General features: G+C 66.3%; 46 protein-coding genes. 28 read left to right on the top strand and 18 right to left on the bottom strand.

What is annotated here, in order from left to right; translation table 11 throughout:
* Positions 1-129: 129 nt before the first annotated feature.
* From KDJ86_RS10980 to KDJ86_RS10970, 3 genes are all read left to right on the top strand, one after another.
* Entirely contained in the window at positions 130-858 is a 729-nt protein-coding gene (locus tag KDJ86_RS10980) for an HAD-IC family P-type ATPase (RefSeq protein ID WP_291745511.1), read from the top strand.
* Positions 855-1,013, top strand: coding sequence for a cbb3-type cytochrome oxidase assembly protein CcoS (gene ccoS / locus KDJ86_RS10975; protein ID WP_291745505.1), 159 nt, complete (start codon positions 855-857; stop codon positions 1,011-1,013). Before KDJ86_RS10980 ends, ccoS begins: the two co-directional genes overlap by 4 nt.
* A gap of 186 nt (positions 1,014-1,199) precedes the next feature.
* Positions 1,200-2,168, top strand: coding sequence for a formylglycine-generating enzyme family protein (locus tag KDJ86_RS10970; protein ID WP_291745503.1), 969 nt, complete (start codon positions 1,200-1,202; stop codon positions 2,166-2,168).
* Positions 2,169-2,322: 154 nt separating this feature from the next.
* On the opposite strand, the gene KDJ86_RS10965 is transcribed toward KDJ86_RS10970, so the two are convergent.
* Entirely contained in the window at positions 2,323-3,666 is a 1,344-nt protein-coding gene (locus KDJ86_RS10965; protein WP_291745501.1) for a hypothetical protein, read from the bottom strand.
* 31 nt (positions 3,667-3,697) lie between these two features.
* On the opposite strand from KDJ86_RS10965, the gene KDJ86_RS10960 reads away from it, so the two are divergent.
* Genes KDJ86_RS10960 through KDJ86_RS10950 form a run of 3 tightly spaced genes read left to right on the top strand, consistent with a single transcriptional unit; the run spans position 3,698 to position 6,460 of the window.
* Complete coding sequence (locus KDJ86_RS10960) at positions 3,698-3,997, top strand: hypothetical protein (RefSeq protein WP_291745499.1); 300 nt, start codon at positions 3,698-3,700, stop codon at positions 3,995-3,997.
* Entirely contained in the window at positions 3,994-5,454 is a 1,461-nt protein-coding gene (gntH, locus tag KDJ86_RS10955) for a guanitoxin biosynthesis MBL fold metallo-hydrolase GntH (RefSeq protein ID WP_291745497.1), read from the top strand. The genes KDJ86_RS10960 and gntH overlap by 4 nt, the downstream gene beginning before the upstream one ends.
* A gap of 4 nt (positions 5,455-5,458) precedes the next feature.
* Positions 5,459-6,460, top strand: a complete 1,002-nt coding sequence (locus KDJ86_RS10950; protein ID WP_291745495.1) for a CobW family GTP-binding protein — start codon at positions 5,459-5,461, stop codon at positions 6,458-6,460.
* A 100-nt stretch (positions 6,461-6,560) separates the two neighbouring features.
* Here KDJ86_RS10950 and fixJ read toward each other — a convergent pair whose 3' ends face one another.
* Both fixJ and KDJ86_RS10940 read right to left on the bottom strand, forming a co-directional pair.
* The gene (fixJ, locus tag KDJ86_RS10945; protein ID WP_291745493.1) at positions 6,561-7,187 is read right to left on the bottom strand and encodes a response regulator FixJ; all 627 of its coding nucleotides are present in this window, start codon (positions 7,185-7,187) and stop codon (positions 6,561-6,563) included.
* Positions 7,177-8,721, bottom strand: coding sequence for a PAS domain-containing sensor histidine kinase (locus KDJ86_RS10940; protein WP_291745491.1), 1,545 nt, complete (start codon positions 8,719-8,721; stop codon positions 7,177-7,179). The genes fixJ and KDJ86_RS10940 overlap by 11 nt, the downstream gene beginning before the upstream one ends.
* A 124-nt stretch (positions 8,722-8,845) precedes the next feature.
* Between KDJ86_RS10940 and KDJ86_RS10935 the strand changes: the two genes are divergently transcribed.
* The 12 genes from KDJ86_RS10935 (at position 8,846) to hypE (ending at position 20,213) form a co-directional block, all read left to right on the top strand.
* The gene (locus tag KDJ86_RS10935) at positions 8,846-9,535 is read left to right on the top strand and encodes a helix-turn-helix domain-containing protein (RefSeq protein ID WP_291745489.1); all 690 of its coding nucleotides are present in this window, start codon (positions 8,846-8,848) and stop codon (positions 9,533-9,535) included.
* Positions 9,536-9,692: 157 nt separating this feature from the next.
* Positions 9,693-10,769 (top strand): 4Fe-4S dicluster domain-containing protein, encoded by a 1,077-nt coding sequence (locus tag KDJ86_RS10930; protein ID WP_291745487.1) that lies wholly within the window; start codon positions 9,693-9,695, stop codon positions 10,767-10,769.
* A gap of 17 nt (positions 10,770-10,786) precedes the next feature.
* A complete protein-coding gene (locus KDJ86_RS10925; RefSeq protein ID WP_367116784.1) occupies positions 10,787-11,257 on the top strand; it encodes a cyclic nucleotide-binding domain-containing protein in 471 nt (156 codons plus the stop codon).
* 2 nt (positions 11,258-11,259) lie between these two features.
* Entirely contained in the window at positions 11,260-12,099 is an 840-nt protein-coding gene (locus KDJ86_RS10920; RefSeq protein WP_291745486.1) for an FAD/NAD(P)-binding protein, read from the top strand.
* 2 nt (positions 12,100-12,101) lie between these two features.
* The gene (locus KDJ86_RS10915) at positions 12,102-12,881 is read left to right on the top strand and encodes an NADH-quinone oxidoreductase subunit B family protein (RefSeq protein WP_291745484.1); all 780 of its coding nucleotides are present in this window, start codon (positions 12,102-12,104) and stop codon (positions 12,879-12,881) included.
* Positions 12,871-14,172, top strand: a complete 1,302-nt coding sequence (locus KDJ86_RS10910; RefSeq protein ID WP_291745482.1) for a Ni/Fe hydrogenase subunit alpha — start codon at positions 12,871-12,873, stop codon at positions 14,170-14,172. Before KDJ86_RS10915 ends, KDJ86_RS10910 begins: the two co-directional genes overlap by 11 nt.
* Positions 14,169-14,639: a hydrogenase maturation protease gene (locus KDJ86_RS10905; RefSeq protein WP_291745481.1), complete on the top strand. Its 471-nt coding sequence runs from the start codon at positions 14,169-14,171 to the stop codon at positions 14,637-14,639. The genes KDJ86_RS10910 and KDJ86_RS10905 overlap by 4 nt, the downstream gene beginning before the upstream one ends.
* Entirely contained in the window at positions 14,632-14,895 is a 264-nt protein-coding gene (locus KDJ86_RS10900) for a hydrogenase/urease maturation nickel metallochaperone HypA (RefSeq protein ID WP_291745479.1), read from the top strand. The genes KDJ86_RS10905 and KDJ86_RS10900 overlap by 8 nt, the downstream gene beginning before the upstream one ends.
* A complete protein-coding gene (gene hypF / locus KDJ86_RS10895) occupies positions 14,885-17,197 on the top strand; it encodes a carbamoyltransferase HypF (RefSeq protein ID WP_291745477.1) in 2,313 nt (770 codons plus the stop codon). The genes KDJ86_RS10900 and hypF overlap by 11 nt, the downstream gene beginning before the upstream one ends.
* A gap of 2 nt (positions 17,198-17,199) precedes the next feature.
* Positions 17,200-17,454, top strand: a complete 255-nt coding sequence (locus KDJ86_RS10890) for a HypC/HybG/HupF family hydrogenase formation chaperone (protein ID WP_291745475.1) — start codon at positions 17,200-17,202, stop codon at positions 17,452-17,454.
* A gap of 600 nt (positions 17,455-18,054) precedes the next feature.
* On the top strand, positions 18,055-19,167 hold the full coding sequence (hypD, locus tag KDJ86_RS10885; protein WP_291745473.1) for a hydrogenase formation protein HypD: 1,113 nt from the start codon (positions 18,055-18,057) through the stop codon (positions 19,165-19,167).
* On the top strand, positions 19,164-20,213 hold the full coding sequence (gene hypE, locus KDJ86_RS10880; protein ID WP_291745471.1) for a hydrogenase expression/formation protein HypE: 1,050 nt from the start codon (positions 19,164-19,166) through the stop codon (positions 20,211-20,213). Before hypD ends, hypE begins: the two co-directional genes overlap by 4 nt.
* Positions 20,214-20,362: 149 nt before the next feature.
* On the opposite strand, the gene KDJ86_RS10875 is transcribed toward hypE, so the two are convergent.
* Genes KDJ86_RS10875 through KDJ86_RS10865 form a run of 3 tightly spaced genes read right to left on the bottom strand, consistent with a single transcriptional unit; the run spans position 20,363 to position 24,663 of the window.
* Positions 20,363-21,583: an efflux RND transporter periplasmic adaptor subunit gene (locus tag KDJ86_RS10875; RefSeq protein WP_291745470.1), complete on the bottom strand. Its 1,221-nt coding sequence runs from the start codon at positions 21,581-21,583 to the stop codon at positions 20,363-20,365.
* A gap of 3 nt (positions 21,584-21,586) precedes the next feature.
* Positions 21,587-23,950, bottom strand: a complete 2,364-nt coding sequence (locus KDJ86_RS10870; RefSeq protein WP_291745507.1) for an ABC transporter permease — start codon at positions 23,948-23,950, stop codon at positions 21,587-21,589.
* A 5-nt stretch (positions 23,951-23,955) separates the two neighbouring features.
* A complete protein-coding gene (locus tag KDJ86_RS10865; RefSeq protein ID WP_291745468.1) occupies positions 23,956-24,663 on the bottom strand; it encodes an ABC transporter ATP-binding protein in 708 nt (235 codons plus the stop codon).
* A 142-nt stretch (positions 24,664-24,805) separates the two neighbouring features.
* Between KDJ86_RS10865 and KDJ86_RS10860 the strand changes: the two genes are divergently transcribed.
* Together KDJ86_RS10860 and ppsA are read left to right on the top strand one after the other, a co-directional pair.
* The gene (locus KDJ86_RS10860) at positions 24,806-25,165 is read left to right on the top strand and encodes a carboxymuconolactone decarboxylase family protein (RefSeq protein WP_291745466.1); all 360 of its coding nucleotides are present in this window, start codon (positions 24,806-24,808) and stop codon (positions 25,163-25,165) included.
* 2 nt (positions 25,166-25,167) lie between these two features.
* Positions 25,168-27,546 (top strand): phosphoenolpyruvate synthase, encoded by a 2,379-nt coding sequence (gene ppsA / locus KDJ86_RS10855; RefSeq protein ID WP_291745464.1) that lies wholly within the window; start codon positions 25,168-25,170, stop codon positions 27,544-27,546.
* A 9-nt stretch (positions 27,547-27,555) separates the two neighbouring features.
* On the opposite strand, the gene KDJ86_RS10850 is transcribed toward ppsA, so the two are convergent.
* Complete coding sequence (locus tag KDJ86_RS10850) at positions 27,556-28,341, bottom strand: inositol monophosphatase family protein (RefSeq protein ID WP_291745463.1); 786 nt, start codon at positions 28,339-28,341, stop codon at positions 27,556-27,558.
* A 269-nt stretch (positions 28,342-28,610) separates the two neighbouring features.
* Between KDJ86_RS10850 and KDJ86_RS10845 the strand changes: the two genes are divergently transcribed.
* From KDJ86_RS10845 to KDJ86_RS10825, 5 genes are all read left to right on the top strand, one after another.
* Entirely contained in the window at positions 28,611-29,957 is a 1,347-nt protein-coding gene (locus tag KDJ86_RS10845) for an ABC transporter substrate-binding protein (protein ID WP_291745461.1), read from the top strand.
* 102 nt (positions 29,958-30,059) lie between these two features.
* Positions 30,060-31,007, top strand: coding sequence for a carbohydrate ABC transporter permease (locus tag KDJ86_RS10840; RefSeq protein WP_291745460.1), 948 nt, complete (start codon positions 30,060-30,062; stop codon positions 31,005-31,007).
* Positions 31,007-32,101, top strand: coding sequence for a carbohydrate ABC transporter permease (locus KDJ86_RS10835; protein WP_291745459.1), 1,095 nt, complete (start codon positions 31,007-31,009; stop codon positions 32,099-32,101). The genes KDJ86_RS10840 and KDJ86_RS10835 overlap by 1 nt, the downstream gene beginning before the upstream one ends.
* A gap of 3 nt (positions 32,102-32,104) precedes the next feature.
* Positions 32,105-33,172, top strand: a complete 1,068-nt coding sequence (locus KDJ86_RS10830) for an ABC transporter ATP-binding protein (RefSeq protein ID WP_291745456.1) — start codon at positions 32,105-32,107, stop codon at positions 33,170-33,172.
* A complete protein-coding gene (locus tag KDJ86_RS10825) occupies positions 33,150-33,995 on the top strand; it encodes a glycerophosphodiester phosphodiesterase (protein ID WP_291745454.1) in 846 nt (281 codons plus the stop codon). Before KDJ86_RS10830 ends, KDJ86_RS10825 begins: the two co-directional genes overlap by 23 nt.
* Here the strand turns inward: KDJ86_RS10825 and KDJ86_RS10820 are convergent, their stop codons facing one another.
* On the bottom strand, positions 33,996-34,793 hold the full coding sequence (locus KDJ86_RS10820) for a glycerophosphodiester phosphodiesterase (protein ID WP_291745453.1): 798 nt from the start codon (positions 34,791-34,793) through the stop codon (positions 33,996-33,998).
* A 227-nt stretch (positions 34,794-35,020) separates the two neighbouring features.
* Between KDJ86_RS10820 and KDJ86_RS10815 the strand changes: the two genes are divergently transcribed.
* Positions 35,021-36,127, top strand: a complete 1,107-nt coding sequence (locus KDJ86_RS10815) for an alanine racemase (protein ID WP_291745452.1) — start codon at positions 35,021-35,023, stop codon at positions 36,125-36,127.
* Between the two features lie 54 nt (positions 36,128-36,181).
* Here KDJ86_RS10815 and KDJ86_RS10810 read toward each other — a convergent pair whose 3' ends face one another.
* The 8 genes from KDJ86_RS10810 to iolD are packed head-to-tail and all read right to left on the bottom strand — an operon-like array spanning position 36,182 to position 45,278.
* Positions 36,182-36,541 carry a nuclear transport factor 2 family protein gene (locus tag KDJ86_RS10810; protein ID WP_291745451.1) on the bottom strand — a complete coding sequence of 120 codons (360 nt, stop codon included), beginning with the start codon at positions 36,539-36,541 and terminating at the stop codon, positions 36,182-36,184.
* Positions 36,538-37,512: an ABC transporter permease gene (locus KDJ86_RS10805; RefSeq protein ID WP_291745450.1), complete on the bottom strand. Its 975-nt coding sequence runs from the start codon at positions 37,510-37,512 to the stop codon at positions 36,538-36,540. Before KDJ86_RS10805 ends, KDJ86_RS10810 begins: the two co-directional genes overlap by 4 nt.
* A 15-nt stretch (positions 37,513-37,527) precedes the next feature.
* Positions 37,528-39,060: a sugar ABC transporter ATP-binding protein gene (locus KDJ86_RS10800; RefSeq protein ID WP_291745448.1), complete on the bottom strand. Its 1,533-nt coding sequence runs from the start codon at positions 39,058-39,060 to the stop codon at positions 37,528-37,530.
* 9 nt (positions 39,061-39,069) lie between these two features.
* On the bottom strand, positions 39,070-40,101 hold the full coding sequence (locus KDJ86_RS10795; protein ID WP_291745446.1) for a substrate-binding domain-containing protein: 1,032 nt from the start codon (positions 40,099-40,101) through the stop codon (positions 39,070-39,072).
* Positions 40,102-40,136: 35 nt separating this feature from the next.
* On the bottom strand, positions 40,137-41,147 hold the full coding sequence (locus KDJ86_RS10790) for a Gfo/Idh/MocA family protein (protein ID WP_291745445.1): 1,011 nt from the start codon (positions 41,145-41,147) through the stop codon (positions 40,137-40,139).
* Positions 41,144-42,055: a sugar phosphate isomerase/epimerase family protein gene (locus KDJ86_RS10785; RefSeq protein ID WP_291745444.1), complete on the bottom strand. Its 912-nt coding sequence runs from the start codon at positions 42,053-42,055 to the stop codon at positions 41,144-41,146. Before KDJ86_RS10785 ends, KDJ86_RS10790 begins: the two co-directional genes overlap by 4 nt.
* Positions 42,055-43,395: an aspartate aminotransferase family protein gene (locus KDJ86_RS10780; RefSeq protein ID WP_291745443.1), complete on the bottom strand. Its 1,341-nt coding sequence runs from the start codon at positions 43,393-43,395 to the stop codon at positions 42,055-42,057. Before KDJ86_RS10780 ends, KDJ86_RS10785 begins: the two co-directional genes overlap by 1 nt.
* Positions 43,396-43,415: 20 nt before the next feature.
* Entirely contained in the window at positions 43,416-45,278 is a 1,863-nt protein-coding gene (gene iolD / locus KDJ86_RS10775; protein WP_291745442.1) for a 3D-(3,5/4)-trihydroxycyclohexane-1,2-dione acylhydrolase (decyclizing), read from the bottom strand.
* Positions 45,279-45,405: 127 nt separating this feature from the next.
* Here iolD and KDJ86_RS10770 point away from each other — a divergent pair, with 127 nt between their 5' ends.
* The gene (locus KDJ86_RS10770; RefSeq protein ID WP_291745441.1) at positions 45,406-46,836 is read left to right on the top strand and encodes an FAD-binding oxidoreductase; all 1,431 of its coding nucleotides are present in this window, start codon (positions 45,406-45,408) and stop codon (positions 46,834-46,836) included.
* Complete coding sequence (locus KDJ86_RS10765; RefSeq protein WP_291745439.1) at positions 46,833-47,570, top strand: FadR/GntR family transcriptional regulator; 738 nt, start codon at positions 46,833-46,835, stop codon at positions 47,568-47,570. Before KDJ86_RS10770 ends, KDJ86_RS10765 begins: the two co-directional genes overlap by 4 nt.
* Positions 47,571-47,691: 121 nt before the next feature.
* On the opposite strand, the gene KDJ86_RS10760 is transcribed toward KDJ86_RS10765, so the two are convergent.
* The gene (locus KDJ86_RS10760) at positions 47,692-49,119 is read right to left on the bottom strand and encodes a gamma-aminobutyraldehyde dehydrogenase (protein ID WP_291745437.1); all 1,428 of its coding nucleotides are present in this window, start codon (positions 49,117-49,119) and stop codon (positions 47,692-47,694) included.
* 19 nt (positions 49,120-49,138) lie between these two features.
* Positions 49,139-49,695: ABC transporter permease (locus tag KDJ86_RS10755; protein ID WP_291745435.1), on the bottom strand; the 557-nt coding region annotated here is incomplete at its 5' end.

Genomic DNA, 49,695 nt, shown 5'->3' with positions numbered 1-49,695 from the left:
GGCCAGGCGGAGCGTCCCGGCCGGGATGTCGGCGGCATTGGCGACATGCGGCTCGGCCGTGGTCAGCGTGCCGGTCTTGTCGAAGACGATGGTGTCGGCCTCGGCGAAACGCTCGAGGGCGTCGCCGCGATCGCCGATGGCATCGAGGCGCGCCTCGGCGGCGCCGCCTTCTGCGGGATTCCGTCCGAGGCTCCGGGCGCCGGGTCCGCCACCGCCTCGCATCTCTGGTTCCGCCACGGCGGGTCGACCGCGGTCTTCGCCATCGAGCAGGTCCTCAAGCCGGACGCGGCCGCGGTGGTCGCCGCCCTCAAGGCGCGCGGCTATGACTGCCGCATCCTGTCCGGCGACCGCGAGGCCGCCGTCGCGCCGGTCGCCCGCCAGCTCGACCTTCCCTACGCCTCCGGCATGAAGCCGGCGGACAAGATCGCCGCGCTCCGCGACCTCGCCGCGGCCGGCCACCGGGTGGCGATGGTCGGCGACGGCCTCAACGACGCCCCGGCCCTCGCCGAGGCCCATGTATCCCTTTCGCCGATCAGCGCCCTCGACATCACCCAGGCCCAGGCCGACGCCGTCTTCCTCGGCGAGCGGCTGATGCCCGTGGTCGACGCCTTCGATATCGGCCGCCGGGCGCGACGGCTGATGAACCAGAACCTCGCCTTCACCGTCATCTACAATCTCGCGGCGGTGCCGCTCGCCATCTTCGGCGTCGTCACGCCGCTGATCGCCGCTGTCGCCATGTCCGGCTCGTCGATCACCGTGACGCTCAACGCGCTCCGCGCCCGCATGCCGGAGAAGGCGCCGCCCGTGCAGCGCCCCGCCGGGGCGCTTCCGGCTGGCACGGAGGTCTCCGCGCCATGACGGTCCTGCTCTACCTCGTCCCGCTGGCGCTCTTCCTCGGCCTGGTCGGCCTCCTCGGCTTCCTGTGGTCGCTGAGGAGCGGCCAATACGAGGACCTCGACGGCGCCGCGCTGCGCGTCCTCGACGATACCGACGTCGAGCGGAAGAGCGGCTAGGCGGCCGATCCCGACAGCCGTCGCCGTGCCCCGGACGATCACGGGCTTTTGTCCTCATCGCCGTGCCGTGCCGCGTTGACTTCGCAGCTCCGGTGGCCGAGCTTTTTTGGTCCATCGTGGCTTCGCGGACGGCATGCCTTCGCAGCCGACCCCCGTCATCCGACTGCGGAGAAAACGAGGTCGACGATGTTGAAGACCATATCTGATTTCCGGGTCGGGCTTCCGGCCAACGCCCTTGTCCCGCCCGTTTCCCTCGCCGCCGCCCTCCTCTGTCTCGCCGCGAATGGCCATGCCCAGGACGGAGCGCCGGCACCGGGCTCGACGTTCCGCGATTGCGACAATTGCCCGGAGATGGTGGTGGTTCCGGCCGGACGGTTCGTGATGGGCGCCGGCGACAACGACCCCGCCGGGCGGGACGACGAGGCGCCGGCCCACGAGGTCGCGATTCCTTCCTTCGCGGTCGGCCGGTTCGAGGTCACGCGGGGCGCGTTCGCCGCCTTCGTCGACGCCACGGACTGGAAGACCGACGACGCCTGCGTCACCTATGAGGATGAATCATGGCAGGCCCGCGAGGGCCGCACCTGGCGCGATCCGGGATTTCCCGTCGACGACACCCATCCGGTGAATTGCGTCACCACCGACGACGTCGGCGGCTACCTGGCGTGGCTTTCGGAGATGACCGGCGAGGATTACCGCCTGCCGAGCGAAGCCGAATGGGAATATGCCGCGCGCGCCGGGTCGGTCACGCCCTTCTACTTCGGCGAAGACAAGGCGGCGATCTGCGACTATGCGAATGCCGCCGACAGGTCGGCAAAGGCGCAGTTTCCGGACTGGACCTGGACCAGCGACTGCGACGACGGCCACCCCTTCACCGCCCCGGTCGGAAGCTTCAAGCCGAATGCCTTCGGCCTCTACGACATGACCGGCAACGTCTGGGAATGGGTCGCGGACTGCTACCACGATACCTACACCGGCGCGCCGGCGGATGGATCGGCCTGGACCGCGTCGCCATGCGAACGCCGCATGTCGCGCGGCGGCGGACTGTTCGACAGTCCCGACGTGTTGCGGGTCGCGTTCCGGGGAGGCGGCAAGCCCGCGTCCCTCGATTTCGAGAGCGGATTTCGCATCGCCAGATCGATCCGCCAGGATCAGTGACCGGCCCATCACGCAAAGGTCTCGCCCCGGCGAAAACGGATGGCTTCATGCGGGTACCCAGGACGTGGCGCGTTTCGGGAAGCGTCCCGCCTCGTCGAGGCCGATGGCCAATGAGCTTCGCTGACCGGCTTCACGGTCGCGCCGCCGACGCTCATCACCGGGCGTCATCGAACCCGTTCTTCGCCAGGGTCCCGAGAATCACCCGTTCGGCTGGAGTCCCCTCGTGGAAGATTCGTCTCACCAGGCTGGTGGCGGGAAATGCCGGCCAGGTTTCCTTCAGTTCGGCGACGAGCCTGCTCGCCGTCTCCGATTCTCCGATCTGGTCGTAGGCCACGGCCGAGAAGATCAGCGTCGGCGGACTCACCGGCGCACCCGTGGCCGCCGCGCCTTCGAAAGCCTCGATGACATCCGGATAATTCTCGAGCATGAGCTGGGCGACGCCCCAGATGTTTCGCGCTCCAAAGCGACCGACACCAGATCGCGGCCTGCCCGGACGAGAGACGTCCGCGGCCAGTTGGGGTGATCGGCCGACGATCGCGGTGACCCCGACAAGGTCGAGGACATGGCCGTCTTCCGGGGCCAGTTCCTCCGCGAGGCGGGCCTTGGCCAACCCCGGTTCGAACGAGCCGCCGACCGCCAATGTCCAGCCTTTGGCGGCCACGGCCCAGGCATCGGCCGGGGCGAGTTCGAGTGCCTTGCTCGCCATCGTGTCCGCCTCACGCTGCAGGTCCGCCGCTTCGGCCGCGTCCGCGGAGAGCATGGAAAGGGTGGCAAGGACCTGGGCGGCGCCCGCGTATCCGCTGGCAAGGCCGGGATCGAGCTCGATGCTGTGGCGGAACATTTCCAGCGCCAGTTGCTGGCGCTTCACGTCGAAGATGGGGAACAGCATGCCGCGCGCCTCTTCGGCGAGATTTGCGGCCTGCAGGCTCGGCATGGACCGGTCGCGCAACGCCACGCGGACCGCACGATCCTGCGATCGCCCCGCTTCCTCGGGAGCCGGCCACCACGCCACGGCGTAAAGTCCGGCGGCAATCAGCGCCAGGACGAGAATGGAAATGACGATCCAGGGCGAGCGCGACGCCCCCCTTCGCGTCGCAAGCGCCTCCGGTTGCTCCTCGGCATCGCCGGGCGTCGCGGCTTGGAAGCGGGGCGCATAGCCTCCCTGATCGATGCAAATCCGCCATTCGTCGTCGGCGCCGGCGCCGGCGTAATACTCGTCGAGCAACCGGCGCAGCCGGCGGGCCTCTACCCGGACGATATTCTGGGCGCCCGACTCGCCGAGGTCGCGACCATAGACGTCGGCCGCGATGGTCTTGCCCCGGATCGATTGCCCCCGACCCGCGATCGTTTCCTCGACCACGTAAGTGAGGAATTGCTGGAGGCGGGGGGAGGCGGCGAAACCTTCGCTTGCGAGCACTCGCCCGAGCGCGTCGGTGATCGCCTCCGACGATAGCCGCCCGGCGGTCGAACCTGCCGCGGTTTCTGCGGATTCCTGCACGTCAACTCACTCCCCACTCACCGTAACTCACTTGGCCGCGACCGGCCAGAAGCCCCATACGGCCCGGAGAAACGCCAACGGGTTCATCGCAGTGGAGTCCAATCATTCCCCACCGCCGGAAATCGCAAGCCTGCTCGCCGCGAGGCCGGTCCGGGACAAGCGGCTGAAGGCCGCGCTTCGTGACTACCGGGAGGCCTGCGCACGCTCTTGCGACGTGCAGGCGGAACCGGACGTGCGGGCCGCGTGGTCCGATATCCGCGATGAGCTCGAACAGGAGCTGATGCGTTTCGCCAAGACGTTCTGGAACAAGACAGACGAGGAAAGCAGATGAGCAAGGAACGGCAGAAACATACGCCTCGCCCCGAGAATGACGGACCGGAAGATCCCGCCCGCCGTGATCTTCTCAAAGGACTCGCCACCGGCGCCGCGGTGGCCGGCGCCGCGACTCTTCACGCTGGAAGCGTCTCGGCCCATGAGGGCTCCGGACCTCTCGGTTCAACCCTCAGGAATCCCTATGGCGGACGTCCGGCCGGTGGCATCTCGCTGCCCGAATATTTCCGCCCGACGAAGTACATGACCGGCTCGAACGCGAACTACTTTCCGCTGACGGAGGAGCTGGGCCCGGATGAGATGCGGATTTCGTTCTGTGGCTCGACGCCCTATCCCCCGCGCGAGGACCAGGCCGGCACCTGCATCATGGTGGAGCTCGGCAATGGAAAGCGCTTCTTCTTCGACTTCGGAACCGGGTGTGTCCGCAATATCATCGGCATGCAGGTGCCCGGGCAGCTGATCAACGACATCTTCATCACCCACCTGCATGTCGACCACTACGCCGACGTCCCCTACATCTTCCCCTTCCGCGCCTGGTCCGGGGGCTATACGCCACTGCGGATTCACGGCCCTTCCGGCCGCACGCCGGAACTCGGCACCAAGGCCATGGTCGACGGCATGAAGCAGATGTTGCGCTGGCATCTGGAGGCATTCGACGTCTTTCCGATCGGCGACGGCTACGAAATCGAGGTCAACGAGTTCGACTTCCGGAAGGAGGGCGGAATCGTCTACGACCAGGACGGCGTCGTGGTCCGCAGTTGGCCACGCAGTCACGCCAAGGACGGTGCCGTCGGATACCGTCTTGACTGGAACGGTCTCAGCTTCGTCTGGACCGGCGACGGCCGCCCCGACGAGCTTTCCCGCCAATACGGCAAGGGCGCGGATGTCTTCGTGACCGAAATGTCCGGTCAGGACATCGGCTTGCTGATGACCTACAAATACGGCCTGCCGCAGGAGCTGTTCAACTACACCATCGACACCCATCACACGTCGCATTACGCGGTCGGCAAGCTCTTTGCCGATGCGCGGCCCCGATTGGGAATGGTGACGCATTACACCCAGGACGACGACATCGACGCCGAGATGCTGGCCGGCATCCGCGCCCATTATGATGGCCTCTTCCAGTGGGGTCTCGATGTCGCGGTGGTCAATGTCACCAAGGACGCGATCTGGTACCGGAAGGCGGCGATTCCCGGGAAATCGGGATCGGTCGCACCGTTCCGCGAACTGGCCAGGATGGAGGCCGAGGGGAAGATCACCCTGCCCGATGAGATCAGGCCGCCTCAGCCCCGATCGTCGCGCGCCGAGCAGCAGGACCAGAAATATCGCGACATGGAGATCGACCCGAGGGAGTACTACCCCGAGGATGTGTTCCGCGCCCCGGCACCGGAATGGCCCAGTGACTTCGCGATCAGGGTCGATGATGTGATCCCGGGCCGCAAGAACAAGCCGGAGTGATCCGATGATCCAGTTTGGTTCGGTCGACGCCGTGCCCGTCACCATCCTGACCGGCTTCCTCGGCGCTGGAAAGACCACGCTCCTCAACCGCATCCTGACCGGCAATCACGGACTGCGCGTGGCCGTCCTGGTCAACGATTTCGGATCCATCAACATAGACGCCGACCTCGTGGTCGGCGTCGACAGCAACGTCATGAGCCTCGCCAATGGCTGCGTCTGCTGCTCGATCCGGGATGACCTGATCGAGACGGTGGAAGCCGTCCTCGCCCGGCCCGAGCGGCCGCAATACATCATCCTGGAGGCCAGCGGCGTTTCCGATCCGTCTTCCATCGCGATGACGTTCACGGATCACACGTTCCGCGACACGATCCGGCTCGACAGCATCATGTGCATCGTCGACGCCGACCAGCTCTTCGCTGCGCCGGAGCAGATGGAGCTGAAGCTCCGCCAGATCGCGTTCTCCGACCTGGTGATCCTCAACAAGGTGGATCTGGTGGATCGCGAGACGGTGCAAGGCGTGCACGACTGGCTTGGCTCGCGCTTCCGGCGCTACAGGCTCGTCGAGGCGGTCAACGCCGATGTTCCGCTCGACATCCTGCTGTCGGTTGGCCGGTTTGCCTCCGAACATCTCGATGCGGCGACGGACCATGTCCATGGTCCGGATTGCGGTTGCCATGGCAATGGTCATGGTCATGGCCACCACCACCACGACCATGCCGCCACCTTCGCAACGGCGATGCTGCATACCGACCGGCCGGTGTCGCTGGACGGACTGCGTGACGCCGTCAAGCGCCTGCCCGGCTCGGTCTATCGGCTGAAAGGCTTCGTCTTTTGCGAGGAGGAGCCGGCTCGCCGGATCATCGTCCAGGTGGTCGGCAAGCGGATCGACATCGCCCGCGACGAGCCGTGGGGCGATCGCCGGCCGGAGACCCGGCTGGTCGCCATCGGCGCCGCCGGTGCCATGCCCGCGACGTTTCTTGAGGACGTCGTCCCCCTGGCGGCCTGATCGTCGTCGATGGTCCTGCCCGCCGGCCTTGCGGATGCCGAGGGTCTCGCCGCCGTATCGCCGCCCGCCGCGCCGGCCGGCGGCGTTTCGGCCCGCTCCCCTATGCTCCGCGCTTCGAGACCTCGCCGGCCAGGATCGCCATGCGCACCAGGTCGGAGAGGCTCGCCGCCTCCATCTTGCTCATCACGTTGGCGCGGTAGACCTCCACCGTCCGCGGGCTGATGCCGAGGTCATAGGCGATGGTCTTGTTGGGCAGGCCGCCGACCAGGCCGTCGAGGACCTGCCGCTCGCGCTGGGAGAGCATCGACAGGCGCGCCACGACGTCGGCCTTGCCCGCCTCGTTCTCCTCGCGCCGCTCCTCTTCCCTCAGCGCCGATTCGACCGCGGTGACGATCGTCGCGTCATCGAAGGGCTTTTCGATGAAGTCGAAGGCGCCGAGCTTCATCGCCTCGACCGCCAGCGGCACGTCGCCATGGCCGGTGATGACGATGACCGGCATGCCGACGCCCCTCGCCTTCAGCTCGGCCAGCAGCTGGGTGCCGCTGATCCCCGGCATCCTGACATCGGTGACGATGCAGCCCTTCTCGCCGCGCGGCAGGACGTCGAGGAAGGCGCTCGCCGATTCGAAGGCCCGCACCGCCAGGCCCGCCGTCTCGAGCAGGAAGGACAGCGATTCGCGGACGTCCCGGTCGTCGTCGATCACGTGAACTGTGGCGTCAGTCTTCATCCCCGCCTTCCGAAACGTCGATCGTCCTGAGGGTGAAACGGAACGTCGTGCCCTTGCCGGGAAGGGTATCGGCCGAGATCGTCCCGCCATGGGCATTGATGATGGTCCGCGAGATCGACAGGCCGACCCCCATCCCCTGCACCTTGGAGGTGACGAAGGGGGTGAACAGCCGCTCCGCCACCTCCGGCGCGATGCCGGGACCGGTATCGGCGACCGCGATCTCGACCATGCCGCCGGGAATCCGCCTGGCCGAGATGGCCAGCTCCTTGGGGCTCGAATCCGCCTCGGTCATCGCCTCGATGGCGTTGCGGATCAGGTTGAGCAGGACCTGCTCGACCTGCACCCGGTCGGCGAGGACGTGGTTGACGTCGTCGGCGATGTCGAAGCGGACGCGGATGCCGCGTTCCTTCGCCCCGACCAGCGCCAAGGCGCTCGCCTCCTCGACCATGCGGGCGACGCTCTCGCCGCGCTTCTCGCTCTCGCCGCGGCTGACGAATTCGCGCAGGTGGCGGATGATCTGCCCGGCCCGCAGCGCCTGGTCGGCCGCCTTGTCGAGCGCCTCGCGCAGGCGCGGCCCGGCGCGCTCGTCCTGCGAGGCGAGGAGCCGGCGCGAGCCGCTGATGTAGTTGGCGATCGCCGAAAGCGGCTGGTTGATCTCGTGGGCCAGCGTCGAGGCCATCTCGCCCATCGCGGTCAGCCGCGAGATATGGACCAGCTCCGACTGCAGCTGCTGCAGCCGCGTCTCCGTCTCCAGCCGCTCGCTGAGGTCGCGGACGAAGCCGGTGAAGTAGCGCCTTTCCTGCGACACCATCTCGCCGACCGCGAGCTCCATGGGAAAGGTCGTGCCGTCCGCCCGCTGGCCGACGACGACGCGGCCGATGCCGATGATCCGCGGGTGGCCGGACTGGAGGTAGCGCTGGATGTAGCGGTCGTGATCCTGCTTGTAGGGCGGCGGCATCAGGATGTTGACATTCTTGCCGACCGCATCCCCGGCGGCAAGGCCGAAGAGCCGCTCGGCGGCGCTCGAGAAGGACCGGATGACGCCCGCCTCGTCGATCACCACCATCGCATCCGGGACCGTGTCGAGGATCGACTGGAGATGCGCCTCGCGGGCGATGAGATCGTTGGCGAAGGCCTCGGTCTCGGCGCGCAGCCGGTGCAGCCGCTCGCCCATCATCGCGATCGCCCCGCCGAGAAAGCTGAACACCAGCGCCTTGATGATGTCGACATGGGCCTCGACGAAGAAATAGGCCATGGCGAAGGCGGCCGCGACGGTGAGCGCGGTGGCCAGCAGGCCGGGACCCAGGCCGCCATAGGCCGCCGAAACCACCACGGCGATGCCCGCGAAGAGGAAGAGCGACGGGTCGCCCGTGCGCCCGCAGATCGACGCGCAGGCGAGAACCGCCACGGCGACCGCGCCGAACGGCAGCGCATAGCGCAGCAGGGCGCCGACCGGACCGGATGGTCCGGGGCGCACGGGTATCGCGATTCGATGGCCCTGCGCCGGCCCCAACATCTTTATCTCGCCCGTCATCGTCTCCATTTGCCGGCGCCTACGGGATTCTCCGTAGGGAGATTACCCGAATTTCCCGCTCTGCCACCCGTCGCTACATATTTGATCACGATCAAAAAAACACGCCGACCGGAGGCCCGTCGCCATGTTGCATCAGGAATCAAAGCACATTCTGGACCAGGAGGTCGGACGATTCTCGCAGACCCGGCCGCGCGCCGAATCCGTTCCCCTGGCCGACGCCTTCGCCTCGGTCGGGGTTTCCGTGCGCTACGCCCGGAATTCCGAGATCTACGGTGAAGGCGAGCCGGTCGACAACGTCTACAGGGTGGTCTCGGGCGCGGTGCGAACCTACAAGCTGCTCAGCGACGGCCGCCGCCAGATCGGCGACTTCCACATCCAGGGTGACGTCTTCGGACTCGAGATCGGCACGGAGCGCCATTTCACCGCCGAGGCGATCGCGGATGCCGTGGTACTGGTCGCCAAGCGCAGCGCTCTGGTGTCGCTCGCCGGGAAGGACCCGAGCCTCTCCGCCGAATTGTGGACCCACACGGCGAAGGAGCTGAAGCGCGCCCAGGACCACCTGCTGCTGCTTGGTCGCAAGCGGGCGCAGGAACGCGTGGCGACCTTCCTGCTCGATATGGCGGGGCGCGGCTGTTCCGACATCGTCCTCGACCTGCCGATGTCGCGGCAGGACATCGCGGATTATCTCGGCCTGACGATCGAAACGGTGTCGCGGACATTGACCCGGCTCGAATGCGACATGGCGATCGAGATTCCGACCTCGCGACGCATCGTGCTGCGCGACAGGCAAGCTCTGGGGCACCTCAATAGTTAGTGATTGCCGCCGGTCGGGCAGAAGCGGATTTTTCTTTTCCGCACGTTGACGTGACGCGACCTTAGGCGGGTAAAATCGCCTCCAAAAAAGGGGCTGGCGTCGGAGAGGATCGCGCGTGGATACGGGACGCGAGCAGGCAGTCTTGACCGTGGACGGCGTGGACGCTCTGTTCGCGGCGCTTCGTGACCAGGGTTACCGGGTGGTCGGCCCCACCCTGCGCGATCAGGCAATCGTCTATGACGATATTTCCGGCGCCGCCGATCTCCCGCGCGGCTGGACCGATGAGCAGGACGGGGGCCATTATCGACTGACCCGCCGCGACGACGACGCCTTGTTCGGCTATGTCGTCGGGCCGCATTCGTGGAAGCAATTCCTCCATCCGCCACGTCAGCGCCTGTGGAGCGCACGTCGCGAAGACGGCGGCACCGAGGTCACCGCCGAGGTCACGCCGCCCGGGCGATTTGCCTTCATCGGGGTCCGCGCCTGCGAACTCAACGCCATCGCCATCCAGGACCGCGTCTTCCTCGGCGGACCATTCGCCGACCCGCATTATCAGGCGCGGCGCGAGGATGCCTTCTTCGTCGCCGTGAATTGCGGCCAGGCCGGCGGCACCTGCTTTTGTGCCTCGATGAAGACCGGGCCGAAGGTGGAAGCGGGATTCGACCTCGCGCTGACCGAGATTCTCGATGACGGCGGCAGCCGGTTCCTGGTCGAGATCGGATCCGATGCCGGCCGCGACGTTCTTGTCTCATTGCCGAAGACGGCGGCGACGGAGCAGGACAGGTCCGTCGCCAGCGAAATCGTCGCGCGAACCACGCGCTCGATGGGGCGCGAGATGCCCGATGGCGACATCCGCGAGCTGCTTCTTGCGAATCTCGAGCATTCCCGCTGGGACGATGTCGCCGAGCGCTGCCTGACCTGCGGCAATTGCACGATGGTCTGCCCGACCTGCTTCTGCACCACCGTCGAGGATGCGAGCGACCTCGCCGGCGTCGAGACGTCTCGGGAGCGGCGTTGGGATTCGTGCTTCACGATGGACTTCAGCTACATCCATGGCGGCAGCGTCCGCACGAGCGCCCGTTCGCGCTACCGTCAGTGGATGACCCACAAGCTCGCCACCTGGATCGATCAGTTCGGGTCGTCCGGCTGCGTCGGTTGCGGGCGTTGCATTACCTGGTGTCCGGTCGGCATCGACATCACCGAGGAAGTGCGCGCGATCAGGGGCGGCGGCTGAGACGAGGGAGATTGAGGATGGCGGTGGAAGGACTGGAGCGCATCGTCAGGGAACACCCCTTCTTTGCGGGCCTCGACGAATCCTTTCTCGAGCTCGTTGTCGGATGCGCCAGGAACGTCCGCTTCGAGGCCGGGAAATACCTGTTCCGCGAAGGCGGACCGGCCGACCAGCTCTACCTGGTCCGCGAGGGCCGGGTCGCGCTTGAGATTGCCGCGCCGGGCGCCGGCGCGATCACCTTCCAGACCGTGGCGGAAGGCGATATCGTCGGGGTTTCGTGGCTGTTTCCGCCGTATCGCTGGCAATATGACGCCCACGCCCTGGAACGCGTTCGGGCGATCGCCATGGATGCGACCTGCCTGCGCAACAAATGCGACGCGGATCCCGGCCTCGGCTATGACGTCATGAAACGGCTGGTGCCAATTCTGTATCAGCGCCTGCAGGCGACACGGCTCCAGGTGCTCGACGTTTACGGAAAGCCGGCGGCCTGACCATGCTTCAGGTGGCCAGCCCCGATCCGATGGTGCCGCAGGTGATGCGGATCGTAACGCGCCGGAAGGACGCGCCCGACGTCTTCACGCTGAGGCTTGAGCCGGAAGGCGACGACCTGCCGGCCTTCGCGCCGGGCCAGTTCAACATGTTGACCGCCTTCGGCGTCGGCGAGTCGGCCATCAGCGTCAGCGGCGATCCGGCGAAAGGCGATGGCATCGTCCACACGATTCGGACGGTCGGCGCCGTGTCGCGTGCGCTGGCCGGACTTCGCAAGGGTGATACGCTTGGCCTGCGCGGTCCCTTCGGGGTCGGCTGGCCGATGGAGGCGCTGGAGGGCAAGGACGTGGTCCTGCTTGCCGGGGGCATCGGCCTCGCGCCGCTCCGGCCGGTCATCTACCGGCTGCTGGCGGAGCGCGACCGCTTCGGCGAGGTGGCGATCCTCTACGGTACCCGGAGCCCCGGCGATATCCTCTACCTGCGCGAGCTGGAATCCTGGCGCCGGCGCCTCGATATCGACCTGCTGGTCACGGTCGACCACGCCGCCGATGACTGGCATGGTCACGTTGGCGTCGTCACGACGCTCCTGCCCCGCGTCGCCTTCGATCCGGAAAATACCGTCGCACTTCTGTGCGGTCCCGAGATCATGATGCGCTTCGGCGTGCAGGCGCTCGGCAACGCCGGCGTACCCGACGAGGCGATCTACGTGTCGATGGAACGCAACATGAAATGCGCGATCGGCCTTTGCGGCCACTGCCAGTTCTCGCCCGTGTTCATCTGCAAGGATGGTCCGGTTTTCCGCTATGACCGGATCCGCTACCACCTGGCGCTGAAGGAGCTTTGAGCATGGCGAAAGCGTCGAGGCCCCGGCTGGCGGTCTGGAAATTCGCTTCCTGCGACGGCTGCCAGTTGAGCCTGCTCGATTGCGAGGATGAGTTGCTGGCCGTCGCCGACGCCATCGATATCGCCTATTTCATGGAAGCCACCCGCGGCAGGATTTCCGGCCGCTATGATCTCTCGCTGGTCGAGGGGTCGATCACGACGCCGCACGATGCGGAACGGATACGGGACATCCGGCGCATTTCGGATGTGGTCATCACGATCGGCGCCTGCGCCACCTCCGGCGGAATCCAGGCGTTGCGAAACTTCGCCGATGTCAGGGAATACACCTCGATCGTCTACGCGCGGCCGGACTATATCTCGACGCTGGCGACCTCCACGGCGATTGCCGACCATATCCGCGTCGAGTTCGAGTTGCGCGGCTGTCCGATCAACAAGCGGCAGCTCCTCGAAGTCGTCTCGGCCTATCTCGCCGGACGGAAGCCGGTAACGCCGGCGCATAGCGTCTGCGTCGAATGCAAGCTGCGCGGAACGGTTTGCGTCATGGTCGCCCACGGCACGCCCTGCCTCGGGCCGGTGACCCATGCCGGGTGCGGTGCGCTATGCCCGAGCTACAATCGCGGCTGCTACGGTTGCTTCGGGCCGATGGAGACGCCGAACGCCCCGGCCCTGAGCCAACATCTGGCGGAGCTCGGTATGGAGGACCGGGCGATCGCCCGCCTCTACAGTACCTTCAACGCCGACGCCGAACCGTTCCGCGAGGAGAGGGAACGCCATGGCCCGTAAGACCAGGACGATCAAGGTCGACTATCTCGCCCGGGTCGAAGGCGAAGGCGCCTTCAAGGTCGTCGTCCGCGACGGCGCCGTCCAGTCGGCCGAGCTCTCGATCTTCGAACCGCCGCGCTTCTTCGAAGCGTTCATGCGCGGACGGGCCTTCAGCGAGGCGCCCGACATCACCGCGCGCATCTGCGGCATCTGTCCGGTCGCCTACCAGATGAGCTCGGTCCATGCCATGGAGGACGCTCTCGGGATTACCGTCGGCGGGCCGCTCCGCGAGCTGAGGCGACTGCTTTATTGCGGCGAGTGGATCGAGAGCCATGTCCTCCATGTCTACATGCTGCATGCCCCGGATTTCCTCGGTTATGCCGGGGCGATCGACATGGCGAGGGACCACGGCGAGATCGTCAAGAAGGGGCTCGCGCTGAAGAAGGCCGGCAACGACATCGTCAATCTGGTTGGCGGGCGCGAGATCCATCCGATCAATGTCAGGGTCGGCGGCTTCTACCGGATCCCCGGCAAGCGCGAGCTGGCCGATCTCGGTGAGACGCTGAAGTCGGTGCGGGACATCGCGGTCGATACGGTGAAGCTGGTCGCCGGCTTCGACTTTCCCGATCGCAGCCGCGACTACACCTTCGTCGCTCTTCGCCATCCCGACGAATACCCGTTCAACGAAGGACGCGTGGTCTCCAATCGCGGGCTCGATATCCGGGTCGCCGACTATGACAGGCATTTCGAGGAGGTGCATGTCGCGCGCTCGACCGCGCTGCAGTCCCGGCTCCACGGCGGCTCATACCTGGTCGGACCGCTGGCCCGCTACAGCCTCAACTTCGACAGGCTGGCGCCGGCCGCCCGCGAGGCGGCGCGGGATGCCGGACTCGGGACGACCTGCACCAATCCCTTCCAGAGCATCATCGTCCGCTCCGTCGAGGTCCTTCACGCCATCGACGAGGCGCTGCGCATCATCGAGACCTTCGAGCAGCCGGACCGCCCGTCGGTCGATGTCGTGCCGCGCGCCGGTATCGGCCATGCGGCGACCGAAGCGCCGCGCGGGCTCCTCTATCACCGCTATCGGCTTGAGGAGGACGGGTCGATCGCCGAGGCGCGGATCGTGCCGCCGACCTCGCAGAACCAGCCGAGCATCGAGGAGGACCTCCGCGACTATGTCGGAGGCTGGCTCGATCTCGACGACGAGGCGCTTCAGCATCGCTGCGAGCAGACGGTCCGCAACTACGACCCCTGCATCTCCTGCTCGACGCATTTCCTCAAGCTGGAGCGGATCGAGGAAACGAGCGGATGAGCGATGCGAGCGTCATGATCGTCGGGATCGGCAATCCCGACCGTGGCGACGACGCGGTCGGGCGGCTGGTTGCGCGGCGGCTGCGGGCGATGGTCGGTCCCGGCGTCGCGGTTGTGGAGCACGACGGTGAGGCAGCGTCGCTTCTTGACCGTCTCGCCGGTGCCCGGACGGCGTTTCTGATCGACGCATGCGTGTCCGGAGCCCCGCCCGGCACCGCCCGTCGCATCGATCTCGGGACCGATGCGGGGATATTGCCCGACCTGCAATTCGGCCTCTCCACCCATGGCTTCGGCCTCGCCGAGGCGATCGCGCTCGGCCGGGCGCTCGGCTCCCTCCCCCCTCGCGCGATCGTCTATGCCATCGAGGCCGGTTCCTTCGAGACGGGCGGCGGGTTGACGCGGGCGGTCGCGGACGCGGTCGGGACGGTCGCGAAACAGGTCGCGGAGGAGGTGATGCAGGATGCATGAGGCATCGCTGATGAAGGGCCTGATGGCCAGGATCGCCTCCATCACCGAGGCCGAGAAGGCCCGGCGGGTGGTCGCGGTGTCGGTCTGGTGCGGCGCCCTCAGCCACATGACCGCGGAGCATTTCGGCGAGCATTTTCGCCAGTCCGCGGCGGGGACAATCGCCGAAGGCGCCCGCCTCGATGTCACCCTCTCCAACGATATTTCCCACCCCAACGCGCAGGACGTGCTACTGGAAAGCATTGAGGTTGAGAGCTGAACAGGCCATTACCGGGGACGATGCGGGACCGCGCGCGCGCAAGCGCATCGTGGTGCGCGGGGTCGTGCAAGGCGTTGGATTCCGGCCGTTTGTCTACCGTCAGGCGACGACCCTCGGCCTCGCCGGATGGGTTGGCAACACACCCGACGGGGTGACGATCGAGGTCGAGGGCGCGGACTCCCGGATCGATGCGCTGGTGACCGCCCTCGACACCGCCGCGCCGGTTGGGGCGCGCGTCGATGATATTGAAATCACAGGACAATCCTCCAACCACGACAGCGGCTTCTCGATCCGCGAGAGCGACGAGGCGGGGCTTCCGACCGCCGAGATTCCCGCCGATATTGCAACCTGTCCGGATTGCCTCGAGGAATTGTTCGATCCGCTAAACCGCCGATATCATTACCCTTTCATCAACTGCACGCAGTGCGGACCGCGATTCAGCATCATCTGCGACATGCCCTATGACCGGGCCCGGACGACGATGGCCGGCTTCGCCATGTGCCCGGAATGCCAGGCGGAATACGAGGATCCGGGCAATCGTCGCTTCCACGCGGAGCCGAATGCCTGCCCGGCCTGCGGGCCGCGGATCGCCCTCTGGGACGGCCACGGGCACCCCCTGGGCACCGGTGAAGACGCGCTTGGGAGGGCCGCGGGCGCCATTCGTGACGGCCGTCTCGTCGCCGTCAAGGGCGTCGGCGGCTTCCACCTCTTCTGCGACGCGCGAAACGACGAGGCTGTGCGCCAGCTCCGCGATCGCAAGCGGCGCGAGGAGAAGCCCTTCGCCGTGATGTTCCCGTCGCTGGAGGACGCCAAGGCGAGTTGCCGGATCGGGCGGGAGGAAGAGGCGCTGCTCACCGGCCGGGAGCGTCCGATCGTGCTCTGCCGCAGGACGGGCGGACCGGTGAGCGAGTCGGTCGCGCCGGGCACCCCGCGGCTGGGAATCTTCCTGCCCTATGCTCCGCTCCACCATCTTCTGATGCGCGACCTCGGCTTCCCGGTGGTCGCGACCAGCGGAAATATCAGCGACGAACCGATCGCCACCGACGAATATGATGTGATCGGGCAACTGACCCGGATCGCCGACCTTTTTCTGGTCCATGATCGGCCGATCATCCGGCCCGTCGAGGACTCGGTCGCGCAGGTCGTCGACGGCAGTCCGCAGCTGCTGCGCGTCGGGCGTGGCTACGCTCCGACGCGGATCGCGGTCGACGGCGCCGCCGGGGGCATCGTCGCGGTCGGCGGACACCTCAAGACGACGGTCGCGATCACCCAGCCGGGCAGCGTCGTCGTCGGGGCCCATGTCGGCGACCTCGAGACCGTCGAGGCGCGGCTGGCACACGGCAAGGCGCTGGAGGACATGATCCGGTTCCACGCCATCCGACCGCGGCTTGCGGCCAACGACTATCATCCCGATTTCGCTTCGCGCGGCGCCGCCGAAGGGCTCGGGGTTCCGATCATCCCGGTGCAGCATCATCTCGCCCATGTCGCGGCGTGCCTGGCGGAAAACGAGATCGCGCCGCCGGTTCTCGGCGTGGCCTGGGACGGGACCGGATATGGCGGCGACGGGACGATCTGGGGCGGCGAATTCCTCCATGTCGAGAAGACCGGGTGGCGGCGGGTCGCCTGCCTCCGGCAATTCCCGCTGCCAGGCGGCGAAGCCGCCGTCCGCGAGCCGCGCCGCTCGGCGCTCGGCCTGCTGGTCGCGGCATTCGGCAGCGAGGCATTCGGGATGAACGACCTGCCCCCAGTCGCCGCCTTCGACACGGCCGAACGCCGGATCGTCTCCCAGATGCTCGCGCGGGATGTCAACGCGCCCCTGACCTCCAGCGTCGGGCGGCTGCTCGATGCTTTCGCGGCGCTCTGCGGCCTTCGCCAGGTCAGCGCCTATGAAGGCCAGGCACCGATCGAATTCGACTCGGCGGCGGGCGATCTTGCAACCGGAAGATGCTATGATTTTCCCATCTCGGCGGACAAGGACGGCCTGCTGATCGTCGACTGGCAGCCCGCCCTGGAATCGCTGCTGGCGGACCTGCGCGCCGGCGCCTCCAGCGGTTCCATCTCGGAAGCGGTCCACAACGGTCTCGTCGAGGTGGTCGCCGCGGTCGCAGGCAGGATCGGTGAACCGCGCGTCGTGCTGACCGGCGGTTGCTTCCAGAATATCCGACTGACCGAAGGTGCGATCGCGGCGCTGACCGCCGCAGGCATGACGCCCTACTGGCATCATCGGGTCCCGCCGAACGACGGCGGCATCGCGCTCGGCCAGGCGGTCTGGGCCGCATGGACTGAAGGACAGGGAGACTAGCCATGTGCCTCGCGGTTCCCGGACGGATTCTCAGCGTCACCGGCGACGACCCGCTGATGCGGCTTGGCCGCGTTGATTTCGGTGGGGTGCTGAAGGAGATCAACCTCGCCTATACGCCCGAGGCGAAGATCGGCGATCATGTGCTGGTCCATGTCGGATTCGCCATCTCGGTGATCGACGAGGCGGAGGCGGAACAGGTTTTTTCGCACCTCCGCGAGATCGGGGAGCTCGACGAGCTCTCGGAGGCCGGGGGGTGATGGGCTCCGTGGTTCCGCCATCGCGTGGGAGCGGCGGTATCCGCACCTGTTCTGGAACGTTGGCGCGTCGTCGTGGTCATGGCATGGATGGCCGGGTCAAGCCCGGCCATGACGGGGGTCGGGGTTGCACGGGCGGTACACGGATGGCTGCGTTGTCAGGCTCGGCGGGCCTGAGCCCCGGCCTATCCAGACACGCCGTCGTCATGGCCGGGCTTGCTTGCCCCCGACTCCGATCGGGGGACCCGGCCATCCAATCCATTCTGCCATCCACCCATGCGCACGTTCCCCGTGGCGGCCATTGCTGCACGGGGCGGGCGCTGCCTGGCGCGCCGGAGCGTCGTCGCCGTCATGGCATGGATGGCCGGGTCAAGCCCGGCCATGACGGGGGAGTAGTGGCATGGTGAGCAACCAAGGAACCCCTTGGTGGGCGACCAAGGAACCCCGCACTCGGCAACGAGCGATCCGAGAGCAAAGCCGATCCCTCACCGTCATGGCCGGGCTTGGCCCGGCGATCCATGCCGATTGCATTCACAGGGGCGCCTTCGCTCACGAACGGACCCATCCTGCTTCAGCGATCCCTCCAAACTCGGGCCGAACGCCATGAAATTTCGTGACGAATACCGCGATCCGGAAGCGGCGCGGGGTTATGCCGAGGCGATTGCCAGGATCACCACCCGGCCGTGGATGCTGATGGAAGTGTGCGGCGGACAGACCCATGCGATCGTCCGCTACGGCATCGACGAGCTGTTGCCGGACGGCGTCACGCTCGTGCACGGACCGGGCTGCCCGGTCTGCGTGACGCCGGCCGAATACATCGACAAGGCGATCGAGATCGCCGACAGACCTGGGACGACGCTCTGCTCCTTCGGCGACATGCTGCGCGTCGCGGGCACCAAGGGCGACCTCTTCGGCGCCAAGTCGCGGGGCGGCGATATCCGGGTCGTCTATTCGCCGCTCGACGCGCTGCGGATCACCCGCGAAAATCCGACGCGCGAGGTGGTCTTCTTCGCGGTCGGCTTCGAGACCACCGCGCCGGCCAACGCGATGGCCGCCTACCAGGCGATGCGCGAGGGCCTCGGCAATTTCTCGATGCTCGTGTCTCATGTGCTGGTGCCGCCGGCGATGCGCACCATCCTTGATGGCGCGACCAACCGCATCCAGGGATTCCTGGCAGCCGGCCACGTCTGCACCGTGATGGGCTTCGAGGAATATTTCCCCATTGCAGCGAAATACCGCGTGCCGATCGTCGTCACCGGTTTCGAGCCGCTCGATATCCTGGAAGGCGTCTATATGACGGTCCGCCAGCTCGAGGAGGGCCGCGCCGAGGTCGAGAACCAGTACAGCCGCTCGGTGCGGCGGGAAGGCAACCGGCCGGCGCAGGAAATAATGGCCAAGGTGTTTCGGGTGATACCGCGCCGCTGGCGGGGGATCGGCGACATCGCCGAAAGCGGGCTCGGTCTCTCCGAAGCCTATGCATCCTTCGACGCGGAAACCCGCTTCGGACCGGTCTCGTCCGGGCCGGAAGCGGAAACCGAATGCATCAGCGGGCTGGTGTTGCGCGGCGACCGGAAGCCGCCGGACTGCCCCGCCTTCGGCACGCGATGCACGCCGGAGCATCCGCTCGGCGTGACCATGGTCTCATCGGAAGGCGCCTGCGCCGCCTATCACCGCTATCGCGGCATACCGAGGCCTCCGCTCAAGGCCGCGTCATGAGCAAGCCCGACTTCTCCCCCGCCTGCCCGGCCCCCGCCGGCGATGGCGGCACGGTGCAGCTCGCCCATGGCGGCGGCGGACGGGCGATGGAGCGACTGCTCGATACGGTCATCCGGCCGGCCTTCGACAACGCGCAACTCGCGCGCCGCCATGACGGGGCGGTGCTCGACCTCAACGGCCCGATCGCCTTCACCACCGACTCCTACGTGGTCAAGCCGCTGTTCTTTCCCGGTGGCGACATCGGTTCGCTCGCCGTCAACGGAACGGTCAACGACATCGCCATGTGCGGCGCCCGCGCGACCCATCTCAGCGTCGGGCTGATCCTCGAGGAAGGGCTGCCGCTCGACGACCTCCGCCGCGTGGTCGCCTCGATGCGCAAGGCCGCCGACGCGGTCGGCGTGCAGCTCGTCACCGGGGACACCAAGGTCGTCGACCACGGCAAGGCGGACGGCCTGTTCATCAATACCGCCGGGCTCGGGCCGGTCGTGGCACGGTCGCCGATCGGACCCGCGGAAGTGCGCAACGGCGACGCGATCATCGTCTCCGGCGATATCGGCCGCCACGGGATAGCGGTGATGGCGGCCCGCGAGGGATTCGGGTTCGAAACCGTGATCGAAAGCGACTGCGCGGCGCTTGGCGACCCGGCGCTGGCGCTGGTCGAGGCGGGAATCGCGGTGCACTGCCTGCGCGACATGACCCGCGGCGGGCTCGCCAGCGCGGCGGTCGAGATCGCCGAGACGGCGGGCGTGGCAATGGCGCTGGACGAAGCGGCAATCCCGGTGCGCGAGGACGTCCGGGCCGCCTGCGAAGTGCTCGGCCTCGATCCGCTTCACGTCGCCAACGAGGGCCGTTTCGTCGCCTTCGTGGCGGCCGGCGACGCGAAGCGCGCCATCGAGATCCTCCGCGGCTTCGCCGTTTCCGCGGGGGCCGCCCAGATCGGCGCCGTAACGGAATCTCCCGCCGGCCAGGTGGCAAGCAGGGGCGTTCTCGGCGTCTCACGTGTCGTCGACATGCTGAGCGGCGAGCAGCTGCCGCGTATCTGCTGAAGGGCGCGGCGGTGGTGCGTCCTGCGAGGCTCGGGCTGACGCCCGAGCACCTCGGGATGGCGGGGGGCGACCGGACTCAAGGCCGGAGTCGCACCCTCGGGTCAAGCCCGAGGCCGGGCTCTCGGGATGGCGGGGGCGACCGGACTCAATCAACCCTCGCTGGCGGTACGGTCCTCCACCGCGACCCCGTCGACCACCCGGTCGCTCGGATGCAGGACGACGAGAGCGCCGGCCTCCAGGCCTTCGACCACCTCGGCCGTCCGGTTGTTGCGATGGCCCAGGACGACGGGCGTCTCGACGGCCTTGCCATCGACGATGCGGAAGACGGTCCAGTTGGCGCCGACACGGAACAGCGCGCCGAGCGGCACCTGGAGGACGTCGTCGCCCTCCCAGATGGTGATGTGGACCATGACGCGGAACTCGTGGCCGAGGCGCTGCCATTCCTCCTGGGGATCGACGATGTCGAGGATCGCGTCGACGCGCTGCTCCTCGATGCCGAGCGCCGAGACCTTGGTATAGGCGGCCGGATCGACGCGGCGGACCGCGGCGGTGAGCGGCGGGCCGCCCCAATGGTCGATCGTGGCGACGCTGCCGGGATGGATGCTGACCGCGTCGTCGGAGAGCAGGTGGACGATGATCTCGAGGTTGGTCGGATCGCCAAGCTCGAGCAACCCCTCGCCGGGGACCACGACCTGTTCGCTTTCGGTCAGCAGCTTGAGCACCGTGCCGTCGACGGGGGCGCGGATCGTCAGGCAGCAGGTGTCGCTGCTGCTGCCGCCCTCGAGCTGGTTCGGCTGGATCAGGCGCGCCTCGGCGCTCGCCAGCTCGCTTTCGCGGAGATTGAGCGCCGCCCTGGCCTCGGCGACCTGGGCGGTGGCGGTATCATGGTCGGCGATCGCCTTGTCGAGGACGCTTTTCGCGATGGTCTCCATCTTGGCGAGACGATCGGCCCGATCGAGCTCGCTCTGGGCCAGCCGTTCGCCGGCTTCCGCCGCGTTGACCTGGGCCCTGGCGAGCGTCACCGCGGCGCGGGCCGCCTCGACCGCCGCCTCCAGCTCGCGACGCGAGCGGATATCGAGGAAAGGCGGATCGACCGGATGGATGAGGGCGACCGTGGTGGTGTTGCGGTGGACCTTGTCGCCGACCTCGACCGGCAGGCGCTCGACCCGGCCGGCCACCGGCGCCGAGACGCGGAAGACGTCGCGGATACGGGCGATGCCCTCCTCGTCGATGGTCACGGCGAGATGCCCGCGATCGATGGTGGCGATATCGACGGGAACCGGCCGGGGCCTGAGGGCGAGGACCGCCGCGGCGACGACAAGCGCCAGGACGACAAGGCCGATCGCCCGCTTCACCCATTTCGACAGCATTGCCTACTCCCTTGTCTTCAGGACCCGGACGAGGTCGAGCGCATCGATCCGGCGACGGACGATCAGCGCGCTGATCAGCGCGGCGATGACGACGACGATGCTGGAGATCGCGAAGGTGCCCGGCTCGATGACGAAGGGCACCCGGAACATGTCGGTGGCGAGGCTTTCGGTGATGACCAAGCCAAGGCCGGTGGCGATCAGCCAGCCGATCGGCTGGGCGATGGCGACGATGGCGCCGATCTCGATGAACAGGACATTCGACACCTCGGCCCGGTGGAAGCCGAGCACCCGCAGGGTGGCGAGCTCGCGGCCGCGCTCCGACAGCTGGATGCGGGCCGAGTTGTAGACGACGCCGAAGGCGATGACGATGCTCAGCGTCAGGTAGACGGTGAGCATCATGCTCATATTCTCCCGCATCGTCTCCTGGAAGCGCTGGCGCGACCGGCTCTGGAGGGCGACGGCGGCGATCTGCGGCGTCTCCTTGACCGCGCGATAGAGCGCGTCGAGCTGGCTGTCGTCGATCAGGAGATGGACGCCGGAGATGCGCGGCCCGGTACCGGAGAGCCGCGCCAGCGCGTCGATATCCATGAACATCATCAGCCCGATATAGCTCTGGATCACCTGGGTGACCGGCACCTCGACCGTCCGCCGCTGCCCGTCGAGGAAGGTGACCCGCGCCAGATCACCGGGCCGCAGGCGCAGGATATCGGCAACCCGGTCGCCGAGCGCGAGCCCGGTCGACGGCAACACCACGGGATCAAGATCGAGGTCGAGAACGCGGCTGAGGTCGGTCCGGGCCGGCTTGCCGATGATCGAAAGCTGGCGCGAATACTGGCCGTTGCCGATCTCGACAGGCAGGTCGAGATAGGGCTCGGCGGCCATCACCCCCGGCAGTTTCAGAACCGCCTGGTAGGCGGCACCCGGCCTTTCCGACGAAAACGCCAGGGTCGCATCCTGGCGCTCGGTACGAAAGAAGACCGCGTCGATCATGAAGTCGACGGAGGACAAGGTCCCCATCGCGACCCCCATCAGGGCAACCGCGAAGGCGGTGCCGATGGCGGTGAGCAGCGTGCGCACCGGGTGGCGGACGAGATGGCGGAGCGCCATCGTCGTCACCTGCGAGAAGAGCCGCATGCGACCGAGCAGCCCACCCATGAACTGGCGATAGACCTGGGGCGCGGGGGGCCGCATGGCAACGGCCGGCGGCAGCGCGAAGACCACGCCGATCGCCTTCAGGGCGCCGGCCGCGGCCGCCGCCATGCTGACCCCGGCGGCGATCAGGTAGATGTCGACATCAGACCGGAAGACGAGGAACGGAAACGAGAAGAATCTCGTATACATGACCGTCATGCCGCGTCCGAGCCAGGTACCGACCCCGGCGCCGATCACGACGCCGATCGCGGCGATCACCAGGACCAGCTTGAGGTAGTGCCAGGCGACCGCGGTCCGGCCATAGCCGAGCGCCTTGAGAAGGCCGATCTGCTCCCGCTCCAGCTCGATCAGCCGCGACAGGATCATGTTGATCAGGAAAGCGGAGACGAGCAGGAAGATCGGCGGAATGATCCGCGCCATGCCCTGCAGCTGATCGAGCTCCCCCTGCAGGAAGGCATTCGATACCTGGTCCTTGCGGGCAACCGCGCCGGTTCCGCCATATGGCTCCAGCAGGTCGTCGATCGCCTCGATCACCGCGGTTTCGTTGGCATCACGCAACAAGCGGACACTGACCGAGTTAAAGGCGCCGTCGAGGTCGTAGAGCGAGGCAAGCGTCTCCTCCGGCATCCACATATCCGCCAGACGCCTGCTGTCGGGCATCATGTCGCCGGGGCCCAGGGAGTAGACGTATTCCGGCGACATGACGATGCCGACGACGGTCAGCGTCGTCTTGGCGCTGCCGAGAATCGCGTCGAACCGGGAGCCGACGGAGAAGCGCTGCGCCTCGGCAAACTTCGCGTCGATCGCGACTTCGTTGACCCGGCCGGGTTCCGGCAACCGCCCGCGCCGGATGAACAGGTCGTTGACCGCGAGCTCGCCGGAGGGCGGCACCGAGACGATCAGCCCGGTCGCCGGCTCGCGAAAGCCTTCCACATCGAGAAGCGCGACCTCGAAGATGCGGGGCTCGACCGCCGCCACTCCGTCGATCTCGGCGATCTCGCGGGCCTTCGCATCGGGAACCCGGACCGCCGTCGCGAAGATGTCGCCGAACTTGTAGCGTTCGTAATAGGCATCGCGGGTCTCTTCCAGCGAGCGGAACGTGCCGACGGCGAGGATCAGGGTGGCAACGCCACAGGCCAGGACCAGAGCGATCGCAATCGCCTGGGCCCAGAGCCGCTTCAGATCGCGGAAGAGCTTGATGTCGAGCGCGCCCATGACGTTCACCAATCCACGTCCGAGGGCGACAGGCGGGTTTCGTTTTCGAGAACATCGGTGATCCTGCCGTCGGAAAAATGAAAGACGCGATCGGCGATCGATCCGATCGTCGCGTTGTGGGTGATGATGGCGGTCGTCGTTCCAAGTTCCCGATTGGTGGCGGTCAGTGCCTCGAGCACCAGGATGCCGGTCTTCGAATCGAGGGCTCCGGTCGGCTCGTCGCAAAGCATCACCTCGGGCCGCTTGGCGACAGCCCGGGCGATCGCCACGCGCTGCTGCTCGCCACCCGAAAGCTGGGCGGGGAAATGACCCATCCGCTCCTTGAGACCGACGAGCTCCAACGCTTCCTCCGGGGGCATGGCATTGCGGGCGATCTCGGTCACCAGCGCGACATTTTCCTTGGCGGTGAGGCTCGGTATCAGGTTGTAGAACTGGAATACGAAGCCGACATGATCGCGGCGATATCGCGTCAAGTCGCGGTCGCTCGCCGACGACAGGTCATGGTCGCGATACCGCACCTCACCGGCGGTCGCCGTATCGAGTCCGCCAAGGATGTTGAGGAAGGTGGACTTGCCGCTGCCGGAGGGTCCGAGCATCACGGTGAGCTCGCCGTGGAACAGGTCGGCATCGACGCCGCGCAACGCCTTCACCTCGACGTTGCCGGTTCGATAGACCTTGCTCAGGTCCCGGATCCTGAAAACCGCTTCTCGCAAGACGAGCCTCCACGGAACAATCTATCCGCGAAAGGCGGCCGCCAGCTTGACCCAAGTCAATGCCTCTCCCCGCAGGTCGGTCAGTTTCGATGCTCAAGTCAAGACATCCACGCCGGCGTACCGGCGGGAACGAGGGATATTCATGAAAGACTTTGCGGAATTGGCAAGAGAGGTATCGTCATCGGCGGCGGCGCTGCGCCAGGGCCTGCCCGAGGGAATGAAGGGCTTCGCGGCACTCGGCAAGGGCGTCTATTTCGACGGTGCCCTGACTCTCAAGTTCAAGGAGCTGATTGCGCTCGCGCTCTGCGTGGCTTCGCGTTGCGACGGCTGTGTCGCCTATCACGCGAAACGCGTCTGCGACCTGGGAGCCTCGCGGGAGGAAGTTCTGGAAACGATCGGTGTCGCCATCCAGATGGGAGGCGGACCATCGATGGTCTATGGCGGAGAGGCGCTGCGCGCCTTCGACACGTTCAAGGCGGAAGCGGCGCCAGGAGGAAGATAGAAATGACCGAACAGCCCGACATACTCTGGTTCGAAGCCGTCAAGCGGTCCCATGTCGGGCTGGTTGGAGGCAAGAATTCCTCGCTCGGCGAGATGGTCCAGACCCTGTCGTCGCAGGGCGTCAGCGTGCCGCCCGGCTTCGCGACCACGGCGAGCGCCTACTGGCGCTTCATCGAGGCGAACAGCCTCAAACAGGTGATCTCCGATCGCCTCGACGAAATGGCGTCGGGCAAGAAGACCCTCGCCGAGACCGGCCAGGCGATCCGTTCCGCCTTCCTCCATGGCGACTGGCCGGCCGAAACCGCCGAGGCTATCTCCAGCCACTATGCCGAGCTGTGCAAGCGCACCGGCAAGGACGAGCTCGACGTCGCCGTCCGCTCGTCGGCAACGGCGGAGGATCTGCCCGATGCGAGCTTTGCCGGCCAGCAGGAAACCTTCCTCAACATCCGCGGCGAGCGCGCCCTGCTTGATGCCTGCCGGCGATGCTACGCCTCGCTGTTCACCGACCGGGCGATCTCCTACCGCCAGGTCAAGGGCTTCGATCATCTGCAGGTGGCGCTGTCGGTCGGCGTGCAGCAGATGGTCCGCTCCGACATCGGCGGGTCAGGAGTGATGTTCTCGATCGACACCGAGACCGGCTTCGACAAGGTGGTGCGGATCGACGCGGCCTGGGGCCTCGGCGAAAACGTCGTCCAGGGCGCCGTGGACCCGGATGCCTACCAGGTGTTCAAGCCGCTGCTCGCCGACGAATCGCTTCTGCCGATCGTCGAGAAGACGCTCGGCGAGAAGGCGATCAAGATGGTCTACGCCACCGGCGACCAGCCGACCAAGAACGTCCCGACCTCCAGGGCCGAGCGCGCCACCTACGTGCTCAGCGACCAGGAGATCGTCATCCTGGCCCGGTGGGCGACGACCATCGAAAAGCACTATGGCTGCCCGATGGACATGGAATGGGCCAAGGACGGCGAGACCGGCGACATCTTCATCGTCCAGGCTCGGCCGGAGACGGTGCAGTCGCGGCGCGAGACGAACACCTTCAAGACCTATCGCGTGCTGGAAAAGGGCAAGACCCTGTGCACCGGCCTGAGCATCGGCGGCGCGATCACGCCCGGCCGCGTCTGCCTGATCGAGGATGTCCGCGACATCGACACGTTCGTCGACGGCTCGATCCTGGTGACCAGCATCACCGACCCGGACTGGGTGCCGATCATGAAGCGGGCGGCGGCGATCATCACCGACCACGGCGGACGCACGTCCCATGCCGCCATCGTCAGCCGCGAACTCGGCCTCCCCGCGGTGGTCGGCACCGGCGACGCCACCCATGTGCTCCATACCGACCAGGAGATCACCGTCTCCTGCGCCGAGGGCGACCAGGGCTTCGTCTATGAGGGCACGGCGAAATTCGAGGCCGAGGAGCTCGACCTCAGCAAGCTGCCGGAGACCAGGACCAAGGTGATGCTCAACCTCGCCAATCCGTCGGCGGCCTTCAACTGGTGGCAGATCCCGGCGGACGGCGTCGGGCTCGCCCGGATGGAATTCGTCGTCACCAACCAGGTTCGCGTCCATCCGATGGCGCTGGTGCATTATGATTCGCTGAAGGACGAGGCGGCGAAGGCGGAGATCGCGGCGATCACCGCCGACTACGAGGACAAGACCGAATACTTCATCGATACGCTGTCGCGCGGTCTCGCCCGGATCGCCGCGGTGGTCCATCCGAAGCCGGTCATCGTGCGGATGAGCGACTTCAAGACCAACGAATATGCCGGTCTCGTCGGCGGGCGCGAATTCGAGCCCAACGAGGAAAATCCGATGATCGGCTTCCGCGGCGCGTCGCGATATTATTCGCCGCGCTATCGCGCCGGCTTCGCGCTCGAGTGCCGGGCGATCCAGCGGCTACGCAACGAGATGGGCTTCAAGAACGTCGTCGTGATGATCCCCTTCTGCCGCTCGGTGAAGGAGGCCGACAAGGTGCTGGAGGTGATGGTCGAGAACGGGCTGAAGCGCGGCGAGGACGGGCTCGAGGTCTATGTGATGTGCGAGATCCCGTCGAATGTCATCCTGGCGGATGCCTTCTCCCGCCGCTTCGACGGCTTCTCGATCGGCTCGAACGACCTGACCCAGCTGACCCTCGGGGTCGACCGGGACTCGGAGGAGCTCGCCGGCCTGTTCGACGAGCAGGACGAGGCGGTCGAATGGATGATCTCGAGCGTCGTCGCCGCGGCCCGCAAGGCAGGCGCCAAGATCGGGCTGTGCGGCCAGGCGCCCAGCGACCATCCGGAATTCGCGCGGCTCCTGGTCGAATGCGGCATCGACTCGATGTCGGTGACGCCGGACAGCTTCTTCGCCGTCAAGCGCCACGTCGCGGAAGCCGAAGGGGCCTAGGCCCCTTGCTCATGCCGCCGGGAGAAGCCGGCGGAGCGGATCAAAGAGGCCGGGCGTCGCGACGAGAAGCTCATTGCCCTCGCTGACGGCGGCCGGCGTCAGGAAGTCGCTCGACCGCCCTCCGGCTTCGGCGACCACGACCAGCCCGCCGGCGACGTCCCACAGGTTGATGTGGCGCTCGTAATATCCGTCGAGCCGGCCGGCCGCCGTATAGGCGAGGCCGAGGGCGCCGGAACCGAGCCGAAGGTATTCGCAGCCCGCCTCGAGGATGGTGCGGACGTCGCGACTGTGCCGCCCGGCATCGCTGCGGTAGCTGAAGCCGAGGCCGATCCGGGCATGGACGATGTCGGTTTGTCCGGTGACCCGGATCGGCTCGCCATTGAGGGTCGCGCCGCCACCCGCGACGGCGGCAAAGAGCTCGTCGGCGACCGGATCATAGATCGCGCCGAGCACCGCCCGGTGATCCGAGACGAGACCGATCGAGACGCACCAATGCGGTATGCCGCGGACGAAGTTGGCCGTGCCGTCGATCGGATCGACCACCCACATCATCGGCCCCTTCTGCCGCAGGCCGCCCTCCTCGCCGAGGAACGAATCCCCGGGAAAGGCCTCCGACATCCGCGCGAAGATCAGCTCCTCGGATTCGCGATCGGCCTGGCTGACCAGGTCCTGCAGGCCCTTGGCGTCGATCTTCAGCTCATGACGGCGATGGAAATAGTCGAGCGCGAGCGCGCCGGCCTCGCGCACGACGGCTTCGGCGATGCGCAGACGCGCGGCGATATCTTCAGCTACCACGGAAACCTCACGATTCAGGCGGGACGCCGCCATTCACCATTCGGCTCGCGGGAAGTCAACGCTGCCGGCAGGCCCGGATGCTGCGGTGCCACCAAGCGTAGCGTTGCCGGCTAAGCACATCTGTGCCTAGACTTGAGGCAGCGCCGCCGGGAGGAAAACGCGCATATCAGAAGCGATTGCATCGAACTGTCATATGGCGGCGCTAACGGAGACGGCTATCGCTCGCGTCCCGCGACCGATCAGAACCGCCACCAAGAGGAGGTGCAGACATGACCCGAACGATCATTGGCGCGCTGGCCGGGGCGACGCTGCTGGCGACGCCGGTACTCGCGCAGGAAACCGTTACCCTGGAACTCTGGTCGCGGCAGGATACCTCAGGGCCGCTGCGGCCGGGCAATGTCGTCAAGGCGGCCGAGCGGCTGAACAAGGAGCTGGAGGCCGAAGGGTCGGACAAGCGGGTGGCGGTCGAGGTCCGCGAGAGCCCGGCGCCGGGCTTCGACGAGGATGCGCTGCAGCTCTTGCGGGTCTTCGGCATCGGCGAGGGACCGGACATGTTCATCCAGGCGCATGAGTGGATCTGCGCCTTCCAGCAGGAGGGCTTCGTGCTCAAGCTGGACGACTATATCGCCAAATATCCGGAACATTTCGGCACCATCTTCCCGTCGCTGTGGGAATCGGCGAAATGCCCCGACGGCATCTATGCGATCCCGCAGGACGCCGAGGCGCGGATGTTCTTCTACAACAAGAAGCTGCTGCGCGAGGCGGGCTATGACGATGCCTTCATCGAGTCGATGCCGGAGCTGACGATGTCCGGCGAGCTGACGGCGGACGACCTGATCGAGATCGCCCGGACCGTGGTCGACAAGACCGATGCCGAATACGGCATCCTCCATCGACCCTCGAAGGGGCCGGACTACCTGATGGTCTTCCAGGCCTATGGCAACGAATTCGTCGACCCGGCGACCGGCAAGCTGCTGCTCGATCGCGACAAGCTCGCCGCCGCCTTCGGCTGGTTCGAGAAGGCGGTGAAGGAAGGCGTCATCCCCGGCAACAACACGTCGATGGAATGGGACGCGATCCGCGCCGAGTTCTACGCCGAGAACAACGCCGCCTTCTGGATGTACGGCATCTGGGACCTCGGTAGCCGCGCCTTCCCGACCTACGGCCTGCCGGAGGACGAGACCGCCTTCTTCAAGGACTGGGGCTGGATCCCGATGCCGGCCGCCACCAAGGGCGGCTCGCCGTCGAGCCTGACCCATCCGGTGATCTACGCGATCGCCGCCGACACGGCCGAGCCGGAGCTCGCGGTGCGCCTCCTCGGCCACGCCTCGGCGGTCGACCTCAACACCGACCACGCGGTCTCGACGACGCATCTCGGCATCAAGCCGGAACAGCTCGACGATCCGCGCTACGCCGAGGCCTGGCCGCTGGCCAGGGCGACGGAACTGCTGAAGATCACCAAATTCCTTCCCAACAACCCGCAATTCGGCGACCTGAACGGCATCATCTACACGGCGATGCAGGGCGTCGAGACCGGCCGGCTGTCGGCCGAGGACGCGGCCGACTTCGTCATCGACGAGGCCGAGTCGAGCCTCGACGACGTGATGGTCAAGTAGCCTGCCGGCGGGAGGCGCGAAGCGGATGCCCGGAAGCCGCCTGTCGGTTCCCGGGCATCGCGCGGCGCCGATGGCGCGCTTCAAGATCGACGCGGGACGGCGATGACAGCCATTACCGAAGACCTGCAGCTCGAGCGCGGCGGCCGCCAGCGCCGCCGGCAGGTGGTGAACTTCGCCATCTTCCTCGGCCCGGCCATCGTCCTGACGGTCCTGTTCTTCATCATCCCGGTGATCATCGACGTCGCCGTGTCCTTCACCGACATGGGGCGCTCGCTGCAGGTTACCGGCTTCACGACCGAGCAATATGAGAAGATATTCGCCGGCGACCGCCGGCTGGTCGAGGTGATCGGCCTGACGCTGATCTATGTCTTCGCGACACTTGCCATCTTCAACGTCACCTTCGCGGTGATCCTGGCGCTGGTGACGACGGCGACCAACCGGCTGACGGGCAATTTCTTCCGCGGCGTCTGGCTGCTGCCGCGGATGAGCCCCTCGGTGCTCTACATCCTGCTCTGGATCTGGGTGATCAACCCTTCGGAATTCGGGCTGCTCAACCAGGTCCTGATGACCGTGCTCGGGCTGGAGACGCCGATCGATCCGCTCAACGACATGCCTGTCCTGCTGATCGTCATCGCCAACGGCTTCATCGGCGCGTCGATGGGGATGATCATCTTCACCTCGGCGATCCGCGCGATCCCCGAGCACCTCTTCCACGCGGCGCGGGTCGACGGCGCGGGCGGATTCGCCGTCGTCCGGCACATCACCCTGCCGGCATTGCGCTGGCCGATCAGCTTCGTCACCATCTACCAGACGCTGTCACTGCTGGTGAGCTTCGAATACATCCTGCTGCTCACCAAGGGCGGCCCCTTCTACGACACCACCGTCTACGCGCTCTACATCTACCGCCGCGCCTTCCAGAGCGGCCAGTATGCCTATGGCGCGGCGCTGGCGGTGTTCATCATCGCGCTCGGCGTGATCTTCGCGCTGCTCGGCTGGCGACTCTTCGACATGCAGAAGCTGCTCCAGCGTCCGCGCATCGAGGTCCAATGATGGTCGCGGCGACGAACGGGACTGCCCGCATCACCGCGACAGGCGACGACTGGGGCCGGCTGGCCGCGCGGGCAAGGCGGACGCGCCGCGTCAAGGCGACCAGCATCTACGCCTTCCTGATCGCCGTTTCGATTCCAATCGTCCTACCCTATTTCTGGCTGGTGACGATCGCCTTCTCGGCCCGGACCGGCGTCGCCGAAACGCAGGTGCTGTGGCGCGCCGTGGCCGTTCTGGTGCCGGCGGTGATCGCCTTCTGGGCCGCGGCGATGCTTGCCCGCGGCCAGCGCCAGAGGTGGGCCTTCGTCGCCCTCGTCGCGCTGGCGACGATCATCGCCTTCGTGGCGCTGGTCGGCCCGAGCCTCCACCTCGAGAATTTCATCTTCCTGGTCGAGCCGGACTTCGCCTCGGTGTTGCGGTCGAAGGTCGGAACCGTGACCGGCGCGGTACAGTTCCCCAATGTCTGGCACGCCTTCGGCAACTCGATCCTGCTCGCCGGCACGCAGACCGTCATCGTCGTGACCGTCGCCTCGCTCGCCGCCTATTACCTGTCGCGCTTCGATTTTCCGGGACGGAGCTCGATGCTGCGGTCGCTGCTCGTCCTGCATGCCTTCCCGGTCCTGACGCTGATCGTGCCGCTCTTCCTGATGCTCTATTATATCGGGCTGCTCGACAGCCTGATCGGGGTCATCCTGGTCCTTGTCGCCTTCGAGCTGCCCTTCGCGATCTTCATCATGAAGGGTTTTTTCGACGCGGTTCCCTGGGACATCGAGATGAGCGCCCTCACCGACGGCGCCTCGCGGCGCCAGGCATTCCTCAAGGTGGTCCTGCCGCAGGTGACCAACGGCATGCTCGCCATCTCGGTCTTCACCTTCATCCGCGGCTGGGAGGAATACATCTTCGTGTTCACCTTCCTGATCCGCAATACCAACTGGACGATGAGTCTCTACATGTTCTACGTCCGCGAAGACGTGATGGGCGTCGACTACGGCGTGGTGTCGGCGGTCGGCGTCTTCTACCTGGTGCCGAGCCTCCTCCTCTACATGGCCGCGCAGCGCTACCTGCTGCAGATGTCGGTCGGCGGCGTGAAGGGCTGAGCGATGGCCAGCATCGAATTCCGCAAGATCACCAAGCGCTTCGGCGACGTCGAAGTGATCCCGGACATGGACCTCGATATCGCCGACGGCGAGTTCGTCGCGCTGCTCGGCCCCTCGGGCTGCGGCAAGTCGACGAGCCTGCTCCTGCTTGCCGGCATCTACCTGCCTTCGACCGGCGACCTGCTGTTTGACGGCCATGTCGTCAACGACGTCGAGGCGAAGGATCGCAACGTCGGCATCGTATTCCAGTCCTACGCGCTCTATCCGCACATGACGGTGCGCGACAACATCATGTTCCCGCTCCGCTTCAAGAAGACGCCACGCGAGGAAGCGATCCGCCGCGTCAACGAGGCAGCGGCGCTGGTCCAGGTCGGCGACCTGCTCGACAGGCGTCCCGGACAGCTTTCAGGCGGCCAGCAGCAGCGGGTGGCGCTCGCCCGCGCATTGGTCAAGCAACCGCAGCTTCTGCTCCTCGACGAGCCCCTGTCGAATCTCGACGCAACCCTGCGCCTGTCGATGCGGACCGAGATCAAGTCGCTGCAGGACGAACTCGGCGTCACCACCATCCTGGTCACCCACGACCAGATCGAGGCGACGACAATGGCGGACCGCATCATCTGCATGCGGGCCGGCCGTATCGAGCAGGCCGGCACCCCCGACGACCTCTATGCGCGGCCCTCCAGCCTGTTCGTCGCGAGCTTCATCGGCTCGCCGCCGATCAACCTCGTCGAGGGCAAGGCGGTCAACGGGACCGTCGACGTCTCGGGGATCGGCTTTCCCGCCACGGGCGCGACCGGCGCCGTCACCATAGGGCTCCGCCCCGAACATCTCGTCGTCGCCGACACCGGCCTCCCCGGCCGGATCGCGCAGATCGAACCGATGGGGCGCGAGGTGCTCTACGTCGTTTCGACCGATATCGGCCATATCCGTATTCTCGAGCAGGGCTCGACGGCCGGCCGCGGCGCCGGCGAGGCAGTGCATGTCGGCTTCGACGAAGCGCACTCGCTGGTCTTCGACACCACGACCGAAAGGCTCATCCCGGATTCTCATGTCAAGCCGCCAGCACCGTGACGCCGCCGAGGGCGTCGCTCTCGACTCGGATGGCCGGCGGGTCCTGCTGAAATGGCACAAGCTGCGCCGCGCCCCGCACGAACCGCCCTTCACCATCGCCAACCTGCCGGCGGGGCTCGCCCTTGGCGCCTCGATGGAGATCGACATCCGGCTGCTGGCGGATGGCCACTGGGTCTGCCTCCATGACGACGCGCTGGACGAGGAGACCGACGGCAGCGGCCCGGTGGCAAATGCCGACCGGGCGGCGATCGGTTGCTTGCGGATCGCGGGCGGCGACCATGCCCCGCCGCTGCTGGCCGACATGACGGCGGCCTTGACGGCGGTCCCGGACAGCGGCGCGCTGCTGCAGCTCGACCTCAAGGAGCCCGCGGCGACACTGACGGAGGCCGGTGTCGCCGCCTTCGCCGACACCGTGAGGCCGGTCGCGGACCGCTGCCTGCTGAGCGGCGCCGACTTCGACGCCGTCACCCGCCTCGCCGACGGCATCGAGGGCCTCCGCGTCGGCTTCGACCCCTGCGACATGGCGGAGACGCGGACCTTCGCGACGCGGAAGGAGATGGAAGCTTTCGTCGACGAGGTCTTCGCGGTCGCACCCGAGGCGGACTCCTTCTACCTCGACCATCATTTCCTCGATGCCGCGCTCGCCTTTGGCGTCAATCCGGTGGCGGCGCTCAAGCGGAACGGCGCGACGATCGACGTCTGGACCCTCGATCCGGACAAGCCGGACGTGCGCAGGCACCTCATTCAGGCGGTCGCGGCGGGCGCCGACCAGATCACCACCAACGACCCGGGCGGCCTCGCGCGGCTGTGGTACGAAGGCTGACTATCGCCGCCCCGCGCCGAGCCCGACGAGAAAGCCGACATCGTCCCCCGAGACGCTGTCGAGGACCCGCTGGTCGATCCAGGAGGTGACCGTCGCGGCGATATCGTCACCGGCCGCATCGTATCGCGCGACCACGGCCGGACGTTCGACATGGACGCGAACGGCGACGCCTGCGTCATGCAGCGCCCGGCCATCCTCGGGACGGAACATGCCGCGCTCGATCGACAGGGAATCGAGGCCGGCACTCCGCGCGACGGCAACGAAATCGACATGGCGGGCATGGGTGATGCCCTCGGTGCGGACCGAAGGCACGCGCTCCTTCAAGCGCTTCAAGACGGTGTGGTCGAAGGAGATGAAGACCGCCCGGTCGGCGATGCCGCCGGTCTCGATCATGGCGACCAGAGCGTCGAGCATCGCATCGACGCGGCGTTCCTCCTTGATCTCGACGACGAGGCCGATGCCGGCCCTCCCGGCGCATTCCGCGGCTTCGGCGAGCGTCGGCAGGCGTTCGCCCGCGAACTGGGGCCCGAACCAGGAACCGGCGTCGAGCTTCGCGATGTCGCTGGCATTCAGGCTGCCGGCGAGACCGGCACCATCCGTCGTCCGGTCGACGAAATCGTCGTGTAGGAGAATGATCTCGCCGTCGGCGGTCAGGCGGATGTCGATCTCGGCGCTGGTGCCGCCCTGGCTCGCGGTCGCCTGGAGCGCCGCGATAGTGTTCTCGGGCGCACCAAGCGAGTGCCCCCGATGCCCGCAGGCATGGACGAACCCGTTGTCGCTGGCGAGCAAATGAAACATCGGCCGGACCCTCGGTGAGGTGAGACAGGCAGGGAGGAACGCCGCCTCTCGTCTAGCCCGGCCGGACCGTTCGAGCCAGCGGAATCGCAACCGGGCGGTTCCCCGGCCGGATGCGTACCGGCGCGCTGAATTGTCCGGCGACCCGGACGGATGATCAGGCTAAGAAGAAGGCGGCGGCGGCATCGTCGCGCCGTCAAAGACAAGCCGAACGATATCGAGGTATTGCCTTGAGCGCTGCCGCCACGACCCTGCCCCCGCTCGACCTGCTGAGCGACGTTCCGACTCCGGCGCTGGTCGTCGACATGGCGAAGGCCCGCGCCAACCACCGGCGGGCGGTGGCGAGCCTCGGGCCGGGCCAGCGCCTCAGGCCGCACTTCAAGGCGCATAAATGCACGGCCCTCGCCCGCATGCAGCTTTCCGAGGGCGCGGACACGATATGCTGCCAGACCACCTGGGAAGCCGTGGTGCTCGCCGGAAGCGGGATCCGCGACATCATGGTGACCAACCAGGTCGTCGACCGGGCGGCGCTCGACGAGCTCGCCGAGGCGGCGAAATCCGCCGCGGTGTCGGCGCTGGTCGATGCGCCGGTGCAGGTCGCGATGCTGGAGGAGACGGCGCGGCGCGCCGGGGTGCGGTTCGGCGTCCTCGTCGAGATCGACGTCGGCATGAAGCGCTGTGGCGTATCGGTCGATTCCGACGCGCTGCTCGAGCTCGCCGACGCGATCGCGGCCTCCGACCTCCTCACCTTCGCCGGGCTGCAATCCTATGACGGGCATAATGCCGGCATCGCGGATCCGGCGAGGCGGAAGCCGGCCGCGATGGAGGCGCTGGCCAAGACGCGACACGCGGCCGAGCGGCTTCGGGCCCATGGCGTGGCGGTGCCGATGGTCGCCGGCTGCGCCACGGCGCACCTGCCCTTCATCGGCGAGATGGACGCCTGGACGGACATCCAGGCCGGCTCCTACCTGGTGATGGACCAGCTCTATGGCGCGTTTCCCGACCTCGCATACCCGCCCGCGCTGTTCGGCCTCGCGACGGTGATCCACCGCTCGCCCGAGCGGATCGTGCTCGACATCGGGCTGAAGCATATCGGGGTCGACAATGGCCACCCAGCCTGGGTCGGCGAGACGGCCGCGCCGTTGCGCTTCTCGGACGAGCACACCACGATCGCGGTCGCGCCGGAAAGCGACATCGCGGTCGGCGACCGGACCTTCCTGCTGCCGCGCCATATCGACCCGACCATCAACCTCCATCCGACGCTGTGGCTCATCGACGAGGACGGCGTCACGCCGGCGCCGGTCGACGGCCGGATGGGAGCGCGCGGCGGCGCCTGATCAAGCGCCCGCCAGGCCGGCCGGACCGGCACCGGTAACCCGCGAAATCCCGTATCAGGCGGCGGCGAACTGGTGGAACGCCTTGCACAATATGCGGGGACCATCGGGATGGGCCCCGACCAGCAGGATGTCGTGGTAACGGAAACCGCCAAACACGGTCTCGACCACGACGGTCGCCACCGACTCCTCCAGCGTCACCGACCGGATGCGCGACTCCGCGGCTCCCGCTCCCTTCCGCTCCGGGGCGCAGACGAAGTCGATCCAGCGATCACGGGGAACGTCGACCCAGTTGCCCTCGTCGAGGCCGCTGATCGTCGCGGTCCCGGCGAATAGTGCGCGCAGTCCCGCCCGGTCCTGCTCCGCGACGCCGCGAACGTAGCCTTCCGCGGCCGCCATCGCCTCGTCGGCGGTCACTTGATGATCCCGATCTTCTTGCGGTCGATGGACACGATCACGGCGGCGATGAGAACCGCGCCCTTGATGATCAGCTGCGTGTAGGAGGACACGCCGGCAAGGTTCAGCCCATTGGAAAGAACGGCGATGGTAAGTGCGCCGATCACCGTTCCGGCGACCCCGCCCATGCCACCGGTGAGCGGTGTGCCGCCGATCACCACGGCGGCGATGACATCGAGCTCGAGGCCCGTTCCGGCGGTCGGACTGCCGGCGCCCATGCGGGAGACCAGGACGATTCCCGCGAGACCGGAGAAGAGCCCGGCAAGGGCGAATGTCACGATCTTCACGCGATCGACCCTGATACCGGATCGCTGGGCGACGACCTCGCCGCCGCCGATGGCGACGATGCTGCGTCCCAGCACCGTGTGATTCTGGATGAAATAGGCGATCAGGAAGGCGATGATGGCGAGGAGGACGATCGTCGGAACGCCCGCGACCGATCCGGATCCGATCCAGCGCAGGAATTCATCGCGCACCATGATCGGACGGCCTTCGGTGATATGCAGCATCATGCCGTGCCCGGCGACCAGCACCCCCAGGGTAACGATGAAAGACGGGACCTTGAGCTTCGCGTAGATGAAGCCGACCGCGGCGCCGATCAGCGCGCCAACGATCAGGCCCGACGGGATCGCCACAATCCCGAATATCTGCATGAAATAGGCGACAACGACCGACGACAGGCCGACCACCGCGCCAACCGAAAGGTCGATGGAGCCCATCAGGATGACGAAGGTTCCTCCCATCGCCGCGATCGACAGCACGGCGGTCTGGCGCAGGACGGTCTCGAAGTTCCGCGCCGAGACGAACTGATCCGAGAAGGCGGCAAATCCGATGCAAACGACGATGAGGACCAGGAAGGGAAAATAGGTTCGCAGCCAGTCGAGGCTGCCACGGTCAGTCTTGGATTGCTGGGTCGTAGGGGTAGAGGCCATGTCCGTGCACTATGCTCACAGCATTGCGTTGATAAGATTCGTTTCGGTGATCTCGGCGCCCTCGAAACGGCCGGAAATCCTTCCATGCCGGATCGTGAAGACAACGTCGGATATCCGGACCACCTCGGCCATGTCCTCGGAGGCCATGAGGACGGCGAGCCGGTTCTTCTCGCGAAGCGACTTCAAAAGCTCGTAGATCTCGAACTTGACGCCGACATCGACGCCGCGCGTCGGGTTGTTGAGCAGGATCAACCTCGGTCCGATCGCGAACCATTTGGCCAGCAGGACCTTCTGCTTGTTGCCGCCACTCAGCTCGCGCACCGCGGTCGAGGCATCCCGCGCCTTGATCTGGAAGGTGCGGAACCCCTCTTCGGCGAGGGACCGCTCCTTGCCGCGATCAAGCACAATCCCCCGCTTGAGGTTCGGCAGGTTGGCAAGGCCGATATTGGTCCGGATATCGAGGGCGTCGATCAGCCCTTCGACAGCCCTCTCCTTCGGCACCATGCCGACGCCCTTGCCAACCGCGGCAGCGACGTCGATCGGGGCGAAGACTTCGCCCTCGATCTCCATCGCGCCCCGCGAGATCGGCCGGGCGCCGAAAATGGCTTCCAGTATCTCGTCGGCACCCGAGCCGGCGAGCCCGGCAAGCGTGACGGTCTGGCCGTGACGGACCTCCAGCGAGATATCCTCGAAACCCTCGCCACTGATGCCCTCGACCTTGAAGGCGACCTCCGGGTCAATCGTGGCAACCGGCCGCGCCCAGTTCTGGAGATCCCGGCCGACCATCAGCGCCGACAGCTTCTGTTCGTCGAGCTCGGCGGTGGGCAGCGTCGCGACCTCCGCGCCATCCTTGAGGATGCAGACGGTTTCGCAGGTCCGGAAAATCTCCTGGAGCCGGTGCGAGACATAGACGATGGCGACGCCTTCTTCCCGCAGCCGCTCCACCGCCGCGTGCATCGTGTCGGCATCATCGTGATCGAGCGACGCTGTTATCTCGTCGAGCAGAAGGACGCGCGGATGCGTCGAAAGCGCCCGCGCAAGCTCCACCATCTTCTGCGCCGACGGCGACAGCGCGCTCATGGTCTGGCGCGGATCGATCGACAGGCGCAGCCGCTTGAGCAGCGCATCTGCCTCTTCATAGAGCCGGCGCCAATCAACCCGTCCGAACCGTCGGAACGCATTCATGCGGCCAACGAAAACATTCTCCGCCACGGTCACGTTGGGCAGGATATTGAACTCCTGGTGGACCATGGAGACGCCCAGCGAAACGGCTTTCGCCGGAGACGACGGGGCATACCGGGCACCGTCGATATGGATTTCTCCGCCATCGGCGCCAACCTCACCCGCGAGGACCTTGAACACCGTCGACTTGCCGGCGCCGTTCTCGCCGCACAGTGCCAGCGCTTCCCCCCGCCGCAGCGTGAAGGATACGCCGCTGACGGCCTTTATCGGTCCGTAGTTCTTGTCGAGGTCCCGGACCCCGAGGAGAACCGTCGGCACGTCGCCAGAAACGCCCTGTCGCATATCCAGATCAGCGCCGACGGCCAAATCCGCCTCCTACGGCTTGATCACCGAGAACGCTTCGGCATGGTTGACCGAAGGATCGTTGGTCTTGCTGACAGCGGCCCAGTCAATGAGCGACTTGCCTTCCTTCAGCGGCTCGATGATCTTCTCGCGATAATCGCCGATCCCGTCCTTGGTGAGATAGTAGAGATTCATCTCATAGACCGGCTGATCGGTCTCATGGCCGTTGAGGTGATCGTTGATGATCGCGATCCCGTAGCCACCCATGACCCAGTGGCCGCCGGCCAGCATCGAAAGCTTGTCATCGGCCAGCGCCTCGAGCGCGGCTTCGGTGATGTCGATACCGGCGAGTTTGATGCCGGAGCGACCGGCATTCTCGATGGACACGATCGCGCCGAGCAGCGGATCCGATCCGGCTCCCCATACACCGTCGATTTCGCTGAAGCGGGTCAGGAAGTCTTCCATGACGGTCTGCCCCTTGGCGAGGGTCCAGTCGGTGTACTGGATGTCGAGCAATTCGACTTCGGGATGCTCGGCAGCCGCCTTCTTGAGGCCGTCATTGCGGGCCTCGGAAGTCGAGATCCCCGGCACGCCGCCAATGCCGACCAGCTTGGTGACGCCATCTTTCTCGATGAGATGCTTGGCGACATTGTAGCCGGCGGTCTCGTCGTCGAGCTTGATGAAAGCCAGATAGTTTTCGAAGTCAGCCGGCTCGACGCCGGGATAGGTGTCGGTGACCACTACCGGCACCCCGGCTTCGTCCAACAGCTCGATGGCCTTGACGCCAAGAGGCTCGCTGAGCGGCGTCAGGATGATCCCCTTCACGCCCCCATTGACCAGCGTCTCGATATCGGAGAGCTGCTTGTCCTCGCGGCTCTGGGCATCGGTGACGACGAGCTCGTAGCCATATGCATCGGCCGCGCTCTGGGCGAAATTCACATAGTCTACCCAGAATGCGTCATTCAGCGTGGTCATCGGCATGCCGATCTTCGGCTTGTCCTGGGCAAAGGCAGCCGAAGCGACAACAGAGAACCCAACGGTGGCGAGCGCCAGTAGCTTTCGCATTCCCTTCTCCTTCTTGTCTTGGTACCGACCGAGATCTAGATCTCTATCCGACACCCCTCTCTTGAAGACTGATAAACGGCCTCGACGATCTCGACGATGCGCCTGGCTTCGGCACCATCGGCGGCAAGGCGTCCGTTCCCGCGGATCGCGTCGACAAAATTCGCCACCGACCGCGCAACCGTCTCGGGCCAGGCAACGACCGGAACCGAGGCCTCCGACCAGACTCCATCGCGGAAGATCAGAAGCTCCGGCTCGGCCGAGAATTTCTCGAAATGGGCTTCAAGGCCGGGAATGCGCACAAGCGCATCCGCGCTTACCGCCTCGATCGAATCGTCGAAGACCCCCGGCGGCGCGAAGTAGCCGGCTTCGATGACCGCGCGTCCGCCATCCCGGAACTCGAGAATGACGAGACCGACATTCTCGCCGATCCCCCGCGGATCGTCGGCGTCGAGATTGGCGGTCACCGCCGCCACCTCGCCCATGATCGAGCGGGCGACGTAGAACCTGTGAAAGCCGGCATCGAAAAGCAGCCCACCGCCCGTCAGGTCGGGATCCGCGCGCCAGCCACCGAGCTTGCCGCCGATCGCGAGCTTCAGCCGCAATACGGTCGGACGCGCCAGTCGGCCCTCGGACACCGCCTCCTTCAACCAGACATGGGGCGGATAGAAGAGCTGGTTATGGCTCGCGCCGAACAGCTTCCCCTTTTCCCCCGCAATCGCGATCAGCTCATCCGCCTCGGCGACGGATACGGTCACCGGCTTCTCGACAAGAACGTGCCGGCCACTGGCCAGCGCCTTGCGGCAAAGGTCGATATGGAACTTGTGAGGCACGCAGACGATGATCGCGTCGACGTCGGCCTTTTCGATCAGCTCGTCGGCGGTGGCGAAGCCGCTCGCTCCGGTCTCCCTGACCGTCGAGGACAGGAACTCCTCGTTGAAGTCGGCGACCGCGGCCAGCGTCGCGCCGGGAGCCGCGACGACGCCATTGGCCTGGTGCCGCCCGACCTCGCCAAGGCCGATCACGCCGACTTTCACCACCCCCGTCATGAAAACATCCCCTCCGGAACGAATTCTTCCAGAGCGACCAGTTGCTCCATCGACAGGGCCGAAGCCCGGGACGGATCGGACTTCAGGATCGTCTGGTAGTAGCGATACGCTTCGAACTCGACCGAGACGAAGCCGCGGTAACCGACCTCGTCCAGGGTGGAGAAGAAGGTTTCCCACGGCACCAGCCCCTCGCCGATCAACGGGAAAATGAACTCCTTGCCGTCGCGGCCGGGAACCCCGGCGACATCCTTGATGTGGACGTGGCGGATATACGGACCCAGCTCGCGGATCGACCACCCGAGGTCGTTCCTGGCGAGAGCGAAATGGCTCGGGTCGAAATTGATGGCGAAGCCGGGATGCTCGGCGAAGCGGCGTAGGATGACACCGGTGCTGTGCAGGTCGCAGGAAAGGCCGCCCCAGCAGGGCTCGAGAGCCGCCACGGCCCCGTATTCGGCGACGCCGTCAAGGATACGCTGCATGGCATCGAGGACGATCGACCAGGCCTGCCCCTCGGGCATGTCGACGCCGACGTCGACATGTTCGGCCTCCCAGCGGGTCGGTCCGGTCAGGATGTTGACCACGTCCACGCCGTTCCGCGACGCCGCCCTCGCGGCATCGACGGTCACCTTGACCCGGTCGGCGACGACATCGGGATCGGCATGCAGGAGATCCTGCTGGACAACGATCTCGGAGACTTCGATTCCGGCCCTGCGGGTGATCGCGACAACGTCGTCGAGCTCCTGGTCGCTCATCCGCCGCGGATCGAAATGGGCAAGCGACCACTCGACCGATGCATAGCCCTGGTCCGCGAGGATGGTTGCGACCTTCCCGACCGGCCATCCCTCATAGTCGAGCCCGGCGAGATACCCCCAGCGGCGGAAGCGAGGTGTTGCGGCTTCGTCCGTCATCAGTGCGCATCGAGCTGTGATTGCGTGAAGGCGATGACGCGCTCGAACCGGTCGAGCATCTCGTCCGCTTCGGCGCGTGTGGTATTCACCGCCGGCTTCAGCTTGAGCACGTTGCCGTAGTCGCCGAAGACCGGTCCCGTCTTGCCGATCAGCAACCGCTCGACTTCGACCGCATGTTTCCAGGCGAGTCCCGTCAACTCGTCGGCCGGCTCCCTGGTATCCCGGTCGAGGACCAGTTCGATCCCGATCATCAGGCCGAGGCCGCGAACGTCCCCGATGATCGGAAAGCGGTCCTTCATATCGAGGAGGCGATCCATGAAATGGGCGCCGATTTCCCGCGCGTTCCTGTCGAGATGCTCGTCGTCCATGACCTCGAGCATTGCCAGGCTTCCTGCCGCGACCACCGGCGTGGACATCAGCGTGAAGCCCGCCTCCCAACCACGCAGCGACGTGAAGCCCTCGGCGGCAACGACACCGGATAGCGGAAGGCCGGCGCCAAGCGCCTTGCCCATGACGATCAGGTCGGGGTCGGCGTCGACGACATTGGACGCGAACACGTCGCCGCAGCGGCAGAATGCGGTCTGCACTTCGTCGACGATCAGCGCGACGCCATGCCGGGTGCAGATGTCGCGTACCGTTTCGATATAGCCGGGCGGCATAGGCACCATGCCGCCATTGGCCTGGAAGACCTCGATGATCACCCCCGCCACCTTCGCGTCGGGCTGGTGCGTGATGGCAGTTTCCATGAACCTGGCGCACATCAACTCGCAACTGTCGGGCTCGAGCCCGAACGGGCAGCGATAGCAGTTGTAGTTGGGGACCCGGATCTGCCGTGCGAGGTAGCGGTCGAGACCTTCCTTGGCGCCTTCGATCATCCGCGGATAGGAGTAGCTCAGCGCGATCGTTCCAAAGGTCGTTCCGTGAAATGCGCCATAGAGGCAAACGAACTCGCTGCCCCCGGTGGCGCGCATTGCCAGATGCATCGCCCCTTCGACGGCATCGGCGCCGCTCAGCGCGAACAGAACGCTCTTCATCCGCTCCGGAGCGTGTTCGAGGAGCTTGGCGGCGAGATCGGACCGAAGCTTGTTCTCGAAGACCGGCGTCACGTAGTCGATCTGGTCGAGCTGCTCCTTGATCGCCTCGACCACCTTCGGATGACGATAGCCGAGATTGACGACCCATTCACCGGAGACCGCATCGAGATATTCGGTCCCCTCCTCGTCCCAGAACCTCACCCCCTCGCCGCGGACGATCGTCAGCGGATAGTGCCCCATCGGCTTGATGATGTTGTTGACCGTGGGAGAGCTCAGGGCCGGATCCGAGACGGGTTCCTGGTTCATGAAGGGACTCCTTTGCCGCCTTACAGATAGTGTCGCTGCGTCTGGTCGCGCCGGCTCTCATAGGCTTGCCGAAGCTGCTGCGTCTTCTCGTCCGCGGAGGTCTGCGGCGGCGCGATGTCCCAGAAGGCGTGCTTGGTAGCAACCGACATCTTGTAGGGATCGACCTCGATCACGATGACGCTGAGGCCGGGCGCGGAATCCGCCGCCTCCAGCGCGGCCCTCAGCTCCGCCGCCGTCGAGACCGAATGGACCTTCGCGCCGAGGCTCGCCGCATTGGCCGCGAGATCGATGTCGAGATAGGCACCCTTCATCCTGCCGGCGTTGTCCCGACCGCGGAACTCGGTGTTGAAGCCGTCGCCCGTCGTAAGCGTCTGGAGATCGCGGATGATCTGGTAGCCGTGGTTGTTGAAGACGCAGACCGTGAGCTTCACGTTCTCACGGGCGGCGACAACGAGGTCGCTGGGATTCATCAGATATGTCCCGTCGCCGACCACCACGGTGACGTTCTGCTCACCAGCCAGCGCCAGGCCGATGCCGGCCGGTATCTCGTAGGTCATGCAGGAGAAGCCGAAATCGAGATGCGTCCGCCGCGCCCCCCTCGTATCCCAAAGCTTGATGACGTCGCCGGGGAGGCTTCCGGCCGCCGCGACGACATAGGAATCCTCGCGGATCGCCTGATTGACGATCGTCAGCGCCTGGGCCTGGGTCATGATCTCGCCTTCGGCCGGCACGACCGTCGGCGCGACAAGCTCGATCCAGTCCGATTTCGCCGAGCTGAAGTCCTCGAGCCATTCGGTTCGCGGCTTGAGTTCCTTCGCTCCGGCAGCAGCGTGGAGGGCCTCGAGGCCGGCGCGGGCATCGGCGAGTATTGCATGGCTGCCGAGCTTGAAGGCATCGCGGCCGGTGACGTTCAACGAGACGAACTGAACGTCCGGATCCTGGAACAGCGTCTGCGAACAGGTCACGACGTCGGTCATCCGGGTGCCGATCGCCAGAACCAGGTCGGCGCGGCTGGCGAGATGATTTGCGGCGAGGTTGCCGGCAATGCCAAGAGCCCCTGCCGCCATGTCGGATTCACCGGGCATGGTGCTCCGCCCCGCCACGGTCTCGACCACCGGGATGCCGAAGCGTTCGGCAAATGCCCGGAGCTCGGCTTCCGCCTCCGAGTAATAGACGCCGCCACCGCTGACGATAAGCGGGCGCTCGGCGGCGAGCAGCAGCTCGACCGCGCGAGCGATCGCGACGGTCTCCGGTGGCCGACGGTCGACCGGCCAGACCCGCTCCTCGAAGAACTCCTCTGGGAAGTCACCGGCCTCGCCCTGCGTGTCCTGACAGACCGACAGGGTCACGGCGCCGGTCTCGGACGGGCTGACAAGGACCCGCATTGCCTCGAGAAGCGAGGGCACGAGTTGTTCGGGCCGAACGATCTTGTCGTAGAAGGCGCTGACCGTGCGAAGGCCATCCGCGACCGACTGATCGAAGTTCGTCGCGTGTTCGAGTTGCTGAAGCACGATTCCCTGCCGCCGCGTGGCGTAGTGATCGGAGGGCAGCAGCAGAACCGGAACGCGCTGCACCGTCGCGCTCGCGGCGCCGGTATACATGTTCGCCGTGCCGGGTCCGATGGACGCCGTGCAGACAAAGGTCGACAGCCGACGCTTCGTCCGTGCGTAGCCGACGGCGGTGTGCACCATGCTCTGTTCGTGGAACGGCTGGTAGAAGGGTATCTCGCCACCGCATTCCTGCAGCCCCTGGCCGATGCCGGACAGGTTGCCGTGGCCGTAAATTCCGCAGGCACCGCCTATCAAGGGCTGCCGCTTTCCATCGCGCTCGGACCGCTGCGCGGTCAGGAACCGGGCTATCGCCTGTCCCACGGTTAGTCGCACGCTCGGCCTCACGGTTCCCTCTCCCTCCCAATTTCATTCCGAGGCGATCCTATTGAGGACTTCCGTCTGATGTCAATCTAGTTATATATCATTTGTCATATAACTTTGGTTGGAGGAGAGTCCGGGGATGAGCGCGGGAGACGAACTCAAGAGCGACCTGTCGAAAGCCCTGCCCGCGCAGTCGCTGATCTTCGAAAGGGAGGACGCCAGGCCGTTCGAGTCGGACTGGCGTGGCCTTGTCTCGAATTCGGCGGAAGCCGTCCTCCTGCCGGCCGACACCGAAGAGGTGGCGCGGATTGTCCGAATCTGCGCCCACCACCGGGTTGCGATCGTTCCCCAGGGCGGCAACACCAGCCTCGTCGCGGGCGCGGTACCGATCCCGAATCGCCGCCAGGTGATCCTCAACCTCAGACGGATGCGGACCGTCCGTTCGCTCGACCGGACCAACGGAACGATGACCGTCGAAGCGGGTTTGACACTGGCGGAAGCCAAGGCCGCCGCCGATGCGGAAGGACTTCTGCTGCCGGTCGGACTCGCCTCGGAGGGTTCCTGCCAGGTCGGCGGCAACCTAGCGACCAACGCCGGCGGCGTTCAGGCGCTGTCCTACGGTTCCATGCGGAGCCATGTCCTCGGCATCGAGGCCGTCCTGCCGGACGGCCGCATCTGGAACGGCTTGCGGGCGCTCCACAAGGACAATACCGGCATCGACCTGAAGCAGTTGTTCATCGGATCGGAGGGGATCATCGGCATCATCACGGCCGCGACCCTCCGGCTCCACCACAAACCGAATCGCTTCGCCACGGCGATCATCGCGCTCGACTCGCTCGATGCCGCAATGACCGCCTTCCTGCGGCTAAAGGCGGCATACGAGCACGACCTCACCTCATGCGAGTATTTCACCTCGCAGGGCATGGCGCTGGCGTTGAAGCCGCCCGCACAGAACAGGGATCCGTTCGGGGAAAGCCACGATGCCTACGTACTCGTGGAAGTGACGGCGCAGGGGGCGGACCGCGACCCCGCCGCGAGTCTTGCCGATGCGCTCGCGGGCCTGTTCGAGGATGACATCGTGCAGGATGCGGTCGTGGCGCAATCGGACACCCAACGTGCGGCCTTATGGGCCCTGCGGGAGGACATTTCCGAAGGCGAGCGCACCGAAGGCGGTTCGGTGAAGCACGATATCGCCGTCCCGATTTCCGCCATTCCATCGACCGTGCGTCGACTGCACGCCGACCTCGCCAAGCTCTTCCCCGAGGCGCGCCTGAACATTTTTGGCCACCTCGGCGACGGGAATCTCCACGTGAACGTTCTTCCGCCGGCCGGCGGCGCACCTGATCAACTGGCCCGCTTCGCCCCCGAGATCACCAAGCTTATCGAGCAAAGCGCGATTTCGGCGGAGGGCACCTTCAGCGCCGAGCACGGCATTGGTCAATTGCGTCTCCAGTCCCTCCTGAAGTATCGAACGCCTCTGGAACTGGAATTGATGCTCACAATAAAAAAGGCTCTGGACCCGCTATGGTTGCTGAATCCAGGCAAGGTGCTTCCCGTGGAGGAAGAGTGACCCGCAGAACCGCCGCCGCGAAGATTCGCGCCAAACCTATCATTCGTCCGAACCGGCTTTCCGACAGGATCGTCGAAGCCATCAGGGATGACGTCGAAGCGGGGCGCGTAAGTCCCGGTGATCGACTGCCGACCGAAGCCGCGCTCAGCGCCGCTTTCGACGTGAGCCGGACGGTCATCCGGGAAGCCGTCTCGCGACTACAGACCGAGGGGATCGTGGTGAGCCGGCGCGGCTCCGGCGTCTATGTTGCCAAGGCCGGAGACGCCCCCCGTACCTTCCGGATGGGGCCGGCCGACACCGAAGAGATGGTAAGCCTTCGGGAAATATTTGAACTCCGCATCGGGGTGGAGAGCGAAGCCGCGGCGCTGGCCGCGGCGCGGCGCAGCCGCTCGGACGTCAGCAGCCTTCGCAAGATCCTCGGCCGCCTTTCCGCCGGCGGCAGGCCTCTGGAAATCGGCGTCGAGGCCGACGTCGCGTTCCACAGGCGAATCGCCGAAATCTCGCAGAACCGGCAAATCCTGCGGTTCGTGGATTTTCTGTCCTTCGTCCTCGCCGAGGCAATACGCGCCGCCCGTGCCAACTCCGCAAAGCAGGAGGGATGGAGCGGCATGGCCTATGGCGAGCATGTCGCCATCTTCGAGGCGATCGAGACCGGCGATCCGGAACAGGCACGACAGGCGATAAGACAGCATCTCATCCAGGCCCAGACGCGCCTCGGACTTCTTCAGTCGTGAGCTCCCCTGCCCCGGCAAGCCGCCGGCCGACCAAGCCCCTGCGCCGGCAATCGGAGACGGCTCGTCCGGGCATGGCGACGACGCATCGGCCCCTTACATCGGCCAGCCGCGCCCTCGAAGGTCATCCGTGCCTCACCATGACATGGCGGACAGCGGTGTAATCCTCGAGTGCGTAGAGCGACATGTCCTTGCCGTAGCCGGACTTCTTGAGGCCACCATGCGGCATCTCGTTGACCAGCATGAAGTGGGTGTTGATCCAGGTGCAGCCATACTGGAGGCGGGCGGCGGTCGCCATCGCCCGTGATACGTCGCCGGTCCAGACCGAGGAGGCCAGGCCGTAATCGGAGTCGTTCGCCCAGGCGATCGCTTCCTCGACATCGGAGAAGCGGGTGACCGAGACGACGGGGCCGAACACCTCGCGGCGGACGATCTCGTCGGCCTGCAGCGCGCCGGCGACGACGGTCGGCTGGAAGAAGAATCCGTTGCCCTCGACCGGCTTGCCGCCGGTGGTGATCTCGATGTGGTTCAGCTCCGACGCACGCTCGACGAAGCTCGACACGCGGTCGCGCTGGCGGCTCGAGATCAGCGGGCCGATCTCGTTGCGGGTGTCGTCTGCGTCGGCATAGACGATCCCCGAGACGGCGGAGGTGAGGTCCGCCACCAGCCTGTCATAGACCTTTTCGCCGGCATAGATGCGGCAGGCGGCGGTGCAGTCCTGCCCGGCATTGTAGTAGCCGAAGGCCCTGAGGCCATCGACGACCGCGTCGATATCGGCATCGTCGAAGACGATGACCGGGGCCTTGCCGCCGAGTTCGAGATGGGTGCGCTTCACTGATCTGGCGGCCGCCTGCAGCACCTTCTTGCCGGTCGCGACATCGCCGGTGATCGAGATCATGTCGACGCGCGGATGATTGATAAGGGCATTGCCGACGCTCTCGCCGCGACCGAGGACGACGTTGACCACGCCTTCCGGCAGCACGTCGGCGAGGATGGTCGCGAGCTTCAGCGCGGTGAGCGGCGTCTGCTCGGACGGCTTGAAGACCACCGTGTTGCCGCCGCCGATCGCCGGGGCGAGCTTCCAGGCCATCATCATCAGCGGATAGTTCCATGGCGCGATCGAGGCGACGATGCCGATCGGGTCGCGGCGGATCATCGATGTGAAGCCGGCCAGATATTCGCCGGCCGCGTTGCCCGGCACGCAGCGCACGGCACCGGCGAAGAAGCGATAGCAGTCGACGATCGCCGGGATCTCGTCATTGATCACGGCGTTGATCGGCTTGCCGCAGTTCAGGGCCTCCAGCGCGGCGAAGCTCTCCGCCTCGGCCTCGATGCGCTCGGCGATCTTGAGGAGGTAGCCCGACCGCTCGGCGGGCGTCGTTCGCGACCAGGTGGCGAATGCCATTTCCGCCGCCGCAACCGCCGCATCGACCTGCGCATTGGAAGCCTCGGGCAGATCCAGGATTGTCTCGCCGGTCTTGGGATCGAGGATCGTCTCCGGCGCGTCCTCGCCGACCTCGAAACGGGAACCGATCAGCATCTGCGTGTCCATGAGGAACTCCCTGGTGGTTCTACTTCCCGTGGCCGGCGATCTCGGCGCCGTCGCGGGTGAGGTAATAGGCGGCGATGATGGGAAAGAGGGTGACCAGCACGACGACCATCGCGACGACGTTGGTGACCGGACGCTGGCGCGGCCTGACCAGCTCTTCCAGCATCCAGATCGGCAGGGTCTGCTGCTGGCCGGCGGTGAAGGTGGTGACGATCACCTCGTCGAAGGAGAGCGCGAAGGCGAGCATGCCGCCGGCAACCAGCGCGGTGCCGATATTGGGCAGGATCACGTAGCGGAGGGTCTGGAAGCCGTCGGCGCCGAGATCCATCGACGCCTCGATCAGCGAACCGGAGGTGCGCCGGAAACGGGCGACGGCGTTGTTGTAGACAACGACGACGCAGAAGGTCGCGTGGCCGAGGACGATCGTCCAGAAGGAGAACGGGACGTCGGCAAGGTTGAAGGCCGAGCGGAGCGCGATGCCGGTGATGATGCCGGGAAGCGCGATCGGCAGGATGACGAGGAGCGAGATCGTCTCGCGGCCGAAGAAACGGGACCCCGAGACCGCCGCCGCGCAGAGCG

The sequence above is a fragment of the Bauldia sp. genome, from assembly GCF_020442045.1.
Taxonomy (GTDB): domain Bacteria; phylum Pseudomonadota; class Alphaproteobacteria; order Rhizobiales; family Kaistiaceae; genus Bauldia.
Note: the sequence above shows the minus strand (reverse complement) of the source record. Positions and strands in the feature narration are given on the sequence as shown.

What these genes read in the sequence shown, in the direction of transcription:
- ccoS (WP_291745505.1), top strand. Translation starts at nt 855, where the DNA reads ATGACGGTCCTGCTCTACCTCGTCCCGCTGGCGCTCTTCCTCGGCCTG.
- KDJ86_RS10970 (WP_291745503.1), top strand. Translation starts at nt 1,200, where the DNA reads ATGTTGAAGACCATATCTGATTTCCGGGTCGGGCTTCCGGCCAACGCC.
- gntH (WP_291745497.1), top strand. Translation starts at nt 3,994, where the DNA reads ATGAGCAAGGAACGGCAGAAACATACGCCTCGCCCCGAGAATGACGGA.
- KDJ86_RS10950 (WP_291745495.1), top strand. Translation starts at nt 5,459, where the DNA reads ATGATCCAGTTTGGTTCGGTCGACGCCGTGCCCGTCACCATCCTGACC.
- fixJ (WP_291745493.1), bottom strand. Translation starts at nt 7,187, where the DNA reads ATGAAGACTGACGCCACAGTTCACGTGATCGACGACGACCGGGACGTC.
- KDJ86_RS10940 (WP_291745491.1), bottom strand. Translation starts at nt 8,721, where the DNA reads ATGACGGGCGAGATAAAGATGTTGGGGCCGGCGCAGGGCCATCGAATC.
- KDJ86_RS10935 (WP_291745489.1), top strand. Translation starts at nt 8,846, where the DNA reads ATGTTGCATCAGGAATCAAAGCACATTCTGGACCAGGAGGTCGGACGA.
- KDJ86_RS10925 (WP_367116784.1), top strand. Translation starts at nt 10,787, where the DNA reads ATGGCGGTGGAAGGACTGGAGCGCATCGTCAGGGAACACCCCTTCTTT.
- KDJ86_RS10920 (WP_291745486.1), top strand. Translation starts at nt 11,260, where the DNA reads ATGCTTCAGGTGGCCAGCCCCGATCCGATGGTGCCGCAGGTGATGCGG.
- KDJ86_RS10915 (WP_291745484.1), top strand. Translation starts at nt 12,102, where the DNA reads ATGGCGAAAGCGTCGAGGCCCCGGCTGGCGGTCTGGAAATTCGCTTCC.
- KDJ86_RS10910 (WP_291745482.1), top strand. Translation starts at nt 12,871, where the DNA reads ATGGCCCGTAAGACCAGGACGATCAAGGTCGACTATCTCGCCCGGGTC.
- KDJ86_RS10905 (WP_291745481.1), top strand. Translation starts at nt 14,169, where the DNA reads ATGAGCGATGCGAGCGTCATGATCGTCGGGATCGGCAATCCCGACCGT.
- KDJ86_RS10900 (WP_291745479.1), top strand. Translation starts at nt 14,632, where the DNA reads ATGCATGAGGCATCGCTGATGAAGGGCCTGATGGCCAGGATCGCCTCC.
- KDJ86_RS10890 (WP_291745475.1), top strand. Translation starts at nt 17,200, where the DNA reads ATGTGCCTCGCGGTTCCCGGACGGATTCTCAGCGTCACCGGCGACGAC.
- hypD (WP_291745473.1), top strand. Translation starts at nt 18,055, where the DNA reads ATGAAATTTCGTGACGAATACCGCGATCCGGAAGCGGCGCGGGGTTAT.
- hypE (WP_291745471.1), top strand. Translation starts at nt 19,164, where the DNA reads ATGAGCAAGCCCGACTTCTCCCCCGCCTGCCCGGCCCCCGCCGGCGAT.
- KDJ86_RS10875 (WP_291745470.1), bottom strand. Translation starts at nt 21,583, where the DNA reads ATGCTGTCGAAATGGGTGAAGCGGGCGATCGGCCTTGTCGTCCTGGCG.
- KDJ86_RS10870 (WP_291745507.1), bottom strand. Translation starts at nt 23,950, where the DNA reads ATGGGCGCGCTCGACATCAAGCTCTTCCGCGATCTGAAGCGGCTCTGG.
- KDJ86_RS10860 (WP_291745466.1), top strand. Translation starts at nt 24,806, where the DNA reads ATGAAAGACTTTGCGGAATTGGCAAGAGAGGTATCGTCATCGGCGGCG.
- ppsA (WP_291745464.1), top strand. Translation starts at nt 25,168, where the DNA reads ATGACCGAACAGCCCGACATACTCTGGTTCGAAGCCGTCAAGCGGTCC.
- KDJ86_RS10845 (WP_291745461.1), top strand. Translation starts at nt 28,611, where the DNA reads ATGACCCGAACGATCATTGGCGCGCTGGCCGGGGCGACGCTGCTGGCG.
- KDJ86_RS10840 (WP_291745460.1), top strand. Translation starts at nt 30,060, where the DNA reads ATGACAGCCATTACCGAAGACCTGCAGCTCGAGCGCGGCGGCCGCCAG.
- KDJ86_RS10835 (WP_291745459.1), top strand. Translation starts at nt 31,007, where the DNA reads ATGGTCGCGGCGACGAACGGGACTGCCCGCATCACCGCGACAGGCGAC.
- KDJ86_RS10830 (WP_291745456.1), top strand. Translation starts at nt 32,105, where the DNA reads ATGGCCAGCATCGAATTCCGCAAGATCACCAAGCGCTTCGGCGACGTC.
- KDJ86_RS10825 (WP_291745454.1), top strand. Translation starts at nt 33,150, where the DNA reads ATGTCAAGCCGCCAGCACCGTGACGCCGCCGAGGGCGTCGCTCTCGAC.
- KDJ86_RS10820 (WP_291745453.1), bottom strand. Translation starts at nt 34,793, where the DNA reads ATGTTTCATTTGCTCGCCAGCGACAACGGGTTCGTCCATGCCTGCGGG.
- KDJ86_RS10805 (WP_291745450.1), bottom strand. Translation starts at nt 37,512, where the DNA reads ATGGCCTCTACCCCTACGACCCAGCAATCCAAGACTGACCGTGGCAGC.
- KDJ86_RS10795 (WP_291745446.1), bottom strand. Translation starts at nt 40,101, where the DNA reads ATGCGAAAGCTACTGGCGCTCGCCACCGTTGGGTTCTCTGTTGTCGCT.
- KDJ86_RS10790 (WP_291745445.1), bottom strand. Translation starts at nt 41,147, where the DNA reads ATGACGGGGGTGGTGAAAGTCGGCGTGATCGGCCTTGGCGAGGTCGGG.
- KDJ86_RS10785 (WP_291745444.1), bottom strand. Translation starts at nt 42,055, where the DNA reads ATGACGGACGAAGCCGCAACACCTCGCTTCCGCCGCTGGGGGTATCTC.
- KDJ86_RS10780 (WP_291745443.1), bottom strand. Translation starts at nt 43,395, where the DNA reads ATGAACCAGGAACCCGTCTCGGATCCGGCCCTGAGCTCTCCCACGGTC.
- KDJ86_RS10770 (WP_291745441.1), top strand. Translation starts at nt 45,406, where the DNA reads ATGAGCGCGGGAGACGAACTCAAGAGCGACCTGTCGAAAGCCCTGCCC.
- KDJ86_RS10760 (WP_291745437.1), bottom strand. Translation starts at nt 49,119, where the DNA reads ATGGACACGCAGATGCTGATCGGTTCCCGTTTCGAGGTCGGCGAGGAC.